Here is a 57,671-nt window from a genome sequence, read left to right as displayed (position 1 = left end):
AAATGAAAAAACATAACTTTAGTGCAGGACCAAGTATTTTACATCCAGAAGTTTTATTAAAAGCTTCTCAATCTATAATTGATTATAATGATTCGGGGTTATCTTTAATTGAAATATCACACAGAAGCAAAGATTTTGTTGATATTATGGAAAAAGCAAGAGCTTTAGTTTTAGAGCTACTTGGTTTAGAAGGAAAAGGATACAAAGCTTTATTTTTACAAGGAGGTGCGAGCACTCAGTTTTTAATGGTTGCTATGAATCTTTTAGAAAAAAGAGCAGGTTACTTAAACACAGGTGCATGGAGTCAGAAAGCAATAAACGAAGCTAAAATTTTAGACGATATTTACGAAGTTGCTTCTTCTAAAGATGCTAACTTTAACTATATTCCTAAAGGATATGATATTCCTTCAGATTATGATTATTTTCACTTCACAACAAACAATACTATTTTTGGAACGCAAATGAAATCGTTTCCAAAATGTGATATTCCAACGGTTTGTGATATGAGTAGTGATATTTTTTCACGTCAGTTAGATTTTACACAATTCGATTTAATTTATGCAGGTGCTCAAAAAAATATGGGCCCAGCAGGTACAACGTTAGTTGTAATTAAAGAAGACATTTTAGGTAAAGTATCTAGAAACATTCCATCTATCATGGATTACAAAAAACATATTGGTGCAGGAAGCATGTTTAATACACCTCCTGTATTTGCTGTTTACACATCTATGTTAACTCTTGAGTGGTTAAAAGGTCTTGGTGGTATTGCTGCTATTGAAAAAGAAAATGAAAAGAAAGCAACTGTAATGTATTCTGAAATAGACTTAAATCCATTATTCAAAGGGTTTGCTGCTAAAGAAGATCGTTCAAACATGAATGCAACCTTCAATTTAGTGAATGAAAATCTAAAAGAAACATTTGAAACCATGCTTAAAGAAGCTGGTATAAGTGGTGTTAACGGACACAGAAGCGTAGGTGGTTATAGAGCATCTATGTACAATGCATTACCTCTTGATAGCGTAAAAGCGCTTGTAGAAGTAATGAGCGAATTAGAAAGTAAAGCTTAAAAGGTTTTGCAGTAATCAGTCGCTATTTGCAATTGCTTACTCAAACAAATAAAATAAATTATTAAAGTTTTCGCTTACGCGGAAATAAAAAAGTCATAAAATGAAAGTATTAGCAAACGATGGTATTTCACAAAGTGGTATCGATGCCTTAGAAAAAGGTGGTTTCGAAGTTATCACAACTACAGTAGCTCAAGAACAATTAATAAACTACATAAACGAAAACAACATTACTGTTTTACTTGTACGTAGTGCTACAACAGTACGTCAAGACCTTATTGATGCTTGTCCAAGCATTAAAATTATTGGTCGTGGTGGTGTTGGTATGGATAATATCGATGTAGAATACGCAAGAGAAAAAGGACTTTCTGTAATTAATACGCCTGCTGCTTCTTCGCACTCAGTTGCCGAATTAGTATTTGGACATTTATTTGGTTTAGCTCGTTTTTTACATAACTCGAATAGAGATATGCCTCTTGAAGGAGATAGTAACTTTAAAGGCTTAAAGAAAGCGTATGCAAAAGGAACTGAGCTTAAAGGGAAAACTTTAGGTGTTTTAGGTTTTGGTCGTATTGGACAAGCTACTGCTAAAGTTGCTTTAGGTGCTGGAATGAAAGTAATTGCTTTCGATCCGTTTTTAGAAAAAGCAAATTTAGAGTTAGACTTTTTTGATGGTCAGACTGTAAACTTTGATATTGAAACCATTTCTAAAGAAGATGTTTTAAAACAAGCCGATTTTATTACACTACACGTTCCTGCTCAAAAAGAGTATGTTATTGATGAAGCAGAATTTAATATGATGAAAGATGGTGTTATTATTGCTAATGCAGCACGTGGTGGTGTACTTAACGAAGTAGCATTAGTAAAAGCTATAGAAAGTGGTAAAGTTGCAAGAGCTGCTTTAGATGTTTTTGAAAAAGAACCTAAGCCAGAAATGCAATTATTAATGAATTCGGCATTATCATTAACACCACATACTGGTGCTGCAACTAACGAAGCACAAGACAGAATTGGTACAGAATTAGCAGAACAAATTATAAGCATCTTAAAGTAAATAAGATATAAAATTGTGACCTAATCAATTTAATTGAGTCCTAACTAATAGTTGGGACTTTTTTTGTACATTGAAATCTCATTATTTACAAATCTTTTTAAAATAAAAACAAAACAATTATGTCAGGAATTTTAGACTTATTAGGCAGCGACTTAGGAAAAACAATTATTGATGGAGTAGCTGGTTCAACAGGAAACGATACAAACAAAACAAGTAGCGTTTTAACGATGGCTTTACCCGTATTAATGAAAGCTATGCAACGTAATGCCTCAACACCTCAAGGTGCCGAAGGATTATTAGGAGCTTTAAACGGAAAACACGATGGAAGCATTTTAGATAATCTTGGTGGGTTATTTAGTGGCGGCGTTGATGATGATGTAAAAACTGATGGAGAAAAAATATTAGGACACGTACTAGGAGCTAAACAACAAGGCGTTCAAAAAGTAATTGGAGAAAAATCTGGTTTAGATGCTAGCTCGGTAGCTAACATATTAAAAGTTGCAGCTCCAATTTTAATGGGTGTTTTAGGAAAACAAAAACAACAACAAAATGTAAGTTCTTCTAATGGTATTGGCGATTTATTAGGTGGTTTATTAGGCGGGAACTCTGCTCAACAAGAACAAAGCTTCTTAGAATCTATTCTTGATGCAGATGGTGATGGTAGCGTTGTTGATGATGTTGCTGGAATGCTTTTAGGAGGTAACAAAAGCAAAGGAGGGCTTGGAGGTTTACTAGGTGGTCTTTTTGGTAAATAATAATTCCTGTTTTTAAATATATATAGAAAAGCCAAACGTAACTGTTTGGCTTTTTGTTTTAAAACAATAAAATACAATTATTTAAAGAATGATTTTCGTAGATTTATATTAATTTCTATATTAATACATATTCAAAGTCACTTTACTAATTAAAAGGTAGTATTCACTCATTGCTTGTTTCACAATACATAAGTAACTAATAGCTTTGTTTTATAATATTAAAATATTTAGATATGAAAACACTAGCATCTTTATTATTAATTAGTCTCTTTATTTTTAGTTGTAATACAACAAAACAAACAACTCAAAATAAAAATGAAACATTAGAAAACATTAAGCTTAGCGACACTGTAAGCATTACTAATGATGAGTTAGAATATCAAATTATTATTATAGAACCAGGTTTTAATTTTTGGCTGAATAGTAGAGCTAGACCTGAAGGCTTTTATTCGCAACAATTTTTAGAAAACAGAAATTATTTATATGTATTAGAATGGAATAATAGAGTGACACAACCTATGCGATTTGCTCCTAACCTATATGAAATGCAAATTGATTATCAACAAGGTATAGATTACGGCTACGAAGTAAATTACAAACTCTATAATTACTTTATCTATTTTCAATTAACTTACAAACAAAGATTAGGTCCTTTTATTCCTAGAATTTAGAAGTCTTTTAACTATTTTTGCATAATAAATTTATTTGTGTGGAAAAATTAAAGGAACGTTGGGGTATTGAACATAATTGGCAAATCATTGTCATTTTAATAGTATTTGCTATCACTGGATCTACAGCCTCTTTAATTGGAAAACCTATTTTAGCATACTTAAACATTTCACCTGAAACATATACAACATTTGGGTATTGGGTTTTGCGTATAGTACTTTTATTCATTATGTATCAAATAATGCTAGTTGGCTTTGGTTGGCTTTTTGGTCAACATAAATTTTTCTGGAATTTTGAAAAGAAAATGCTTCGTAGAATAGGCTTAAAACGTTTTGTTGATTAATTATTAATGCAAACTATAAAGGAACATATCGTATTTAAAATAGTAACCCTAAGTTTGGTTGCTACATTATTAGTTCCTTCTGTTATTAAGTTTTCTCATGTTTTTTCACACCATCACCATAAACATGATGTCTGTAAAGGAGAAAAATCAACACATTTACATGAAATAGATTTAGATTGTGAGTTTTATAAATTCCAATTAAATAAGAATTATATTCCATCATTAAAATACGAAACCTTTATTTGTAAAGCACCTCATTACAAAATATACATTTTAACATACAAATTCCTTAATAATCATCAGCCTTTATCTTATTCTTTAAGAGGTCCTCCTGCTGTTTTAGTTTAATCAATCACCTTATTTTTAAACTAAAAACGCAATACAATGAAACATTATTTATTGATTGTAGGATTATGCTTTTTCGGTATATCTTATAGTCAAAACTGCACGCATACTTTCTTTGGTGAAATAAAAGATTTTCATGATGGAACTCCTATGTCAGGTGCAACTGTTCATATCGAATCGCTTAACAAATACACAACAGCAGATATTAATGGTAAATTCACCATTAAAAACCTGTGTGAAGGAAAATTGGTTCTAGCAATTTCTCATATCGGATGTGAAAACAAACGCGTGGAAATTGATATGAATGGAGACACTTATAAGGAGATTAATATGGAGCATCATATTGAAGAACTTCATGAAGTGAAACTATTAAGCAATGCTCCTATAAAATTGACTAAAACGGCTCAAGAAACTCATTTAAGTATTGATGATTTCGAACGCTTTAGTGCTTATAGTCTAGGTGATGCTTTAAAGCAAGTAAGTGGTGTTTCGTCAATTAATACAGGAAACACTATTGTTAAGCCAATTATTAATGGTTTACATAGTAGTAGAATTTCTGTGATTTCTAATGGTGTGCTTTTACAAGATCAAGAATGGGGTATAGAACACGCTCCTAATGTAGATTTAAATTCTGCTGGAAGTATAAATGTTATAAAAGGAGCAAACGCTCTTGCTTATAGCGGTGATGCTATTGGCGGAGTAATTGTTTTAAAACCACAAGCTATTAGTTTGAAAGACTCACTATACGGAAAAACAATTTTGAGTGGACAAACAAATGGCAGAGGTTTTAATATAGCATCTACTTTAACTAAATCTTGGAAAAAAGGATGGTTTGTTAATGCTCAAATGTCGAAAAAACGCTTTGGCGATTTTAATACACCTGATTATAATTTAACCAATACGGGATTGAATGCTCTAGGTTTTAACCTAAATGCTGGATATAAAACTTTTGAAAAAGGTTTTAATATTAACTATAGCTACTTAAATAATGAAATAGGTATTTTAAGAGCAGCCCATATTGGGAGTATTAATGATTTAGTTGAGGCTATAAACAGCGGAGAACCGAATGTTATAGATGATTTTAGTTATGACATTAATTCGCCTCGACAGGATGTTACACATCAAGTTTTAAAAACAGAGTTTTACCAACGCTTTAAACGTTTTGGTCGTTTACAAATTCAATATGACTTTCAAAACAATCAACGATTTGAATATGATGTTCGAAGAGGAGATGACAATAAAGCTGCAATAGACTTGAATTTAAAAACACATGCTCTAAAAATTAATTTAAAGTTAGATGCCAGCAACAAAGCAAATTATAATTTTGGTATTCATACTAGTTATCAAAATAACTTTGCAAATCCGAAAACTGGAATTAGAAGATTAATTCCAGATTACGACAAATATGATGTTGGTATTTTTGCTATTTCGAACTTAAAATGGAGTGATAATACTGTTTTAAATTTTGGTGTAAGGTATGATTTTAAAAGAATTGATGCTAAAAAGTTTTACTTAAATAGTAGATGGGAAGAGCGTAATTATAATCAAGACTTTAGCGGTTTTATTATCGAAAATGTTGGGAATCAAATTTTGACAAATCCTATTTATAACTTTCATAATATATCGGTATCTACAGGGATATCTCATAAAATTGATGAACAACAAAGCCTTTTATTTAATTATGGGTTATCTCAAAGAGCACCAAATGTATCAGAATTATTTAGTGATGGGTTGCATCATTCAGCAGCAAGAATTGAGTTAGGTGATTTAAGAATAAAACAGGAAACTTCAAATCGTTTTGGAGGCTCCTATCAATTACATTCACCAAAACTAATATTGAATGCTGAAGGGTATGTAAACCATATTAAGGATTTTATTCAAATTATTCCTTTTGGAACGGAACAAACTATTAGAGGAGCTTTTCCTGTTTGGAATTATACCCAAACCAATGCTTTAATATTTGGAGTTGATGTTTCAGCTAATTATGAGTTCAATAAACAATGGAGTATTAATAACAAATCGTCTTTTATTAAAGGGCGAAATGTAAAAGATAAAACAGCATTAATTGACATGCCAGCATTTAAAACCGTTAATTCCTTAACATATAGTAATAAAAAGTGGTTAGATTTTAATGCTAATTTAGAAAGTGAATGGGTATTTAAACAAAATAATTATCCAGATTATAATTTAGAAACGTTTATTGCATCAACTCAACAAATGGTTTTGGTAGACATAAGTACACCACCAGCAGCATATCATCTGCTACATTTTAGAAGTGATGTTACTGTTTCGTTATCATCAAAATCAAAATTAAATTTAGGACTTAGCGTCTCAAATTTATTAAATACTTCCTATAGAGAATACTTAAATAGATTAAGATATTTCGCTGATGATTTAGGAAGAAATTTTATATTACAAATAAAGTTAAATTATTAAAAAATTAAAAAAAATGAAAAATTTAAAAATTTTATCAATTGCTATTATTACATTATTATTCATATCGTCATGTTCGTCTGATGATGATCCTGAAATTGTTATTGAAGAAGAAGTAATAACTACCATGACCGTAACTTTAGCTCCTGTTGGTGGAGGTACTACTATAGAATTAAAATCACAAGATTTAGATGGTGATGGTCCTAATCCTCCAGTTGTAACAGTTTCAGGGAATTTAACAAGTAATACAACCTATAACGGAAGTATTGAGTTACTTAATGAATTAGAATCTCCAGCTGAAGATATTACTGAAGAAGTTGAAGAACTTGAGGAGGAACACCAATTCTTTTTCGATGCTTCAAATGCTATAGCTACTTTTGATTATAGTGATACTGATGCTGACGGCAACCCTGTGGGCTTAAGTTTTGAACTTACAACTACAGATGCAGGTACTGGAACTATTACAGTTACTTTAATTCATGAGCCATCTAAAAACGCAAGTGGTGTTAGTGATGGTGATAGCACCAATGCTGGTGGTGAAGAAGATATTTCTGAAACTTTTTCTATTACTGTAGAAAACGTTTAAACTCATTAATACAAAAAAAATGCCTTTCAAAATTGAAAGGCATTTTTTACACATATATTATAGTTTCTTTTCCGAATTGAAAACATAAGTATAAATCCACATTAAAGTAAAAGTTGGAATTATATCAAATCCAGGAAGTGCCTCTTCAATAAAAGTTATAACACCTGCAATTTTACCTGGTTTCCCTTTATATAGTTTTGTCATTAACCACCCAGATAGTGGCGCCCAAACAATATCTGAGAATTCACCAATACCCGGAATTATAAAAGACACAAAACCGAGTGCGTCAAATAGAATCCCTATAATTAGTTTTTTATATTTATTCATTCAATAACTTTTTTATTATTTCCTTGAAAAAAGGAAATCTTTATACATCATATTAAACAATAAACATACCAAAACTATTTACCTATTAGTTTTAAAAATTCGTTTCTAGTTTCAATTTTTTCAAACTGCCCTCTAAACCCAGAAGTTGTTGTTGTAGAACTTTGTTTTTGTACACCTCGCATCATCATACACATGTGTGATGCTTCAATTACAACAGCCACACCTTGTGGTTTTAAAGTATCATTTATACAATCTAAAATTTGTTCGGTTAAGCGTTCTTGCACTTGTAAACGTCTTGCAAACACATCTACAATTCTTGGTAATTTACTTAAACCTACAATATAACCATTGGGTATATATGCAATATGCACTTTACCAAAAAATGGCAAAATATGATGTTCGCAAAGCGAATACAACTCGATATCTTTAACAATAACCATTTCGTTATAAGATTCTTTAAACATAGCGCCTTTAAGAATCTCAACCGGATCTTGGTTGTATCCCTGTGTTAAAAACTGCATAGCTTTTGCTGCACGCTCTGGTGTTTTAACCAAGCCTTCTCGCTCTGTATTTTCTCCTAAATCTTCTATAATATTTTTATATCGGTCTTTAACATCATCTGTTACCTTAATATTATACTCTTCAAACTGTTTATATGGCATTATTTATTTTTTAACTAAATATAGAGGATATATTGGACTTAACAATAAAAACAATTCTTAATTGTACATCACAGCTTAAAGTAGTAAATTCACAGCTCTTATTTATTACAAATGATTCAAGCAAAAAACATTCATAAATACTACGGCGATTTACAGGTTTTAAAAGGTGTCGATATTCATATAAAAAAAGGCGAAGTTATTTCTATTGTAGGTGCATCGGGTGCCGGAAAAACAACCTTATTACAAATATTAGGCACTTTAGATAGAGCTTATAAAAAGGAAGATTTTCAACTTAGCATAAACAATATTGATATAAGCTCTCTTAACGATAAAGCTTTAGCCAAATTTAGAAATGAACATATTGGTTTCATCTTTCAATTTCATCAATTATTACCAGAGTTTACGGCTTTAGAAAATGTATGTTTACCCGCTTTTATTAAAGGAACAAAAAAAGCTGATGCTGAAAAACGCGCCAAAGAGCTTTTAGATTTTTTAGGATTATCGCATCGATACAATCATAAACCAAATGAACTATCTGGTGGTGAGCAACAACGTGTAGCTGTGGCTCGAGCTTTAATTAATAATCCTGCTTTAATTTTTGCCGATGAACCTTCTGGAAACCTTGATAGTGAATCTGCTGAAAACTTACACAGCTTGTTTTTTAAACTTCGCGATGAGTTTGGACAAACCTTTGTTATTGTTACTCATAATGAAGAACTAGCCAATTTAGCAGATAGAAAACTTGTTATGGTTGATGGAAACATAGTAGATTAGTTTCTCTTTTTTATATAATTATATTTAGCGAAATCACTATCTCATTTCCTACATTTGGGTATCATAAACCATTGGAAACTGTTTTGGAATATCTTCCAATGATTCGCCTAAATTTTGCCTTAAATCAATTTCAATTCCACGAGCCATTGTTGAAATTGGAACATCATTAGCCAAACCTTCAAATGGATTTTCTCCTGTTCTCCCAATTCTTTCCATGGTATGAAAAACCCAAGCTACAATAACATAAAAAGGAACTGCAAGCCAAATGAAAAAGCTACCTATTGTAGCATGTGCAACACTAATTTCTTTGCCAATTTCTGCAAATTGCGGAACAATAGCTAATGGTAATAACAAGACAAAAACCCACATAAAATAATGATTTAAAGTAGCATATTGTCGCGGATATGGAAAATTCTTAATCCGTTCTGACTTCCCTTGTAACGTAAACATTTCTTGCAAAACACCTTCTAATTCCAAAAATGAAAATTCCCAAACAATACCTTTTTCTTTTAAATTTTGAAGATGATGAGATTGTAAATAAAGCATTGCTGTTTGCTTATTATTTTTACTCATTACGTATTTTAAATCTTCATCTGAAAGATATGGTTTAAGATCTTCGTTAACACTTGAATGCCATTCAGGTGGACTTACTACCTTATTCCATTCTTTATTAGATCTTTCATGGATAACGGTTTCCCAAGGTTTAGAAACTCGCATGGCATGACGTAAAGCAGTCATCCAAGCAATGTGTCTGTAAGTAAGTGTTTTTATTTCTTGTTGCAATGCTTCATTTGAAACTTTTTCAGTTGTATATTCATTATTTACCATATCTTGAACATACATCCCAAAAGTTCTTGATGTATTTACAATACCACCCCAAATTTTTCTTGCTTCCCAAATTCTTCCGTAAGCAGAGTTATTTTGAAACCCTATTACAAAAGCAACTGCCGTACCAATTAACGCTAAAGGTGTCCATGGAATTTTTAGCCATTCTAAATTAAAAAAAGAATATAGCCCTACAAATACTGTAACAATAAGAATAAATAAAAGAGTCTCAAAACGAGTCCATTTTATCATATCCTTTAACTTAAAAACCTTCTTTGTATACATATTATATTTTTTATGCTAGCTAAGTTAGTCTTTAATTTTATAATTTCAAGAGCCATTACTTCTTTCTATCATCAAACTTATTAAGAATACTTACTTTTACATTTTTAAATATTATTTCCTTGAATAAAGCCGAACTAAAAGAATTTCTTGACACCAAAGTTATTCAATACAACAATCCAAAGTTTATTGAAAGTGATCCTATTCAAATTCCACATCAATTTAATTTAAAAGAAGATATTGAAATTTCAGGGTTTTTAACTGCAACCATTTCTTGGGGAAACCGTAAAAGCATAATTAATAATGCCAAACGCTTGATGGTACTTTTGGACGATTCGCCGTATGATTTTGTGATGAATCATGAAGAAACCGATTTAGAAAAACTACAACCTTTTGTACACAGAACTTTTAATGGCGATGATTGTATTCAGTTTATTAAATCGTTACAGCACATTTACAAAAACCATGATGGCTTAGAAAATTTATTTGCGAAGCATGTTGAAAAAGGCTCCATGCAAGATGCTATATCTACATTTAAACAAATATTTTTTGAAATAGACCATTTACAAAGAACACAGAAACATGTGAGTGATCCTTTAAAAAATTCGGCAGCAAAACGTATTAACATGTTTTTACGTTGGATGGTTAGAAATGATAATACAGGTGTAGACTTTGGCATTTGGAATAGCCTATCGCCTTCTCTATTATCTTGTCCCTTAGATGTGCATTCTGGTAATGTGGCTAGAAAACTAGGGCTTTTAAAACGAAAACAAAATGATGGTAAAGCTTTAGCAGAGTTAGACACTTCATTAAGAAAACTAGACGCTAAAGATCCAGTAAAATATGATTTTGCTTTGTTTGGCTTGGGTGTTTTTGAAGGGTTTTAACATCAAGCCTCTTATTTAGTTAATCTAACTGCGTTAGCGATTATTCATTGATTGCTATTTTAAATTAAGGAAATCATGAATGCTTCGCATTTGATGCGGCATCCTTTTTTAAACTGAAAGACTGCAAATTTAATAAACACTAAAAATTAACAGATAGTCTTGTCCTTGCTTCTCGCCACGAGGTTTTAAAAAAGATATAGCGGAAAGCGGGACCCTTTTTGGGTAACGCTATAAAAAAAACGATTGACAAACTCAAAGTTCATCAATCGTTAATCTATAATTATAATTCTTAAATCTGTTACCCTTTTAACCAAGCGTCACGCAATGCCTTTTGAGCATCGGTAGCATCCGCTTTTGCCATCAATCCTTCTCCTGTTGTATAAGCTTGAGTAGTCGTGGTTTTTATAACAATTTCTTCTCCTGCTCTATCAAGCTTCACTTCTACATCCATTCCTGGTTTCCACATAAAAACACCTTGCAATACTTGATTTGCATTTTGCAAAGTAAGCGCTGTCCCACCTATAGATTTTATAACATCATTTGGTTGCGCACCTTGTTCTGCCCAAAAACTATTTTCTAAAACTTGATCGGTAAAAAAGATAGTGCCTTTTTGTGGATCTCCACTAACAATAGGGACACCACCCATTAAAATATAATTAGTTTCTACTTTGCCTTCTCCTATTTCTAATCCAACTTTTTCGAAAAACTCATTATAATTAATTGGAATATCTCCAACAACATGTGTTGTTAAAAACTCTCCTATAGAAGGATAAGTCATAGCTGTAATTTCATCTATAAGTTTATCATCTTCAAAAGGTTTATTCTTTCCGTATTTATTTGATAATTCTTTCATTAAAGATAAAATCCCTCTATGTCCATTGCTTTCTTCACGCATTAAAATATCTATACACATACCAATTAATGCACCTTTTTGATACACATTTAAGTACTGATCTTTATATGGAGCTTTTAAAACATTTTCACTCATAATAGTAAAACTCATAGCATCATTTAACTGCTTAGACCTTTGAATTTTACTCATTACTTTGTTATAAAAATCACTTTTATCAACTAAGTCTTGATTTACTTGAAAAAGCGTAGCAAAATACTCGGTTACACCTTCATACATCCATAAATGTTTTGAGAATGTAGGGTTGTTATAATCGAAATAATGTACATCTTCAGAATGCACACTTAAAGGTGTTACAATATGAAAAAACTCGTGAGACACCACATCTGTCATGCTTTTTGCTAAAGCTTCTGCTGGCATTGCTTCAGGTAAAACAACAACTGTAGATTTGTGATGTTCTAAAGCTCCAAATCCTTTTGCTGAATCTTCTTTTCCATCTGATAAATAAAGGAAAATATCATATCTAGGTGTACTATTAATATCTCCTAAAAAAACTTTTTGAGCCTTCATCATTTTAAAAATAGTAGGTTTTATTGATGCCGCTGTATGCACCTTATTTGGCGAATACACACTTAAAACAATCTTAATATCACCTACCTGAAACTCTTCAACATCTAATTCGCCATAAAACATTGGGTTATCTGTGATATCAAAATATCTAGTGGCTAAATAAGTACTTGTTGTATATTTTCCATCTTCGCTAGTTTTAGTGCCAATGCTTTGTAGAGCAGAGGTACGAACAAAATTGCTTGAAGCTGTTACATCTAATTTATATTGATTGTTTTTTAAAGAATCAAAATACCCAACAAAACCATGTAGATTTAATACATAATTATCAGGTTCAATATTTGTACCACCTGGAGAAAAAGGTTCTTCTTGACCTATACCACCAACAACTTCAATATCAAAAGTATCATTAACCAAATAGGTGATTTTGTCTATTTTTTTTGCATCAGCAATAGTCCAAGTATTTGTGTCTACTTTAGTCACTGGAATTTCATTACCCTCGTAATCATAAGCCTTAAAAGCTTCAATATATTTACCGAAATTACTAACAGAATAAGTTCCTTGTATTATTCTTGGTATACGGTAAGTTACGGTTTCTTGTGTAAAACGTCCAGGGTTTATAGTTACTGGTGCTTTATCGTCTTGAATTTGAGACAAATTAATAGAAGCTTCTATTGGCAAGCTAGTTGCTAAATCGTTAGAAGTACGCTTTGTAGGATTACAACTTGCTATTAAAATACCAGCAAATAATGTTGCTAATGTTTTTGAATTCATTTAGATATGTTTTGATTTTATAAATTGACGTGCAAAATACCATTATGTTACACCCTTTATTCTTAAGGTTTTGTTAAATTCGCAACATGCAGGAAAATTTAGTGAGCATCTTAATCCCCTTTAAAAATACTGAAGCTTTTATAGCGGATTGCATCTACTCTATACTAAAACAAACCTATACTAATTGGGAGCTTTTAATAGTTGATGATGGCTCTACAGATACAAGCTTTAATATTGTTAAGAATTACGCTGAAAAAGACAATAGAATCAAACTATTTAAAAATTCTGGCAATGGCATTATTGATGCATTAAAACTGGCATTTTCAAAAAGTACGGGCGAATTTATTACGAGAATGGATAGCGATGATATTATGCTTCCAAACAAGTTAGAAATTTTAGTCGCTAATTTATTAAAACACGGGAAACAGCACGTTGCTGTTGGTTTAGTAAATTATTTTTCTGAAGCAGGGATTAAAGATGGTTATAAAAGTTATGAGGTTTGGTTGAACCAATTAACTAAAACAGGTACTAATTATTCTGAAATTTATAAAGAATGTGTCATTCCATCGCCTTGTTGGATGGTTTACAAAAGCGATTTAATTGCTTGTGATGCTTTTAATCCAGATAGATATCCTGAAGATTACGATTTAGCCTTTAGGTTTTATAAGCATAATTACAAATGTATTCCTTGTGATATTGTTTTACATGACTGGCGCGATTACAACACTAGAACTTCTAGAACACATAAACATTATGCCGAAAATCATTTTATAGATTTAAAGCTACATTATTTTTTAGAACTCGATTATAACCAGAATAAAACATTAATAGTTTGGGGCGCAGGTAATAAAGGCAAAACAATTGCTAAAAAACTAATTGAAAAACAAGTACCTTTTCAATGGATTTGCGATAACCCAAATAAAATAGGACGCGATATTTACGGCAACATTTTACAGCCTTTTAGTGCTTTAGAAACGATTGAGAATCCGCAAAGCATTATTACAGTTGCTAATAAAACAGCACAAATTGAAATTAAAGATTATATGAAAAAATTGAAAATGCAATCTATTGAAGATTATATTTTCTTTTGTTAATCTCCCTAAAAATGATGCAAAACATACTAACAGACATAAATGTCATAAAAATGTCGCAAATAAACCGTTATCGAAAAGAAGAATTCATAAATAGTTTTGACAAAAATTAAACATAATTAATTATGAATGACCTTGGAAATAAAATTAAAGAAGTAAGAAAAAGGAAAGGGTTCTCTCAAGAAGAATTAGCTGAAGAAGCGAAGGTGAACTTAAGAACTATACAACGTATAGAAAACAATGAGAATGAACCTAGAGGAAAAACACTAAATTTAATTTGTGAAGTTTTAGACTTAAATGCTGAAGATCTTTTAGATTATGGAAAACAAACAGATAAAAACTATTTAATTTACTTACATTTATCTGTACTATCAGGTCTAGTTATTCCAATGGGAAATATTATTCTTCCGTTTATTTTATGGATAACTAAAAAAGATAAAATAATTGGTCTAAAAGATGTTGGCGCTAATCTTTTAAATTTTCAAATTGTTTGGACATTTTTTGCTTCTGCTGTATTAATAATTGGTGCATTTCTAAAAATCACACATTTAGAAATAGGCCCTTTCAATTCTTTTACTTTTCCAATATACTTTTGGGTTATTCTTTATGTTATAAACATTATTTTACCAATAATATTTGTTATAAGAATCAGAAACGGGAAAATAAAAGGCTTTTATCCTAACATCATCAAACTAATAAAATAATCGTTTTAAAAGAATAATCAACTTTGAAAAATCTACTGATTTTATTTCAATATTTCTGAAATATGAAAAAAATTATGTAGGTTTGACTAATCTAAAAAGAAATGCAGTTTAAACACCCAGAACTTCTTTACGCTCTATTTTTACTGCTCATCCCCATTATTGTTCATTTATTTCAATTACGAAAGTTTCAAAAAGTACCTTTTACCAATGTCGCTTTTTTAAAAGAAGCTACATTACAAACCCGTAAAAGTTCGCAAATAAAAAAATGGCTTATTCTTTTAACTAGGCTATTACTACTCGCTGTAATTATTATAGCATTTGCACAACCTTTTACATCTAAGGCCAATACATTTAAAACTAAAAAAGAAACGGTTATTTATTTAGACAATTCTTTTAGCATGCAAGCAAAAGGTAGTCAAGGTGAATTATTAAAAAGAGCCGTACAAGATATTATAAGCAATGTTCCAGAAACCGAAAACATATCAATAATTACAAATGATAAAGTTTATAAAAACACGACTATTAATGCCATAAAGAACGAGTTATTACAGCTTAGCTACTCACCTAATAGCTTAACAACACAAGCTGCTTTATTAAAAAGTAATACCTTTTTTAATAAACAAGGAAACAGTTTAAAAAACTTAATATTTATTTCTGATTTTCAAGAAAATGGAAAACCACTCACTATTGAAAAAGACTCATTAACCAATATTCATTTTGTAAAATTACAATCTGTAAACACGCATAATATTTCAGTTGATAGTATTTTTGTTTCTGAAAAAACGGCTACTTCTATTAACTTAAAAGTTATTTTAAAAAATAATGGCTCTACAGTTGAAAACTTACCGGTCTCACTCTTTAGTAATGATACTTTAATTGCTAAAACTTCGGTATCTATTAATAAGGAAGCTAATACTACTTTTTCTATTCCTGCAAACAAAGTGATTAATGGAAAAATAACCATTGATGACACCAACTTACAATTTGATAACACCTTGTATTTTAATATCAATAATAGCTCTAAAATAAATGTGTTAGCAATAAATGCGACAGACGATTCCTTTTTAAAACGCATTTACACTAATGATGAATTTAATTATACTTCAACAACAGAAAATCAATTAAACTATAATCTATTAGAGTCTCAAAATCTTATTATTTTAAATGAATTAAGTAGTATTCCAAATGCATTAATTCCTGCTATAAAATCATTTACTAATCAAGATGGAACGCTTGTTATAATTCCTTCAAAAGACATAACAAATACTTCATACAACTCACTATTAGTAAATTATCAAGCTTCTTTTAACAAGCTAATTAAAACCGAAAAACGCATTACAACTATTAATTATTCACATCCTTTATATAGTAATGGTGTTTTTGAAAAACAAGTGAGTAATTTTCAATATCCAAAAGTAAACAGCTTCTTTAGTACCAAGTTGAAGCATGCTTCAAGCATCTTAAAATATGAGGATGGAAACCCTTTTTTATTTCAAAATAGTCATGCTTTCATTTTTACTTCAGCTTTAAATAAGGACAATTCAAATTTTAAAAATTCCCCTTTAATTGTTCCTACCTTATATAATATTGGAAAACAAAGTTTTAAAATTCCTGAATTATATTATACTATTGGCAAAAACAACAGCTTTGATGTAAGTACACAACTAAAACAAGATGCTGTTTTATCGCTTACAAGTAATGACGCTAACATAATACCAGAACAGCGCTATTTTAATAATAAAGTTGTTATAAAAACTTCTGAATCGCCTAATTTGGCTAACATTTATGCTGTAAAAAACAACGATGTAACTATTAAAAACGTAAGCTATAATTACAGTAGAAATGAAAGTTATTTGGTTTACAAAGACCTAACAAATCTTAAACACATTACACTTAGCGATTCTATTACAAAAACATTCGATACTATAAAAAGTGATACAAAAATTAATGCGCTATGGAAATGGTTTGTTATTTTTGCATTAGCGTTATTAATTATTGAAATGCTCATCTTAAAATATTTTAAATGAACATACTTATAAAGTCTGCCACAATTATAGATTCTAAAAGCGAGTTTCACAATACAACTCAAGATTTATTAATTGAAAATGGCGTGATTACTAAGATTGCCAGCACCATTAAAAACCCAAACAATTATCAAGAAATAACATTAGAAAACCTCCATATATCTCAAGGTTGGTTTGATAGTAGTGTTTGTTTTGGAGAGCCTGGTTTTGAAGAACGTGACACTATAAAAAATGGACTAAAAACAGCTGCAGCTTCAGGTTTTACAACTGTTGCTATGAATGCGAATACCAATCCGGTAATAGATTCTAATTCAGATATTACTTTTGTAAATGCTAAAGCCAGTAATAATGCAGTAACCTTGCTACCCATTGGAGCACTTACAGTAGGCAGTAAAGGCATTGATTTAGCAGAACTTTACGATATGAATACTGCTGGTGCCGTAGCGTTTTCAGATTACCAAAAACCTATTAGCAACCCAAACCTTATGAAAATTGCTTTGCAATATGCTAGTAATTTTGATGGCTTAGTTTATTCATTTCCTCAGGAAAACAAAATAGCTGGTCATGGGGTTATGAACGAACATATAACCAGTACAAAACTTGGGTTAAAAGGAAATCCAGCACTTGCTGAAGAACTTCAAATTGCACGCGATTTATTTCTGTTAGAATACACCGGTGGAAAATTACATATTCCAACTATTTCTACAGTAAAATCGGTTGAACTAATAAGAGAAGCCAAAAAGAAAAAATTAAATGTGAGTTGCAGTGTAGCTATTCATAATTTATATTTCTCAGATGATGTATTAAGTGATTTTAATACGCATTTTAAAGTGCTACCGCCTTTACGTACCAAAACAGACGTAGACGCTTTAATTGAAGCTGTGAAAGACGGAACCATTGACATGGTTACAAGCGATCACAATCCTATAGATATAGAACACAAAAAAATAGAATTTGACCATGCCGCTTATGGTACTATTGGTTTAGAAAGTGCTTTTGGTGCGCTTAATTCTATATTTACCATCAAGAAAACTATAGAACTTCTAAGTAAAGGAAAAACAAGATTTGGTATAGAAAGCACACCTATAAACATAGGAAATAAGGCAAACATAAGTCTATTTAATCCTGATACTAAATATACGTTTTCAAAAAATAACATTGTTTCTAAATCTAAAAATGCCATTTTTGAAGGTGAAACTTTAAAAGGACATGTTTACGGTATTATTGCAAACAATAAAATAGTTTTAAATTAAAAATAATGACAAATCCAGATATTGAAAGAGGACGCCAAAATGCCATTATTAGCTATATAACTATTATAGGCGTTATTATTGCTTTTTATTTGAATAAAGAAGAGCATAAAAAAAGTAATTTTGCTAGTTTTCATATTAGACAATCATTAGGATTGTGGCTTACTTTTTGGGCTTTAGGATATTTTATTGGAATCTTTGATAGTTGGTTAGTTAGTTCTAGTTTTTATCTATTCTTCGCAGTACTGTTCTTTTACGGATTTACGGGTGCTCTAGGAAGAAAAAAACAAGAAGTTCCTTTAGTTGGAGCATTCTATCAAAAAATTTTCGCAAACCTGGGCAACTAAAACATGGTAAACACATCACTATCACTACAACATGTTATTCGTAAATCTTCATTAACCGAAAATGCACCATTATTAATATTACTGCATGGTTATGGAAGCGATGAAAACGATTTATTTTCGTTTGCTAACGAGTTACCCGAAGAACTTTTCATTATCTCTGTAAAAGCACCTTATACATTACAACCATACGGAAATGCTTGGTATGCTATTAATTTTGATGCAGATAAAGGCAAATGGAGCGATAACGAACAAGCAATAGAATCTCGCGATTTAATTTCTAAATTTATTGATGAAGCTATTGCAACCTATCCTGTTAACAAAGAAAGTGTTTCTCTTTTAGGTTTTAGCCAAGGGAGTATTTTAAGTTATGCTGTAGCTTTAACATATCCTAAAAAAATTAAAAACATTGTCGCTTTAAGTGGTTATATAAATCAAGATTTATTCCCTGATGATATAAACCAAAAAGACTATTCGAATTTAGATTTTTATTGTTCACATGGTAGTGTAGACCAAGTAATCCCTGTACAATGGGCTCAACAAACACCTCCATTTTTAAAGGGTTTAAACATTGCTCATAAGTATTCTGAATTTCCTGTAGGACACGGTGTGGCACCACAAAACTTTTACGAGCTTAAAGATTGGTTGAGTAAACGTATATAATAGCAACTTTTATTTTTTCACAACCTATAACCTACTTTTACTTGACTTTGTAAGAAAAATTAGCTAACTTCGTTTAACGTATGATATAAAACATAAAAACGATTTCATATCATACGTTAGCTACAACCAAAAAAAATGAAGACTCTAGTTGCTCAACTCGGGCATTTTAGTTCTAAACCTCTTTCAAAATTTTCAGATGTGTCACGTTTGTATCTTTAAAATTGTCATATACTTAGACACCTAAACTTTAGACATGAAAAATTATCACGATATCCTGTTTCCGTATTCCTACAACATCCTAGGTTCGTCCGAAGATGCAAAAGATACTATACAAGATGTTTTGATAAAATATCTTTCAATAGAAAAGAAGCACATAGAAAATGAAATCGGTTACTTGATTAAATCGACCATTAATCAGTCAATTAACGTAAAGAATAAGAAAAAGACAGTTTCAATGGATAATGTATGGCTTCCCGAACCAGTATCCACAGAGAATCCAGATTCTTCAATTGAACTAGCGGAAATACTATCGTATTCTATGTTGGTTCTTCTTGAGAAACTTTCTGCAAAGGAACGTGCAGTGTTCATTCTGAAAGAAGCGTATAGCTATTCTCATAAAGAAATTGTAAACATTATCGGAGGAACAATTGAGAATTCACGAAAACTACTCAGTCGGGCAAAGAATAAAGTAGGAGGCAGTGAAACAATGGTAGCTCTCCCAAGAGATACGTCAAAATTAGAATTTTACCTTGATGCGATGCAAAATGCTGATATGCCTGCTTTGGAAGAATTGTTGAATAGGGACATAATATTAGCTGCAGATGGTGGGGAAAGTGTCAAGGTAGTTCGAGAACTTACAACTGGCATCCGAAAAACATCGAAGCTATTGCTATATGTCTACAAGGCGTTTTTGACAGGCTTGGATGTTAGAATCACTCAGATAAATCATCAGCCAGCAATTTTGTTTTTTAGAAATGATATACTGCAGAATTGCCAAGTTTTTGAAACCGAGAATGCAAAGATAAAAACCATTTATTCAATCGTCGACCCGAACAAATTAAAGTCAATTTTTCACTAAAACCTGTCACGCTTTTCTATTCTGATTTGTCATTCTATTAAACACAAAGCACTAATAGATGAGAAAATTATTAAGGATAGATGCAAGCGTGAGAGTTAAAGGATCTCACTCTAGAAACTTGGCTGACTTCTTCGAGGAAGCGTGGCGAAAAGCTAACCCAAATGGCGAGGTGTTGAAAAGAGATTTAGCACTAGTTCCAATACCACATTTACGCAATGAGACTGTTGAAGCATTTTATGTTCCAGAACCTGATCAAAATGAACAGAACAAACAAGCAATCGAACTTTCGGATGATCTGATCGAAGAGTTAAAGTCTGTTGATGACGTACTGGTAAGCAGCCCCCTGTACAACCTAAGTATTCCCTCAACCCTAAAAGCGTATTTGGATCATATTATTCGATCTGGACATACGTTTAGCGTGAATGAAGATGGAAGCTATAAGGGCCTCCTTGAAAACACCAATGCATACGTGATTACAACCAAAGGAGAAGTGTACACCGGCACGCCAATGGAAGCTTTAGACTTTCAAGAGCCTTATCTGAAGACGATTTTTGGTTTTATCAATTTGAATCTCAAAGGGGTATTCGCACTTGAAGGAACCGCGCATCAGGATCTTTTAAAGAAGAACGTAATGTTTCAGCAAAAAATGATTCTAAACGAACTATCAAAAAACTAAATTATGGGAGTAAATTACTTTAATGATGAATTAGAAGATGAAGCCTTCATCATTGGACCAAACGAAGGAGAAAAACTTGAGTTGAGTACAATTTCCATCACATTTAAAGTGACAAGTGAAATGTCCAACGATCAACTTGGAGTGTACGAAATAGAATTACCACCGATGGCTATCGGAGCGAAATTGCATTATCACCGATTCATGGATGAGACCTTTGTAGTAAATGAAGGAGAGCTAACAATGCAAGTCGGGACAGAAGAGTTTAAGGCGAAGCCTGGAACGGTAGCTTATGTTCCTAGGTTTACTCCTCACGGATTTAGAAATGATACAGATAAAGCTGTCAAACTCACTTTGATTTTCAATCCATCGCAAAAAAGAGAAGGCTTCTTCAGAGGTTTATACGAAACGCTGAATGAAGTTCCGATTGATCCTGAGAAGTACTTGAAATTGTATAATAAGTATGATAGTTTTCCTGTCGACACTTCTAATATGATTCCTATCAGAGAGTGATGGTCTTCAAACGTGATTGAAAGAGCATGACTTCAAGTTACACATTTTCCAGTTACTGCATTTACAATAGAAATACAAAACTCCATTAACGCAACTATGTTGCATTAGTAGAGTTTTGACTATTTTTAAAAACAAGAATATCGCATGGAAAGAAGAAAGTTTATTAAGTCATCAGCTGGCTCACTCCTACTAGTGTCTTTGCCAACTGTAAACTTTAACATATTCAAGATTATGAACAAAAGAGAAACGAAAAAGACCGAAGTTGTCATTGTGGGAGCTGGTCCAGCAGGTTTGTCAGCTGCACTGTTTTTAGCGAGAGCAAATAGACAAGTAATCATTTTTGACTGGGGTAAGAAGAGAATGCCCGAAAAAGCACAAATTCACGAGTATCTAGGCTTCGATGGAATGAAACCCAGAGAATACTTCGCCAAAATGAGAAAGGAAGTAGAAAAGTATGGAGCTCTATTCGTTGAGGAGAAAGTAGAAACAATCAGAAAGAAGGAAGACTGTACTTTTAGTATTTTCTCCGATAGCCTTGAATTAAATTCAAAAGCTCTGGTTCTTGCAACAGGGGCTGCTGATGTCCTTCCGGAAATACCAGGGCTAATGGAAGGTTGGGGAACGGATATTCATGTATGTCCATGCTTCACTGGATACGAACTGAGTGGAAAGAAACTCGCTTTGTTTGGAATTCAACCGAGATTGGCTCACTTGGGCACTTTCTTGACTTCTTGGTCAGATGATGTCACAGTTATCGCAGAACAGCAGTTCTCTGAGGAGGAGATGGATATACTCAACAAGGCAAACGTGAAGGTTCATGTGGATAAGATCAAGGAATTGGTTAGATCCAGCGGAGAATTAAGCTATATATCCACAAATTCAGGAGAAAAAATTGAAACTGACGGGGTCTTCATTGCAACTCCAATTAAGGCTAACTCCGACTTGACGAACAATCTTTGTGAAGTCGATGAAAATGGATTTGCCGTGACCGATGAATTCTGTCAATCAAGTACGAAAGGTTTGTGGGTGATTGGAAACGCACAAGATCCAAAAGGACACATGTCTCATGCCTCTACCGACGGCACTCAGGTTGGACCATTTGTGGCAAATTATCTAGTGCATTTGAATCTTGAAGAAAACGAATAAGTGCTTTGGAATCATTAAAGTGAGCCCCTTAATAGGGGCTTGTACTAGTATTTTTTTCAAGACTACATTAACAACAAAAACAAATTAATTCACATATAATTATAGAAATAACAAGTTACAAAACTGCAGAGAGCGTAACTCAAGAAAAACTTCTATTGACCTCGGATAAATTTGATATGGACTTTTGTTTAAAATGTAAAGGTTTGGTAAACAGAAAGATGCTCAAAACAAAGAATGACTATATGGACATTTTCCTTTGGAAAACCAAGGAAGATTTGGAGCGTGTTCAAAAGGTATTTTTGAAATATAAAGATGCGGATAAATTCACAAAACTGATTGACCCAACAAGCCTTACCATATCAAACTATGAAGTTCTGAATATTTTACATTTTGATCATTAATTTAACGGTTTTACATTAACTATATGAACTTAAATTGTCTACCCTTTTTTAGATTATGAAATAAGATTAATGCGAATAGTCGTCTAATTAAGAGTTAGAGTCTCTAATTTAAGAAATTAAGGCAGTAGCTAACAATGTGTATAAGTAATAGCGGTTTAAGTGATTACACGAAAGTATAAACATAAAGAAAGGTCAGTGCAAAAACGAAAGGTTTGTGAGAATCAACCCGCTACTACTCATACACTAAAGCGTTAAACGAAACAACCTAAATTTTTAAATTAATTTATAGGCATAAAAAATCCAGCAAAAGCTGGATTTTTTTTGTCTTTAAATACTAAGATTATTAGTTAACTACCAATCTAAAACCTTCACCATGTATATTAAGTATTTCTACTTTTTCGTCTAATTTTAAGTACTTACGTAATTTAGCAATATAAACATCCATACTACGAGAGGTGAAGTAATTATCGTCTCTCCATATTTTAGTTAAAGCCAATTCTCGTGGCATTAAATCGTTTTCATGCAACGCTAATAAACGTAATAATTCATTTTCTTTTGGCGACAATTTAACAGGATCTCCTCCATCAAATTTTAAGAAACGTAATTTAGAATTTAAATCGAAACGTCCAATTTTAAATTCAAACTGTTTACTATCAGATATTGTTTCTGTTGCCTTACGCTGTATAATAGCTTTTATTTTCATTAATAGTACTTCACTATCAAATGGCTTATTTAAATAATCGTCTGCACCAACTTTATAGCCTTTTAAAACATCTTCTTTCATGGTTTTGGCTGTTAAAAACACAATAGGCACATCGGTATTTTTTTCACGGATTTCCTTAGCCAATGTAAACCCATCTTTATAAGGCATCATAACATCAAGAATACATAAATCGAAATCGTCTTTTTTAAACTTTTCAAATCCTTCCATCCCATTTTTGGCATGAACAACGTCATAATCATTCATCATTAAATAATCTTTAAGAACCGTTCCGAAGTTAGGATCGTCTTCAACTAATAAAATTTTCTTGTTTTGTGCTTCCATAGTTATGTTATTATTGGAAGTTTAATTGTAAATGTACTTCCGTTATCTTTTTCACTCTCTGCAGACACATGACCTTGATGATCGTCTACAATTCTTTTCACATACGCAAGACCCAGACCGTGCCCTTTTACGTTGTGTATATTTCCGGTATGTTCTCTATAAAATTTTTCGAACACACGTTTTAACGCGGCTTTACTCATGCCGCTACCATAATCTTTTATTTTTAATATAACATTGTTTCCAATATTTTCGGTATAAACTTCTATTTTTGGTGCCTCTGGAGAATACTTTATTGCATTATCCAAAATATTGACTATAACATTAGTAAAATGCGTTTCATTTGCTAGAATAGATGATTTCTCTGCGTCTAAAAATGTTTTTATATAGCCTTGTCTATCTTCTACTATAAGCTCTACATGTGTAATGGCATCAATAACTAAGTCATGAAGCTCAACTCTATCCTTACTAATATTTAATTCGTTCTTTTCTAATTTAGAGATTCTCAAAACGTTTTCAACTTGAGCGTGCATACGTTTATTCTCCTCTTTTATCATGTTAAGGTAACGCAAAACTTTGTCTTTATCACCAATAATCTTAGGATTTTTAATTGAATCTAAAGCCAAATTTATAGTAGCTATTGGTGTTTTAAATTCATGCGTCATGTTATTTATAAAATCTGTTTTTATTTCAGATATTTTTCGTTGCTTAATTAATTGATACAATGAACTCGTATAAGCTATAATTATTATTAATGTAAAAACGATTGATAGCAAAATCATTCTTATTACAGATGATAAAATAAATCTGCTATCCCCAGGAAAATTAACTAAAAGCTTATATGGTGTTTGATTGTTTTCATCATAAAAAATGGGTGTACTAAAAGTTGATTCTACATCATTTTCAAAATTTTCACTTTGCACTTTTGTTGCTAAGTCGTTACTATAAATAGCAAATTCATAAGGGATGTCTATGTTATTCTCTTTTAACTTCTTTGATAGCAAAGCTTTTATTTCATCTTCAGAAATTCTTCTATAAATTAGTTCTGATTTCAAAATTTGTTTAAAGCTTTTCTTTAAATATCTTGCCTGTTCTTCTAATAATGGACCACTATTAATAATTCTCGATATTGCACTCTGCTTAAAATCTTTGTCTTCGAAATCTGGATTCTTGAATTTTTCAAACTTAGAATTACCTGTGAATTTTTTAATATTTAATGTATCAGTATCAAATCCTGCTTCTAATATTGAAGATGATAATTTAAAGTTTTCTTCAAAAATACTTTGAGAATAAATAACAGTTTCATTAGTATTCTTATTTCTCTGATAAATAAATAATTGAGAAACCGCAGTTGAATCTTCTTTTTCTTCAGGATCTAAACTCTGGTAACCTTCTAAATATCTGTCTAACTCATCATCCTCTAACTTATTAGAAACATAACTTAACGTTTTTTTGACATTATCTTTAAAGCGTTCTTTTTGGTTTACTACAGAATCTCCAATATAATAAGCTTGAATTGATATTATCCCTATAAGAGATAAACTCATTAATACTACTAATAGGAAAAAAATTCTTTTGCTCATTGCTCAAAATTAACATTTTAACATTTAGCCTACTTACGTTTTAACCTTACATTAACAGAAATGTTAAAATTGGTTATTTATTACAAACTTTTAAGAATCTTATTGTGCACTTTAATCACTTGTTCTTTAGTGCTATCAAGGGAGATATTTTCAATAACAAAATGAGAACGTTTTATCTTTTCTTCATCTGTCAATTGATTATTCATAATGGCTTCAATTTTAGCTTCAGTAGTGTTATCACGCTTTAGTAAACGCTTAATTCTTAAATCTATTGGAGCTGTAACCGTTATTACAAAATCGCATTGTTTATAACCTTCATTTTCAAAAAGAATAGCCACTTCTTTTATAACATATGGTGCTTCTTGCTTTGCTACCCATTTTTGAAAATGTTTTGCTACTCTAGGATGAATAATGGCATTCATTTTTTGCAAATAGGTCTTATCATTAAAAATAATATTAGCTATAAAAAGTTTGTTTAGCGCATCATTAATATAAGCATCGACACCAAACAACTGCATGAGTTTTCTTTTAATTATTTTAGACCTTCCCATGAGTTTTTTAGCCTGTTCATCGGCTATATAAACAGGAATCCCTAGTTGCTCAAACTCTTTAGCCACTGTAGTTTTTCCACTTCCTATACCTCCTGTTAATCCTACTATAATCATTCTGTTATTATAAATTCAATGTGTTTTTGGTTAATTTTTACGTTTTTAATAAGCCTTGGTTTCTTAACTAACTCTGGGATTAATACAGACTGACTGTTTGACAATTTATTATAATCGCACACAACCTTAAAACTGGTAGTATTAATAGCATTAAAATTACTTAAACTTACCGAATAAGAGACGTTTACTTCTTTTGGGAAAAACTTCAAATTCATATTAGCAGGAACATTTATAACATTCACGGGTATTTTTAATGTGCCTTCTGTAAACTTTTCTACTGAAGCCTTTAACACAATATTGGTAGCAGTAAACTTTAACTCTTTATTGTTATTTGGTAATTTTAATGGAATAGTTTCTAATAAATTTGTTCTAATATCTGACAGATAAATAGAATCTGTTTCAATCTTGCTTATTTTAGCCACTATAACTTTTGGACCAATAATTTGAACAGAATCTGGATCTATCACATAAGCTTCTGAAACATTATAACCTGGTGTAAACTCAATGTTTGCATTAAGCTTTACAGGAACTTTTTTTATCAAATTAACATCATAACGAAACATTAAAGTATCGGGAGACATATTTAATATTTCTACATTTTTATCAAACTGTGTGTTGTTTAAAAATGCCTTTGATTTACTCCAAATAAAAACTGAATCTTTTTTATAAACATCTTTACTAAAATCAACTTCTATTTTAGGCTTAGAAAAATAATAATCTAACCATTTAAAACCGTGTGTTTTTAATGTAATTGCGAGAACATTATTAGAGTCATTTAGTATAACATTTTCTTGAGGCACATTTACCTCGTTTATTTTAAAAACAATAGTATTGGCATAATCTTTTGAAAGTTTAGTAAATATTAAAATAACAAACGACGACAATAAAAACAAAATGAATACATTAATTCGTTTATTCTTTATTGAAGCGAGTATGTCTGATTTAATTTTTTTTATCATTTCAATTTAAAAAACAAATTTGGAAAATAATTTTCGGGGTCTTTATTTAATATTGAAATAGCAAAAGTAGATTTTATAAACCCGTAGCCATACCCTATAAACTGAACCCAAATAGCTATTAAAGCAAAAAACGAAACTATAATGCTTTTGGTAGTTAGTAATGCTACAACAAAAGCTAATAAAAAATAGAATGCATAGCCTAATAACAACCATTTGAAATTAAGAAAAAATAATAGAATTGCCGCTATAAAACCTAAAGTAAAAAGCGAAGGAAACCAATATGTTAATTTTTTAGTTGTAGGGTGCCATTTGTTTAATATAGGGCGTACCAAACCAAATTTATTGACTTGTTTATAAAAATTACTCCATGAAATGCGTCGTTTATGATATACAAAAGCTTCTGGAATTAACTTTGTTTTATATCCTAAATCCCAAAGTCTTATAGATAAATCGGGATCTTCTCCAGGATGAATACGTCCAAATCCCTTTGAAGATTCAAAGGCTTCTTTAGAAATGCCCATATTAAAACTTCTTGGCTGAAAAGTATCAACACTTTTTTTATTACCACGAATACCGCCTGTGGTAATAAACGATGTCATAGAAAAATTAATAGCTTTTTGAAGATTTGTAAACGATTCGTGAGCTGCATCTGGCCCTCCAAAACAATCTACATAGTTTTGTTTTAAACTCTTTTCTACTTCGCTTAAATAGTTTTCTGGCAGAATACAATCGGAATCTAAAATGATAAAATAATTCCCTTTTGCATTTTGCATTCCAAAGTTTCTAGAATCTCCAGGTCCTGAATTCTCTTTAAAAAAATACGATATATTTAATTTAGATTTAAAGCTATTTACAATAGTTTCTGAAGATACAGAAGACCCATCTTCTACAATAACAATTTCATAATCGGTATTCGTTTTTAACGCTTCAAAACTCTGTAAAAGTTCTTGTGTTTCGTCTGGACGATTATAAACCGGAATAATAAAAGAAAATTGTAATTGCATAACACAAATGTAACAAAAAAGCCACCGTTTTAAAGGTGGCTAGTTTTCTATATTTTAAAGAATTTTATTCTTCTCCCATAAAAGTACTCATTACAGCATCACTAACCCCCATGTTACTAAAACCTCCATCATGGAATAAGTTTTGTAATGTAACACGTTTTGTTAAATCGCTAAATAATGAAACTGTGTAATTTGCACAATCTAAAGCTGTTGCGTTTCCAAGTGGTGACATTTTATCTGCGTAAGCAATAAAACCATCGAAACCTTTTACGCCACTACCGGCTGTAGTTGGTGTTGGTGACTGCGAAATAGTATTTACACGTACATTTTTATCGCGTCCAAAGAAATACCCAAAGCTACGAGCAATACTTTCTAAATACGCTTTATTATCTGCCATATCATTATAATCAGGAAATACACGTTGTGCTGCCATATATGTTAAAGCAACTATACTTCCCCACTCATTCATGGCATCAGACTTATATAAAGTTTGCATCAATTTATGAAAAGACATAGCAGAAACATCGGTTCCTTTTTGTGTCCAGTCATAATTCTGATCTGTATAGTGCTTTCCTTTTCTAACATTTATAGACATTCCAATTGAATGTAATACAAAGTCAATTTTACCACCTAAAATCTCCTGAGATTTATCGACTAGATTTTGTAAATCTTCTAAAGAAGTCGCATCAGCAGGAATAACTTGAGAACCTGTTTTTTCTGCTAACTCATTAATTTGTCCCATTCTCATTGCTACAGGTGCATTTGTTAATACAAACTGTCCGCCTTCTTCATGAACACGTTCTGCTGTTTTCCAAGCAATTGAATTTGAATCTAATGCTCCAAAAATGATTCCTCTTTTTCCTTTTAATAAATTATATGACATATTGGTTATTTTATATCTTTCTTAGTTGATTAATTAAAAAACTCAATTCTAATATTGAGGGCAAAAGTACTAAACTTTTAACTTATAATTTTTAAGTTTTATTTTTTTTCAATTCAGTAGTTCTTTAGCGTGAGCAATAGCTGATGAAGATGCATCTAAACCTCCTAACATTTGAGCAATTTCTACAATACGTTCATCGTGATTTAACTTCACTAAATTAGTTTGAGTGATCTCATTAACATCTTCTTTATACACTTTAAAATGCGAATGCCCTTTGGCTGCAATTTGAGGCAAATGAGTAATAGAAAATACCTGCATCGTTTTACTCATATGCAACATAATATCACCCATTTTATTTGATATTTCTCCTGAAACTCCTGTATCAATCTCATCAAACATAATGGTTGGGAGTTGTATATAATTTGAAAGCATCGATTTAATAGCTAACATAATTCTTGATAATTCTCCTCCAGATGCTGCTTTTTTTAGTTCGTTAAAATGTCCGCCTTTATTAGCAGAAAACAAAAAGGATAAATCATCTTTTCCGTTGGTTAAAAAATTATCACCAAGAACAATGTCTATTTTAAACTGCGCATTTGGCATTCCTAAACTTGCTAAAACACTTTCTAATTGTTGTTTTAATTGAGGAATAACTTCTTGTCTGTTTTTATGAATTGTTTTAGCTATTTTATTTAAAACGGTTTCCTTTCCTTTTATTTCTTCTTCTTTCTCTTTAATAGTACCATCTAAATTCTCAGTAACTGATACTTTTTCGCCTAAAGCTTCTTTTATTATTATTAATTCTGAAACATTTGCTGCTACATGCTTTTGCATTAAATTATGAAGTACTTTTAGTTTTGCATCTACAACTTCTAATCTAACAGGATCTGCATCTAAATTTTCTTGTAATGTATCAACCTCAGTAAATACATCGTCCATTTCAATAAGATTACTGTTTACTCTGTTAAACAAATCTTCATACTTTATAGAAAATCCCGAAAGTTTTTGAAAAAGGTTCTTTAATGATGTTAAACTTGATAAAACCCCTATTTGCTCTTCACTTAATAATTGATAAGCTTCAGATAATTTTTCCTTTATGCTCTCAACATTGTTTAAGGTTTCATATTCTTCCTCAAGTATTTCTAATTCACCATTAATCAAATTAGCTTCAATTAGTTCATTTAATAAAAACGAATTATAATCGTGTTCTTTTATAGCTTCAGATTGAAATTCTAGAAGTGATTTTAACTCTTTTTGAAGCTTTTTATAAATTTTTAATTCTGAATTATAATTTTCTAAAACAGCATCATTACTTGCTAATGCATCAATAATTTGAAATTGAAAATCGTTGCTAGTAAGTTCTAAAGTTTGGTGTTGCGAATGAATATCTATGAGATGTTCTCCCAGCAATTGCAAACTATTTAATTTAACTGGTGTATCGTTTACAAATGCTCTTGACTTTCCGGAAGGCAAAATCTCTCTGCGAATAATGGTTTGAGATTCATAATCTAAATCTTCAGCCTCAAATAGCGACTTTAAATTATAATTAGACACTTTAAAAACAGCTTCAATAACACATTTCTGTGTGGTATCTTTTAAGCTACTTAAGTCGGCTCGTTTTCCTAAAACTAAAGATATCCCTCCTAGTAAAATAGATTTACCAGCGCCTGTTTCTCCAGTAATTATTGAAAACCCTTCGTTGAAATTAACTTGAAGATGATCGATTAACGCGTAATTCTTTATAGAAAGTGATGTTAGCAAAATCTTTTATGACATTAAAATTATGAAAATAAATATAGTGAAAGTGTTTTAATTATATTTTAATTTAAAACGTAATGTTTTGCCATTTGCTACTATGCATTGGCGCAACTTTTTGAAGTGTTTCTTTTAGACTTGTAATATTAACATTAGGACCGCCGCTAAAAATTTGTTCAATTTCATCAGCTTTGGCATCAAAAAAGGTACGTAATAAAAATGAATTAGGTCTTCTACTATTCATTGCCTTAAACTTTAAAACAGACAATGCTATTTGCTCCTTTCCTTGTTTTATATTATCACTCATAACATCAAGTCCATCTCTGTGATATGAGTACATAACATCTCTATACTCTTTAAATGTTGGTGATAATATGTTATCTATTAAGGCAAATCTACTTTGCAACCCATCTTCTACTTTCCATCCAGAAAAATTACCTTGTTGTGAATAGTTCGTAATTATTTGAGCTTGCTTATAGTAAGCATCACCGCCTTTAGAAGAAAAAGAATCGGCATCTAAACCTAAAATCATATAAATATGAAATGATAAAACAGATATTAGATTAGATTCAAACTGATTAGGGTTGAAAATTAAATTTTGAAATTCTAAATATCTAAAATTAAAATCTTTATCATTAAAATTATAAACAGGAGTTGTAAAAGAAGAGCCATAAACAGGTCTTGAAGATTGTACTTGTAACGATGCTTGAAATGACTCGCCACTATAACTTACCACATTTATAACCATACTACAATCTATACGCTCTTGTGCGGCAAAAGTTTTATTGGTCCACTTAGTATTATTTACAAATTCGTTTAATTGCTTTTGTAAAGTCTTGAAAATAGGAAAGTTTTCATTTCCGGTTTGTTGTGCATTTACAACTACCGTACAATTTAATTCTTGCGAAACACCTGAAACTCCAATGCAAAACAATAAAATAACTAAAATATTACGCATCTATTTCTTTTATAATTTTATTTAATAAATCGGTTGCAACTTCTGCTTTAGACTTTAACTCAAATTGAGTCACCATGTCTTTATCATCAATAAAAGTAACCTTATTAGTATCGCCTTTAAATCCAGCACCTTTATCGTTCAACGAATTTAAAACAATTAAATTTAAATTCTTTCTTTTTAATTTTCCTTTTGCATTTTCAAGTTCATTATTAGTTTCTAATGCAAAACCTACTAAATATTGTTGTTTTTTTATAGCTCCTAAAGAAGCTAAAATGTCTTTTGTTTTTTCTAACTCTAAAGTTAACGTAGAATCTTTCTTTTTTATTTTCTGAGAGGCAACTTCTTTTGGTTTATAATCGGCAACAGCTGCAGAAAGTATAGCTACATCAACATCATTAAAATACTCATGAGCTTCATTATACATATCTTGGGCACTTGTTACTGGGACAACTTTAATAAAACTATGTGTTACTTTTTGATAAGTTGGTCCTGAAACTAAAACAACCTCAGCACCTAGATTAGCAGAAGCTTTAGCTATTTCAAAGCCCATTTTACCACTAGAATGATTCCCAATAAAACGTACTGGATCTATAGCTTCGTAAGTAGGCCCTGCTGTAATAAGTATTTTTTTTCCGCGTAACGGGAGCTTTTTTAAAATATCGTTCTCTATAAAAGTTACAATATCTTCTGGTTCTGCCATTCTGCCCTCTCCTACCAATCCGCTAGCTAATTCACCACTTGTAGCAGGAATCACAATATTACCAAAAGATTTTAGTTTTTCAAAAGAAGCTAAAGTAGATGAATGCTTATACATATCTAAATCCATTGTAGGTGCAAAATACACGGGGCATTTTGCAGATAAATATGTTGCTAATAATAAGTTATCGCAAACGCCATTGGCCATTTTAGACATCGTATTTGCTGTAGCTGGAGCCACAATAAATAAATCTGCCCAAAGTCCTAAATCTACATGGCTATTCCATACAGCTTCGTCATCATCTTCATTTACAAAAGAAGAATATACTGGGTTTTTTGAAAGTGTTGATAAGGTTAAAGGTGTTACAAATTCTTTAGAAGAAGGCGTCATAACGACTTTTACGTTAACACCTAATTTAACAAACAACCTTACTAATGAAGCAGTTTTATAAGCGGCAATACCAGCACTGATGCCAAGTAGTATATTTTTGCCGCTTAGTATTGACATTTTAAAAAATTATTCTTGAGTTTCTTCCTCAGTATTTCTAAAATAAATTTTGTCTGTTAGCCATTCTTGAACAGCTAAAGCATGAGGTTTTGGTAATTTTTCATAAAATTTAGATACCTCAATTTGCTCTTTGTTTTCAAAGATTTCTTCAAGACTATCATTATAAGTAGCAAATTCTTCTAACTTATCGATAAGTTCTTTTTTAATCTCTGTGTTAATTTGTTCTGCACGCCTAGAAATTATTGAAATTGACTCGTATATGTTCTCTGTTGGCTCGTCAATTTGATTTCTATCGTATGTTACAGTATTAACTGGAGCATTGGTTTTCTTTAAATCCATTATAATTGTTATTTAACTTTTAGCACTGTATTTTTTTATTTCTTCCTCTAATGTCGCACCCATTTCCTCTACTTCTTCAATATGAGTAGAGTTTGCATAAGTACTTTTAAATACTTCATAATATTCCTTGGCTTCATTTAATCGATTAAATTTTAAAGGAACAATTCCATTAGGAGTTCTTCTTACTTCTAAACTATTAACAGCAAGTTTGTATGCAGAATCAAGCTTAAGAAATAAAGCCTCTTCGCGTAAAGAAGAACCTGGGAAATCAAAAGCAAAATTGTTAAACGATTTTACTGATGCAGGATAATCTGATATTCTATTATATTGCTTTGCTATTTCAAAGGCTTTTTTCTCTAACTTAAAGTCAAGTTCTTTAACTAACTTATTTGCTTCACCAATGTATTGAGAATTAGGAAATAAATTAATAAAATTTTGAAGCTTTTCTATAGCAGCTTTAGTTTCTGTTTGATCTTTACTATAAACAGGAGATTGCATGTAATAACTTTTTGCACTTAAAAACGAAGCTTCTTCTAACTTTTCGCTTTTTGGATAACTAGAAGCAAAACGCTCAAACTGATAACCAGCAACATAGTAGTCTTTCATTTGAAAAAATGAATTAGAATACAAGTACATTAATTTTTCGGCTTGTGGTTTTCCTCTATAATTAGGCACAATTAAAGCAAAAAGCTTATTTGCCTTAGCAAACTTACCTTCTTTATATAATTCTTCTCCCATTTTAAACTTTGTTGCAATATCTTCAGACTTTAAAGCCTTTTGATATTCGCTACATGAGCTTAAAACAGTTAATGTTAATAATATATAAAATAAATTTTTCATAAATATAAAACAGTGTGCAAAATTAAGTTATTAATATGGATTTTAAAAATATATTTTAATGCTAAAATACTTGTTGTATTATACTAAGACTAAGGATTAAGTAATATTTAACTTTTAAATGATTCTACAGCATCAAAAAGTTTATAATCTAAAACCAATTTTCCGTTATCATTGTAATAGTAAGCCTTTTTAAATTTAAAATCTGAAAGTGCATCACTCAAAACATAAGAATGCATTTGATGTACTTCTTGGTTAAAAGATTCATCATAATAACTAATCATTATTATAAATTCACCATGCATTTTAATTATTTCTTCATTAGAAAAATTAAATAACGGACTTTCTTCATCTAATTCATGAACAATTGTCCATGTTGTTGGCAAGTAACTTATAGTATCTCTTTCTAATTTAAGCGTATAGAAATTATTTTCATAATTCCCTAAACTATTTTTTATCGTAAGAGATAAAGTAACCGCTATTTTAGGACGAATCATGGTTGTTTTTCGATTATTAACAAGTCTAAACATGAGCGCCCTGTTTTTGTTAAAATCCCTTAAAACAATATGTTTACTAAACCTTACAGCTGCTTTTGGCTTTGAAAAACGACCATAAATTAGCCCTGTTGCAAAGGCAAATAACATTAAACCTATGAAAGCCTCAATTGAAGATACAATACCACTTGCAATACCACCAGGGGACATTGAGCCATACCCTAGCGTTGTAAACGTTTGCATTGAAAAGAAAAAAGCATTTAAAAAATCGTGAGCAATGCTACCAGTTGTAGGAATAATTTCTTCTATACCAATAACTAGATATATAATTGCAAACACCGAATTTATAAAAAACCCTACTGCAAAAGTTAATACAAAAAACTGTAGCCAGGATATATTAACCAAATAGTGATATGCCTCAGAAAATCTAGCTGATTTATTTACATATTGTATATTAAAAGCCCCGCTAGAATTCATCATACGCTTTGCATTTAGCGATGATGCATTTCCTAAACCTGGATCTTTTATTTTTTTTGCCAAACTAAAATGTTTTTACAAAATCTTGTATCTTTTGTTTCAATTGATTTGACGCAGGCACTAAAGGCAACCTAACAGTATCTTGGCATAAGTTAAAGGCTTGAAAAACAGCTTTAATTCCGGCAGGATTATTTTCTTCAAAGATATAGTCGATAACATCAACTAATCTATAATGAATTTTATACGCTTCTTTTGCATCACCATTTAACCCTAAACGAATCATATTTGAGAATTCTTTAGGAAACGCCTGACCAATCACCGAAATAACGCCTGCTCCTCCAGCTAAAACAATACCTAAAGCCAAGTCGTCATCTCCAGAAATAACTAAAAAATCTTCTGGTTTATTTTTTATTAACTGCAAATAATTATAAACATTATTACCTGCTTCTTTAACTGCAATAATATTTTTAAAATCATGAGCCAATCTTAATGTTGTTTCCGTATCCATACCTTTTGAGGTACGACCAGGCACATTATATAAAATAACATCTACTGGAGATATTTCAGAAATAGCTTTAAAATGTTGATAGATTCCTTCTTGAGTTGGTTTGCTATAATAAGGAGAAACCGATAAAATAGCATCTATATTACTTAAATCTGTAGTTTTAATTTCTTCAATAACAGCCATCGTATTGTTACCTCCTATTCCAAGAACCATTGGTAATCGACCATTATTAGCTTTAGAAATGGTAGCAATAACATCCTTTTTTTCTTGTTTCGTTATGGTTACACTTTCTCCAGTAGTACCACAAATCACAAGATAATCAGTGCCATTTTCAATATTAAAATTCACAATATTTGTCAATGCCTCATGGTCTACACTTAAATCTGATTTAAACGGTGTAACCAAAGCAACTCCAGTTCCTAAAAACTTACTATTCATTTTTGATTTTATTTAATATAGTTAAGTATTTAAAAAGTTCACTTTTAAATACGTTAAATTCTTTTAAACTGGTTTTAATAATTAAATCATTTAAACGCTCGTCTACTTGTAAAACACCTATTTTAAATTTAGCTTTCGACTTAGCAGTAAGCATCTTCAGTTCTAAAACATCTTCTTCATAAAAACTAATTAAAGCATCAAACTCTATATCTAAAAAATATTGAAGTTCAACATTTTTAACAACACCTTGCCATCCAAAGTCCTTAAAACCAAAACACGTATCCCAGGTGTGTAAATCATTAATTTTACCAGAAGAAAAGGCTATGATTTTGAGCTTATTTGGTCTAATTTTTAAATAATCAGCTAAATTTCTAAGCTTTTCAAAATCGGCAGTTTCATCAATATTTAAGATAACACCTAAACTATCAATCTTATTATCAACAACACTTAATTGTCTTTTAGATAACAAATTGTTTAAGTACTTTTTATTAGATTTTTCCTTAAAACCTTTAAAAATCATTTACCTTTATACTTTGCGCAAAGGTAACAAAAGTACTTTCAAATTATCAGCTTAAAGCATGAGGTTCACACATTTATTTTTTTTGTTAAATATTTTATTTTTTTTTAACTGTAAAGAAGATACTTATCATGTAAAAAAAATAGAAGGAAACCAAATATCTGTATCAGATTCTTTATCCTTAAATTCTGAAGTTGAGAACTTCATAAAACCTTACAGAGCTAACCTACAAAAGAAAATAGATAGTGTTTTAGCATATTCAAAAGAAGACTATTCTAAAACTGATAACAAATTAAATACTGCAATTGGTAACTTTTTAGCCGATGCTGTTTTTAAAGAAGCTAACCCTATATTTAAAATAAGAACGGGTAAAGACATTGATATGGTTATACTAAACTATGGAAGTATACGCTCTTCTATTTCGAAGGGGGATATAACAATTAATACAGCATACAGAATAATGCCTTTTGAAAACAGTATTGTGGTAGTGGCTATGAAAGGATTTCAAATTAAAAATCTTGTTTCATACTTAGTTAAATCTAGAGAAGCTCATCCAATATCGAAACTTAAACTATCCATTGATAAAGATTTTAACTTAATTAATTATAGAATAAATGATCATATAGTTGAAACAAATAAAATATATTATGTTGCGAGTAACGACTATTTATATAACGGTGGTGATGGCATGACTTTTTTTAAACCTAGTGATAGTTTATATGTTTTAAACTATAAAATTAGAAATGCTTTGATTGATAATTTTATAAAGATAGACACCTTGCAAACTGCTAGAGATGATAGATTTATTCAAATTATAAATTAAAATGAGACGAAGAGACTTTATACAACACGCTACAACAGGAACAGCATTATTAACTCTTAGTAGCTTAGGCTTACAATCTTTTACAGCACCTCAAAAAATTAAAAAAATCACTATTTTACACACTAATGATGTACATAGTAATATTGACACTTTTGAGGATGGAAAATATGCTAATAAAGGAGGGGTTGCTAGACGCGCTACTTTAATTGAATCTATTAGAAAGGAAAGCCCTAACACACTTTTATTTGATGCTGGTGATATTTTTCAAGGCACACCTTACTTCAATTATTATGGTGGAGAGCTTGAATTCAAATTAATGAGTATGTTAAAATACGATGCCGCAACTATTGGGAATCATGATTTTGATAACGGTATTGATGGTTTATTTGCCCAATTTCCACATAAAAAATTTGAATTTGTAACAGCAAATTATGATTTTTCAAACACGATATTAGATACTCATACTAAACCGTATAAGATTTTTATAAAAGACGATATTAAAATAGGTGTTTTTGGTTTAGGTATTGAATTAAATGGATTAGTTCTTCCCGAATTGAGTAAAGAAACAAAGTATCTAGATCCTATTGAAATAACTCAAGACATGACACGCATTTTAAAAACTGAAGAAAAGTGCGATTTAATAATTTGTCTTTCACATTTAGGATATTATGAAAAAAAGAAACCTAATAAAATATGCGATTTAAAATTAGCCGCAGTTACTAAAAATATTGACTTAATAATTGGAGGACATACCCATACCTTTTTATTAAAACCTACAGTTGTAAAAAACCTAGAAGAAAAGAATGTATTAGTAAATCAAGTAGGTTGTTATGGAGTAAATTTAGGAAGAATCGATTTTTATTTTGATACTAACAATAATAAATCTGCCAATGGTGAAGCTATTATTGTTTAATTTTTTTTATTAAACTGATAGCTATTATAATTTTATGCGACATAATATTTATAAATCACAAAAAATTCTATAATGAAAAAGCACATTCCATTAATACTTAGAATTACTGTAGCAGTTATACTTATTCAAACATTGCGCTTTAAATTCACAGCCCACCCAGATAGTGTTTATATTTTTAGCAAAATTGGATTAGAGCCTTATGGCAGGATTGGAATTGGTATTTTAGAATTAATTGCAGGCATTATGCTACTCATACCAAAAACTGTTTGGGTTGGAGCATTATTAACTATTGGAGTTATTGGAGGTGCCATCTTTATGCATTTAACAACCTTAGGAATCCAAACAAAAAATGATGGTGGCATTTTATTTACAACTGCTGTTGTAACATTTATACTTTCTTTGAATATACTTTACATCTACAAAAAAGACATTCCTTTTATAAATAAATTAGATTAACTTAGAACTATTTCTTCTTTATCTTCATCTAAAAGCTTAGATTGTTTATAGAAAAAATAAAAAGCCAATAGAGATAGTGTTCCCGAAATAATATTAAGCAAAGAACCTGATGAAATATATGTATAAGCCACCCAAATTACTTCTGAAAAAACAATGCATAGCGCCCCGATAAATAAGTATAACGATTTTCTATTATCTCTATAAAAGAAGTTTAATAAAGATGCTGATAAAAACACTAACATAACTATATTATATATCAACTCTACATAATATTCATTTGTCATTTCTACATATGGATTTACTATAACCTGCAAAACATATACTATATAAAAGCTTAATGCCATCAAAACAATTAAATGTATTTTATAATTTTTCAGAACATGAATTACACAAATTGATTTACAAACTTCCAAAAACAAAGAAGCATAAGCCAAAATATACAATGAATTACCTACATAATAATAAATTTCATAATAAACATGATTAACAATAAAAATCATTAAATCTGAAATAGAAAATAATACTAAAAAAAGTGAAAAGAATAAAGTTTTACGCTTAACAAACAAAAAATAAGCTAAAGCAATGATAGGCACTAAAACCGCATCAAAATATTCAGCTAATGTTACTTGGCCTTTAAACTGAAAAAACACAAATACTATATAAAATAGTATTAATAAACCTACCAAGATTTTTGACTTGTACATAACATCTATTTATGGTTACTGCACAAATATAAAAAAAAATCACAATTAAACGATAAAAATATGCTTTTTATCGATTATTTTTTTTAATTATTCTATTTTTTGTAAGAATTCATATTCATTAATAAGCAAAATATTCAATTTTTCTGCTTTCTCTTTTTTACTAGGCCCCATATTATTACCAGCAACAATGTAACTTGTTTTTGAAGAAATAGAACTACTTACCTTACCTCCATTATCTTCAATAAGTTTTTTTAGTTCGTTTCTAGAAATACTTTCAAATACACCAGTAATTACTATAGACTGTCCTTCTAAAATATTTGTTTGCCCGATAAGTTGCTCTGCAGACATTTCTAATTGAACTCCAAATGTTTTCAATCTATTAATTATAGACACACTTTCTTCTGAAGCAAAGAATGCTACAACACTTTCAGCAATCTTAACTCCTATCTCATCAACATTTTCCAGAGCCTCTTGTGAAGCAGTAGCTATAGCATCGATACTTTTATAATGCTTCGCTAATTTTTTAGCAACAGTTTCTCCCACATAACGAATGCCTATAGCATATAAAACACGCTCAAAAGGAATGTTTTTAGATGCAGCAATACCTTTAATCAAATTATCGGCACTTTTTTCTGCCATACGCTCTAAAGGAACTACCTGCTCCTTAGTTAACTCATACAAATCTGAATAATCCTTAATCAAACCTTCATTAACCAAAAGCGCCACTGTTTCTCCTCCCAAACCATCTATATCCATAGCTTTTCTGGATATAAAGTGCTGAATACGACCAATTATTTGCGGATTACAACCGTTATAGTTAGGACAAAAATGTTTTGCATCGCCTTCTAATCTTTCTAAAAGCGTGTTACACTCAGGACAATTTTCAATATAATGTGTAGGTTCAGAATTTAATGGTCGCTTAGTTAAATCGACTCCCAAAATTTTAGGAATAATTTCACCGCCTTTTTCAACATACACTTCATCACCTACTCTAATATCTAGTTTTTCAATTTGGTCGGCGTTATGTAAGGACGCACGTTTTACTGTAGTTCCAGCTAACTCCACTGGTTCTAAATTTGCAACAGGCGTTATCGCCCCCGTTCTACCTACTTGATAAGTAATACTATTTAAACGCGTAGAGACTTGCTCCGCCTTAAACTTATATGCCATAGCCCAACGCGGGGCTTTAGCTGTATATCCCAACTCTTCTTGTTGCTGTAAATTATTTACCTTTATAACAACACCATCGGTTTCATAAGGCAAATTGTGTCGGTGCGTATCCCAATAATCTATAAATTCTAAAACTTCATCAATAGAATGAGTCAATTTAGCAGCTTCTGGCACTTTAAACCCCCATTGTCTTGCCTTTTCTAAACTATCAAATTGAGAATTAATTCCCAAATTAGATCCTGTTAAATTATAAAGCAAACACTCTAAAGGACGTTTAGCAACTTCAGCACTATCTTGCAACTTTAAACTACCAGACGCTGTATTTCTAGGATTTCTATAAGGTTCTTCACCTATTTCAATCCGTTCTTCATTCATTTTATTAAAGCCATCAAAAGGCAAAACAATTTCACCTCTAATATCAAATTTTGGTGGATAATCGCCTTTTAATTGCAATGGCACCGACTTAATCGTTTTTATGTTAGCCGTTACATTATCTCCCTGAAAGCCATCACCTCGTGTTACAGCTTTAACCAATTCCCCTGCTTCATAGGTTAAACTAATAGAAGCGCCATCGTATTTTAACTCGCAAGTATATTGAATATTACCGTCTACTAATTTCTTAATACGTGTTTCCCAATCTTGTAAATCTTCTTTTGAATATGAATTATCTAAAGAATACATACGATGCTCATGCGGAATAGTCTCAAAATTCTTAGTAACCTCTCCTCCGACACGCTGTGACGGAGAATTTGCATCAAAAAATTCAGGATACTTTGCTTCAAGCGCTTGTAATTCTTTTAACTTTATATCAAAATCATAATCAGAAATTGTTGCATTATCTAAAACATAATAATTGTGATTATGCGCACGCAATTCTTCGCGTAAAGCTTGTATTTGCTCTTTAATATTACTCATTATTCTTTTCTCCTTTAATCATTCTATCTTTTTTAAAGATATCTTGTTTTAACTGAATGTTTTTAAAATTGGTTTTAAGTAACAGTCGAATCATATCTTTCCCTAAAAACTCATTAATTTCAAAAAATAATTGGCCACTTTCTTTTAATTTTTCAATAGCAAAATCTGTAATGATTTTATAAAACTGTAACGGATTTTCATCTTTTACAAACAATGCCAAATGGGGTTCATTATTTAAAACATTTGCTTTCATTAAATCTTTCTCCTTACCTCTAACATAAGGCGGATTTGACACAATAATGTCAAATTTAAATTCAGAATCAAACAAAGATTCATCGATATTCAAAATATCTGCTTCAATAAATTCAATATCTACTTCATTTAATTCTGCATTTTTTCTAGCTACTTTTAAAGCATCTTTACTTATATCAAGCGCATACACTTTTGCACACTTTAATTGTTTAGCCAAAGCTATAGCTATACAACCGCTTCCTGTTCCTATATCTAAAATTCTGATTTCAGAATTATAATTTTTATATTCTTTAATAATCCATTCAACCAACTCCTCGGTTTCTGGTCGAGGTATTAAAGTATGTTCATTTACTTTAAATGGTAATCCGTAAAATTCTGTTTCTCCTAATATATATTGTATAGGTTTTTCTTCTTCTAATAAATTTAGAGCATTGAAAATCCTATGTATATCTTGAACATCATAATCTAAATCTAAAGCCAACTGCAATCTTAAAACATTATAACACTCTTCAATTAAAATATAAAAGAAATTATCAACCTCCTCTTTTTCATAAAGAGTATCTAATTTTTGATGAAACGTATTTTGTATATCTTTTAATTTCATGAGTCTAATACTATTGCTGTTTTTAATACTCCCTAACAACAACTCTTTTTGATTTTATGCGACCTTAATTTTTAGAATAACTATAGTATCTTTACCAACTCTAAAAATGCTAATTTTACACAAGTGAAGATACTTAAATCTAAAAAACACCAGATGAAACGACTTATATTTTTATCAACAATATCAATTCTTTTTTTTAACTGCTCGGTTGAAGAAAAACCTCAATTTATAAACGTTGATAACATTAAAGTTTTAGAGTCTACATCAAAAAACATAAGCGTTACCGCTGATGCTCATTTTTTAAACCCTAATGATATTGGAGGTGAATTAAAAACTGATGAAATAAAAATTTATGTAAACGACAATGAAATGGCTTCCGTTTCTACAAAAAGCTTCGATGTCCCTGCTAAAAAAGAATTTTCAATTCCTTTAAAAGCTAATATTCCAACCGACAGCATTTTTAGTAATAAAAATTTAGGCGGTTTACTAGGAAGTTTATTCAGTCGAAAAATAAAAGTACAATATAAAGGTGATATTGTTTATAAAGTTTTTGGTTTTTCATATAGATATAATGTAGACGAAACTGAAACTATTAAAATTAAATAACAAGCATTGCACGAACACGAAACTTACATAAAACGCTGCCTTGATATTGCTAAAAATGGTTTAGGCTCTACAAGACCTAATCCTATGGTAGGCAGTGTTATTGTTCACAACAACATTATTATAAGCGAAGGTTTTACCAGCGCTTACGGCAGCAATCATGCCGAAGTAAACGCCATTAATAATGTAAAAGACAAATCACTTTTAAAAGAAGCCACCATTTATGTAACATTAGAACCGTGTTCGCACTACGGAAAAACACCACCATGTAGCGATTTAATTATTAAACACAAAATACCAAATGTAGTTATTGGTTGTATAGATGATAATATACAAGTAGCAGGAAAAGGTATAGAAAAACTAAAAAAAGCAGGATGCCTTGTAATTGTAGGTGTTTTAGAAAACGAATGCAAAAAACACCACAAACGTTTTTTTACGTTTCACAATAAAAAACGCCCTTATATTATTCTAAAATGGGCTGAAAGCTCAGATGGATTTATAGCTCCAGAATCTAAAAACGAACAAAAACCGGTTTGGATTACCAATAAAAATTCCAGACAACTCGTTCATAAATGGCGTACCGAGGAACAAGCTATTTTAGTTGGTACTAACACCGTTTTAGAAGACAATCCTAGTTTAACTGCTAGAGATTGGACAGGAAACAACCCTACACGCATTGTTATCGATAAAGAAAAAAAACTTTCTGAAGCGTATTCTGTTTTTAATAATGAAGCAGAAACCATTACCATTTCAAAAAACAATATAGATTTCTCAAAAGATATAGCACAACAAATTTGTGATGTTTTATTTGAAAAAAACATAAACTCTGTAATTATTGAAGGAGGTGCCAAAACACTACAAACTTTTATAAATAAAGATTTATGGGATGAAGCGCGTATATTTACAGGCTCTAGTAAATTTAATAAAGGCATCAAAGCTCCAAAATTTTCTGGACAATTAATTTCTGAAGAAAAAATTCTAACAGACAGTCTTAAAACCTACACAAATGATTAAAACCATTATTTTCGATTTTGGCAATGTATTTATCAATTTAGATATTGATGGCGCATTAAAAATAATGTTTGAGACTTTAAAAATTGATACTTTTTCTGAAGAAATGATTGCTTTTAATAGTTTTTATGAGCAAGGTTTAATTTCTACAGAAGAATTTATCGATTTTTATTCTGAAAATTTCCCAAACCTTTCAAAAGAAGAACTAATTGATTTATGGAACTTTATACTGAAAGATTTTCCTAAACATCGCTTAGATTTTCTAAAAACCCTAAAAGCATCTAACAAATACAAACTTATTTTATTAAGTAACACAAACGAACTTCATATTAATTGGATTAAAGACAATGTATCATTTTATGACGATTTTAAAAATTGTTTTGATACGTTTTACTTATCACAAGAAATTCATTTAAGAAAACCGAATAAAGATATTTTTGAATTTGTATTGAATGAAAATAATTTAAAAGCCAATGAATGCTTATTCATAGATGACAACGAAGACAATATAAACACAGCTGATACTTTAAAAATAAAAACTTGGCACATCAATCCTGAAACTGAAGACGTTTCAAATCTATTTAAAATTAAAAACAATTTATTTTAATCTCTTTTTTGCCTAAAAACGACACATACAAAACTATTGAAACGGCTACCGAACTTGTTTTATTTAAAGATAAAAACAGTAAGTTTTTTGGCTATCTTTTTCCTGTCTCTAATGTTGAAGCTATAAAACCTCACATTGAAGCATTAAAAAAAGAACACCATGCTGCAAGACATTGGTGTTACGCTTACCAAATAGGTACAGAAACAATAGTTTACCGCGCTAACGATGACGGCGAACCTAGCAATAGTGCTGGCATGCCTATTTATGGCCAAATACAATCTTTTGAAGTCACTAATCTATTAATTGTAGTTGTACGCTATTTTGGAGGTGTAAAATTAGGGGTTGGCGGCCTCATAAATGCTTACAAAACAACTGCTCAAATGACTCTAGAAGCTTCATCTATTATAGAAAAAACCATCAATAAAGATTTTCTTATAACATTTGATTATAAAAACATGAATACAGTCATGCGAATAATTAAAGAAAAAAAACTAAATATAATTAACCAAAAACTAGAAATGGATTGCCAAATAACTATTTCTGTAAGAAAAAAAGAAGCTGAATCTGTTTTTAAAATCTTCAATCAACTCTTTGAAATTAAAATAAAAGAAATTTATATTAATTCTTAATAGCATCTAAAATATACTTAGGCGCCTTAGTAGGCCTGTTTGTTTTCATATCTACAAAAACTAAAACAGTACTTGCAGTCGTTAAAATCTCACCTTTTTCATTAGTAATTTCATACTCAAATTCAATCTTAGCTGTAGGCTCTTTTTTTAGTTGAGTTTTTACATTAATTACATCATCATAACCTGCTGATTTTTTATAGTTTATATTTAAAGAAACAACAGGTAACATCACACCGTTTTCCTCCATATCTTTATAAGAAACACCTAACTTTCGCAACCACTCAATTCTTCCCATTTCAAGATATAATGCGTAATTCCCATGATAAACAACACCCATCTGATCTGTTTCACCATATCTAACTCTAATTTGTATTTCGTCAATTTTCATAAGGTTTTTTAAATATTTTTTTGTAGCTTCGGCAAGAGGATAAACATGAGGAAAAATTTCTAGAAATTCAACTGTATTTCATTTTTTTTTTAAGAATTTTGTTCACATATTTGCCATTCAATAATAAGGGGGATAAAGTTTCAACATTCTTTATCAAAACTAACTAACAAAAACCACAAAATTAAACAATGAGTGTAACTGCGCAATCGGTATGGAATAACTGTCTATTATTTATAAAGGATAACATCCAACCGCAAGCATACAAAACTTGGTTTGAACCAATCGCTGCAGTTAAACTTACTGACAAAGCTTTAAGTATTCAAGTACCTAGCAAATTCTTTTATGAATGGCTTGAAGAACATTATGTAAAAATTCTTAAAGTATCACTCACAAAAGAATTAGGAGAAAACGCCAAACTGGTTTACATTATTAAAATGGAAAACACGTATGGTAACAAACAACCTTTTACAGAAAAGATCCCTAGCTCTAATAGAAGTGGTTTAAAATCTCAAAATGTAGATATTCCTTTAAATAATAAAAACCCAGAGTTAAGAAATCCTTTCGTAATTCCTGGCATTAGAAATGTTAAGATAGAATCTCAATTAAATCCTAATTATAGTTTTGATAACTTTTTAGAAGGTGACTCAAACCGTTTAGCACGTAGTGCCGGATTAGCCGTAGCTGCAAAACCAGGAGGTACTTCATTTAATCCGCTATTAATTTTTGGGGGTGTAGGGTTAGGAAAAACACATTTAGCACATGCTATTGGTGTTGACATAAAAGATAAATATCCTGAAAAAACAGTTTTATATATTTCTGCTGAAAAATTCACACAACAATATATAGACTCTGTAAAGAAAAATAATAGAAATGATTTTATTCACTTCTACCAAATAATAGATGTTTTAATTATTGATGATGTACAGTTCCTTTCTGGAAAAACAGGAACACAAGATGTATTCTTCCATATATTTAATCATTTACATCAAAATGGCAAGCAAGTTATTTTAACTAGTGACAAAGCACCAGTTGACATGCAAGATATTGAGCAACGCTTACTATCTCGCTTTAAATGGGGACTTTCAGCCGAATTACAAAATCCAGATTTTGAAACTAGAGTTTCTATTTTAAAGAACAAATTATATCGTGATGGCGTTGAAATGCCTGAAGATATTATTGAGTATGTTGCTAAAAACATTAAAACAAATGTTCGCGAACTTGAAGGCGCCATCATTTCATTAATTGCACAATCTTCATTCAATAAAAAAGAAATCACTATTGATTTAGCAAGAACTATCGTTGAAAAATTTGTAAAAAACACAAAACGCGAAGTCTCTATAGATTACATACAAAAAGTAGTATCTGACTATTTCCAAATGGATATAGACACATTACAATCTAAAACAAGAAAACGCCATATTGTTCAAGCTAGACAGTTAGCTATGTTTTTTGCGAAAAAATTCACAAAAGCATCTTTAGCAAGTATTGGCTCGCAAATAGGAAAACGTGATCATGCTACTGTATTACACGCTTGCAAAACAGTTGACAACTTATCTTCAACCGATAAACAATTTAGAAAATATGTTGAAGATATTTCTAAAAAACTTACTGTATAAAATCTAATTACAATGACTAAAATACTGATGGTCTGCTTGGGAAACATTTGTCGTTCTCCTCTAGCAGAAGGTATACTAAAGTCTAAACTTTCAAACGATTCATTTTTAGTAGATTCTGCAGGAACTGCAAATTATCATACCGGAAATCCTCCTGACAAACGTTCTGTTGCTGTTGCAAAAAAATACGGATTAGACATTTCTAATTTAAAAGGAAGGCAATTTGAGGTTTCAGACTTTGAAGTATTTGATATTATTTACGTTATGGACGATTCTAACTATAACAATGTTATTAATTTAGCAAGAAATGAAGCGGACATTAATAAAGTAAAATTCATCTTAAACGAAGTTTATCCTGGTCAAAACTATAATGTACCCGATCCTTATTATGGTGGAAATGATGGTTTTGAAAACATTTACAAAATGCTTGATGAAGCTTGTGAAATTATTGCAGAAGATTTAAATTAAACCAAATGAATACAACTAAAGGTCAATTACACCTAATACCTACTACACTTGGCGATAACGACCCTATGGAAGTTTTACCAATGCTGGTAAAAAAGGTTATTGAAGATACTGATATATTTATAGTTGAAAACGAAAAGACCGCTAGACGGTTCATAAAAAGAATTACACCTGAAAAACCACAACCTTCTTTAAAAATATTTCTTCTAAATAAATTTACAGAAGCTAGTGATTTACCAAGTTTTTTAAATCCTTGCTTAAATGGCACCAATGTTGGTCTTTTATCTGAAGCAGGTTGCCCTGGAGTTGCAGACCCAGGTGCAGATATTGTAAAATTAGCCCATCAAAAGAACATTAAAGTAGTACCACTAGTTGGTCCGTCATCTATATTAATGGCTATTATGAGTTCTGGAATGAACGGACAAAGCTTTGCTTTTAACGGGTATCTTCCTATTGATAAAGGCGAACGGAAATCTGAAATAAAACGCTTAGAACGTCTGTCTTTTGAACGCAACCAATCGCAAATTTTTATTGAAACACCATATAGAAACAATAAAATGATCGAAGATTTGTCTAATGTACTTGAAAACAATACCGATGTATGTGTAGCCTGTGATATCACACTCTCTACAGAATTTATAAAAACGCAAACCGCAAATGCATGGAAAAAAAATAAGGTAGACCTCCATAAAAGACCTACCATATTTATTATTCACAAAAGCTAATAGCGATTATATTGCTTTAGCTAATTTATTTGGCTTTACAAAAGACGTATCGTATCCAGAAAATCGTTTCATATAATACTGAACCGTTGTTCCATAGCCATCTGCAAAATTATCTAAACCATAACTTCTTAAATATTTCTTTACACTACCTGGGCCAGCCAAATGTGCAGCTGCTAAAATACCAGACTCTGTCACTAGAACACCATTAATTCTCCTACCAACAAAATTCTTAATATCTCTACGTAAAATCCATTTATTACGCGCAGAATTAGCAATAAATGCCTTTTCTTGAAGCATTGGATTCTTTAAAAAATGAGCTGGATTATGAATTCCAATCATTTTTAAAGTTCCTTTTCCAAATTGATACTTCCCTAAATACCCTAAAGTATTAACCGAGAAATAATTACCACCAGATTCTTTAAAAGCCAAAGCTTCTTTAAATCCTACAAAAGATTTTCCTAAATAAGGAGAAAACGATTGGTTCACATCATTTGACGCTAAAACATCATCCTTAATGCCCTCGTCTTGACTTACAGTATAATGCAACTGTAAGCCCTTTGTTGAGTACTTACTTAAATCTATCGTTTCATTAGATGAAAACGACACTAACAATAGAATACATATTGTAAGTGTTAGGGTTAAGTAACTTGCAATACTTTTTCTCATAAGTTTAAATTTTTTCAGCGCACTTACATAGTAAAGTTTGCTTGAAAATTTGAGCGTGCAAAATTATATATTTTTTTAATAATATCAAAATTAATCGTTTAACTACTTTTTTTAATAGTAGAATAGATGAAATACACACCCTTTTTTATTAAATTCTAATGTTGGAAAAGGTATTTTTACGGTATTAAAAACGTCAAAAACTACCTTAATAAATTTCGAATTTGTTTTAATCTCTTTCAAATTTACGTCTAAACTTAAATAGAATTGCCGTTGTCTGTCAAAATTTGTTAACAACTGATTGTCAATATCTTTAATACCAGCTAACATTCCGTCGGCACCATAACCTACAGCAACATTCAACCATTTTGGTATGCTTTTTTCCTTAAAAAACGCATGTAAATTTGCACTAAGCCAATACGTTTGCCCATTATAATCTTTTAAAACTTCTTCAAGAAACCCATTACCTAACTTATCTGGTCGCAAAGAAGCATACTTTGTTTGATGAAATGAAAATTTAAGTGCTATACGTTGCTCTTTCCAAAGTAATTCTTGCCCCACGTACAAACCTGTTCCAGATGCATTTGCTAAAACATCGCCCCAGGAAAAACCCCATTCTTCTGAATAACCATCTAAAACTTCAACAGCCGTTAAAAATGTGAAGCCTAAAGTTGCCCCGTAAATTAATTGATTTTTTTCACTAACACCACTCCATTCTAAAAGTTGAGCACCATGCTTACCCAATTGATAAGACGTAAACACATGCCCCATCTTATCCATTTGGAGCCATTCATTATTATCATTAATAGTATGAAACTTAGATTGCTTATAATCTGCATACCAAAGCTGATTTAAACCTAACAAAGTAATACCTCCAATAGCTGCTTCAGAAATAATTACAGCATTTCGTCTTGATGTATTTAAGGTATCACTAGGTGTTAAAAAAGCATCGAGATTAGATTGTGAAAAAGCAAAAAAAGGAAATACAATAAAGCCTATCGCATATTTTAATGCTAATAGTCTCATTACTTATTTATACCTTGAGAAGATAAATACCTTTGATATTCTCTAGCATTCACATTATGCTGAGCCAAGGTTTTTGCGAATTTGTGAAAGCCAAAACGTTTTGCATTTGCCGCAAAATATAAGTATTTATGTTTTTCATAGTTTAAAACCGCATCAATAGCAGATATATCTGGCATAGCAATAAGCCCTGGAGGCAATCCTCGGTTTTTATAAGTATTATAAGGAGATTCTATGTCTTTATAAATATTTAAAACACGTTTAATAACCGTATTTTTATACTTAGGAAGTTTATAAGCAGCAAATTTAAGCGTAGGATCTGCTTGAAGTGGCATACCAATTCTTAATCTATTTAAATAAACACCTGCAATTCTTGGTTGTTCGCTTGCTTGTTTAGATTCCTCATAAACAATAGAAGCTAAAGCTATGACTTGATTTTCAGACAAGCCAATATCATGCGCTTTTTGTATACGCTTCTCACTCCAAAAACGTTTGTATTCTTTAAGCATTCTTGCTCTAAATTTTTCAGCCGAGGTATTCCAGAAAAACTCATAACTATTAGGTAAATACATACCAAGCGCTGTTGCTTCATTAAATTTATTTTTAGCTAAAAATGCTTCATCCTTCATAGCCTTTAATATTGAAAGACTATCTGCTTCAATGTCTTTTGAAATTCTTCCTGCTAATTTTTCTAAAGTACTTTGATTATTGAAAGACACCTTTATAGGCAGGTTATTACTTCTAATAGAGTTAATAATATCATTATTACTCATGCCTTTTTTAATAGCGTATTTACCAGCTTTAATATTAGTGGTGTATTTTTTTTGCTCCGCTAAATCGTCAAAAGAATCAATATCATCTAACAAAGGTTCTAATTGATTACGAACATCATTATAACTATCTGTAGATGCTATATAAATATAAGCTTCTTCGTTATTAAAAGCTGTGTTTGGTTTTAACATGGCTTTGTAAACAAAGTTTGCAAAAAAAGCAGCAGCAACAAGCCCGATAACCACAATGGCTAAAAGTATTTTTTTTATATACATTTAATTATTAATAAGCTGAAATAAATATTCGTTTTTATAAATACCATTAACAAGATTCCAATCTTTTTTAAGACCTATGTTTTTAAAACCTTGATTAGAAAAAAGGTTAATACTTGTTTCGTTTTCTTCTGAAATGTTACAGTATAATTGATGTAAACATAAATGCTTAAAACTATAATCAACCAAAAGTTTAAGCGCTTCTTTTCCGTAGCCTTTTCCTCTTTCGCTAGCATCTTTTACTAAAATACCAATACCAGCTCTACTGTTTTTAAAATCGAAATCGAATAAATCAATCATTCCTAAAGCAACATCTTCATAACTTGAAATGACGAGCCTTAATTGTTTTACCTCAAAAATATCTTTATGAGCTTGCTCTAAATACTGTTTTATTAAATATTTAGAATAAGGCGTAATGGTATTGCTTACTTCCCAAACCGATTCATCATTTTCAATGGCATGAATAAACTCTAAATCTTCAGGTTCTAAAGCACGTAAGTATATATGTTCTCCTTTTAAAGTAATCATATAGTACCTTGATAAACAAAATTTGCAGGCCCAATTAACCAAACGTTTTTGTATGAACCGTTTTCTGTATCAAAAGATACTTTTAATTCGCCACCTTCAACTTTTAAAGTAATACAGTTTTTATTAGTTTGATTAAGTGTATGCATAGCTATTGCTACGGCTGTTACACCTGTACCACAAGATAAGGTCTCATCTTCAACACCGCGCTCGTAAGTTCTTACTCGAAACTCTGTATCTGATATTTTATTAACAAAATTCACATTAGTACCAACTTCATTATAGGGTTCGCCATACCTAATAGAAGCTCCTTTTGTTTTTATATCGAAATTGGCAATATCTTCCTCAAACTGAACATGATGCGGAGAACCTGTATTTAAAAACACATGATCTTCATGATTCTGAACTGTATCAACATCTAACATTTGCAGTTGGACGATATCATTTTCAATGGTTGCATGATGTAAACCATCAATAGCTTCAAAAACAGCTTTGTTTTTTATAACTCCTAATTGCTTTGCAAAAGCCACTAAACAACGTCCGCCATTTCCACACATGGTGCTTTCGTTTCCATCGGCATTGTAATACACCATTTTAAAATCTAAATCTAGATGATTTTCAAGTAAAATAAGTCCGTCTGCCCCTATTCCAAAACGTCTGTCGCATAAAAACGCGATGTGTTTTGCGTCTTTTTTATTGAACGTTTGCTGACGATTATCAATCATCACAAAATCGTTTCCTGTTCCTTGGTATTTATAAAAAGTTTGCTGCATAATAAAGCACAAATATAAAGAAGTCCTTTAAACTTTTTGCTGGTTAACTAAAATTTCAATCTATATAACACTGTTGACAGGTATTGCGTTAGGGATTGCCGTGAAAAGCCCACAGCGAGGTACGAGCGAGGACTTGCAACAAAAAGCCCGACCCTTGTGGTAACGCCCAAATTAATTTTGTTTTTTTGATTGTTAAATAGGCGTTAAAGTGGGCGTTAAAAAAAGTTAAAACGTATTTAGCAATTCAATAAATATTTAATTTTAATCGTTGTTTAATTCCCTCCTTAACGGGAATGACAATTTCAAGAGGAAACCTTAAAAATAATTTTTTGAGGAATTATTTTAAAATAAAATTAAATTGAATGTATATGAAGAAGATTTTATCATTAGTACTAGTATCTGCATTGGGTGGCGTTTTAACACTTGGTGCTTACAAACTGTTTTTAGAACCAGAAAATAAAGTTGTTGTAACAGCAACCAACGAAACCCCTTCCTTTTTGCCCACTAATAATGTTAATACATTTTTAAACACTGCTGAAAACCCAGATTTTTCTATGGCTGCTGAAAACACTGTAAATGCGGTTGTACACGTTAAAAACGTATCGATTAGCAGAGGGCAAATGACTATACAAGATTTATTTTCAGGAAGAAGCCCGCAACGTGCACAAATGGGTACAGGCTCTGGTGTTATTATTAATGCCGATGGTTATATTATTACGAATAATCATGTGATTAATAATTCGGATAAACTATCGGTAACTTTAAATAATAATAAAACATATGATGCCAAAATTGTAGGAACTGACCCAAAAACCGATATTGCTTTATTAAAAATTGAACCCGATGAAGATTTACCTTATGTAACATTTGCAGATTCTGACCAAGCTAAAATTGGCGAATGGGTTCTGGCTGTTGGAAATCCGTTTAATTTAACATCTACAGTTACTGCAGGTATTATTAGTGCTAAAGCACGAGACTTATCGGGTAATAGTGCGCAATCTTTTATACAAACAGATGCGGCTGTAAACCCAGGAAATTCTGGTGGGGCGCTTGTAAACACCAAAGGAGAACTTGTTGGTATTAATACTGCTATTTCATCTCAAACGGGTTCTTATATAGGTTATTCGTTTGCTGTACCAAGTAATATTGCTAGACGTGTTATTGAAGATATTATGGAATATGGTAGTGTACAAAATGGTATTCTTGGTATTAACGGAACACCATTACCGCTAGACCCAAAATCGGCTGAAAAACTAAACATTGATATTAATGATTCTGAAGGCATCTATATTGTTAATGTTATTGAAGATTCTGGAGCTGAAAAAGCAGGACTTATTACAGGCGATATTATAAAAGAAATTGACAATGTAAAGGTTTCAAAATTTGCCGATTTAACTGGTCATATTAATGCAAAAAGAGTAGATGACGTTGTTACAATTAAAATATCTAGAGATGGAGAACTAAAAACTATACCTGTTACTTTAACTAGAAACGAAACTTTTACACTCCCTCCTGTTGGACAAATTAAAAATGCAAAAAAAGAAGACTTGAAAAAATTGAATGCCCCAAACGGTGTTAAAATAAGTAAGTTGAATGGAGAATATGCTGAGTATTGGAAGAATAATGGTGTAGAAGAAGGTGCTATTATAACATCTATTAACAATACCAAAATATACAATGTTGATGATGTAAAAGAAGCTATGACCTCTAAATCATCTTATGAACCTTTAAGAATAGAACTTATAAACTCAAACGGGGAAAAAGAACGTTATAATTTTAGATAATAAACCGCCTATTTGTAAATAATTAAGATTTTACACTTATTATTAAATGTTAAAAATCTAAAAATATTTTTTATTCGTATATAGTATAGCCTCACCTAGTGAGGCTTTTTATTAATTATGCTATGCTTTAATAAACAATATTTTATAACTTCGTAAAACCAAACGAAACCAAATTAAACCAATCTTAAATGAAATCTATTAAATATCTAACTATAGCCTTTCTTTTTATTATAACATCAACATCGTTTTCTCAATCAAATACCAATGAAGACAACTTATCTCTAAACAGAGGCACCATTAACAATCAATTTGAATACGTACTTAAAAAGTCGGGGAATTTCAGAGGAACAAATGGTCAAATGTATGAAGCTGTAAAACTTAATATGCTTCTTACTTTAAGAAATCACACTATTGACTCCTTAAAAACTATTCATAAAAATTTAAGTGATACGCAAGCTATTGTAAAAAAACAAGCTAAAGAAATTACAGATTTAAAATCTAACCTAACAAATACACAAACAGATTTAGACAAGACAGAAACTGAAAAAAACAGCATGTCGTTATTTGGTATTCAAATGAGTAAATCGGGTTATAATGTTCTTATGTGGGCTATTATTGCTGGTTTATTTGCTATGCTACTTTTCTTTATTTATAAGTTTAAAAACAGTAATACTATTACTAAAGAAGCTAAAAAAGCTCTTGAAGAAATTGAAGAAGAATTTGAAGAACATCGGAAAGTTGCTTTAGAACGGGAACAAAAAGTAAGACGCCAGTTACAAGACGAAATTAATAAGCAGAAAAAAGCTTAATACTTATATTTTAAAATTTAAAAAATCTGTGATTTCCATTACAGATTTTTTTGTACTGTTTTAAAAACAAACACAAACTTAAATTTATAAAAAATTTAAATTATATTTATTAAAATCAAAAATCACCATAGTTACTAACAACTAAACACATAAATCATCATGAAAATCAATAATATTTTAGAAAGCATAGGCAATACACCTGTTGTGCGATTAAGCAAATTATTTCCAAATGAGAATGTTTGGATGAAACTTGAAAAATCAAACCCTGGAGGAAGCATTAAGGATAGAATTGCTTTATCTATGATTGAAGATGCTGAAAAGAAAAACCTTTTAACTAAAGACACCGAAATTATTGAGCCTACCTCTGGAAACACAGGAATTGGTTTAGCTATGGTTGCAGCTGTAAAAGGATATAAACTTACATTAGTTATGCCAGAATCGATGTCTGTTGAACGACGCGCACTTATGGCAGCTTATGGCGCTAACCTTGTACTAACCCCTAAAGAATTAGGCTTAGGAGGTACAATTGCAAAAGCAAATGAAATGGTTGCTAACAATAAAAATGCGTGGATGCCATCTCAATTTACAAACCAAGCAAACCCAGAAATACATCGCAACACAACTGCTTTAGAAATTATTAAAGATTTCCCTGAAGGCTTAGATTATTTAATTACAGGTGTTGGTACTGGTGGACATATTACTGGTATGTCTGAAGTTTTAAAAGAAAAATTTCCGAACTTAAAAGTATTTGCTGTTGAGCCAAATGATTCTCCTGTAATTTCTGGAGGCGAACCTGGACCACACCCACTTCAAGGTATTGGGCCTGGATTTATTCCTGAAGTATTTAATATTAAAATAATTGATGGTGCTATTAGAATAACCAAAGAAGAAGCTTTTGCTGAAGTTAAAAACATAGCAACTACAGAAGGTATTTTAGTTGGTATTTCTACTGGAGCCTCTCTAGCTGCTGTTAGGAAACAATTACAGAATATAAAAGGAGAAGAAACCATTCTAACAATGAATTATGATACTGGAGAACGCTATCTTTCTATCGAAGGGCTTTTATCATAATTTAAAAACATATCTCATAAAAAAAAGCTTCCAAATTGGAAGCTTTTTTTAATCAACACTTTTTTATTTCCTTATTTTACAGGAGCATTAAGTTTTGTGCTCATTTCCATAGAAATAGCACTTCTGTCAAACTTTAATTTTCCAGCCATTGTTTCAATAACACAACTGTTATCTTTATCATTTAGCTCTGCTATTTTACCATGTAATCCGCTTTTGGTAATAACTTTATCACCACGTTTTAATTCGGCTGCAAATTTTTTCTCTTTTTTTGCTCGTTTCATTTGAGGTGCAATCATAAAGAAATACACAACTACAAACATTAATATAAACGGCAAAAATTGCCCTATTCCTTCTCCCATAATATTCTTTTTTATTTAGTGAGCAGCTGGTACTGCTTTAAGTTTAGCATTTGGGTCTGGTTTTACAAATGCTGTTATTTTTACTATTTCTGACCCCTTTTCAGTATTAGCTGTTACTGTAATTGTTTTTGTTACTTTATTAGATCCTGCTCCACTAAACTTCACTAAAAAGCTTGATGTTTCTCCAGGTGCTAAAGGTTCTCTACTCCAATTTTCGGGGATTGTACAACCACAAGAACTTTTTATATTAGTAACAACAAGTGGTGCATCACCTGTATTTGTATACGCAAATGTAGTTTCTTGAGGTGATTTTGCTTCAATTTCACCAAAATCATGCTCTGTTTTATCAAACTCTATAACTGGAAATTTAGCTGAATTCGCATCTCTTTCTGCTGCTGCAACAACATTACTTTCTTCAATCTTTTTTGCTGCATTTTCTTTACAAGAAACAAATAAAATAACACATAAAGTAGTTAATCCTAATATAACTTTTTTCATTTTAAAAACTGTTTAATATTAAAGTTGTAAAAATAACAATTATTTAATCTATTAAAAACTTTTATCATCTCCAATAACAGAAAATCACATTAATCCGCGCCCAATCTTATTTAAAACCCCTGCTTCTTCATACTCTTTTACTAGCTTATCTAAAATACCATTAATAAAAATACTGCTTTTAGGTGTTGAATACTCTTTTGCTATCTCTAAATACTCATTAATAGTTACTTTTACAGGAATTGACGAAAAGTTTTTTAACTCGCAAATAGCCATTTGCAACAATACATAATCAACATTTGCAATACGATCTGATTCCCAATTTTGAGTTTTACCTTCAATTTCTTTATTAATGGCCGATCTATTTAAAAGCGTTTTTCTAAATAAATCGATAGCATATTGTTTATCTTCAATATCTTTATAAAGTTTAGGCGTAAAATGATGATCTGGCGAACTCGCTTTAGATTTTCTTAGTATTTTTAAAATAGCAGTATTTACTGTAGG

63 protein-coding genes (1 of these 63 cut by a window edge) are annotated in these 57,671 nt (G+C 30.8%); 33 read left to right on the top strand and 30 right to left on the bottom strand.

All coding sequences use genetic code 11. The features are described 5' to 3' along the window. The first annotated feature begins 2 nt into the window (after positions 1–2). The 8 genes from serC to ACH5TW_RS15715 all read left to right on the top strand — a co-directional run bounded on the left by serC (position 3) and on the right by ACH5TW_RS15715 (position 7,249). Positions 3–1,067: a 3-phosphoserine/phosphohydroxythreonine transaminase gene (serC, locus tag ACH5TW_RS15750; protein ID WP_439337459.1), complete on the top strand. Its 1,065-nt coding sequence runs from the start codon at positions 3–5 to the stop codon at positions 1,065–1,067. 100 nt (positions 1,068–1,167) lie between these two features. Continuing rightward, positions 1,168–2,118 carry a D-2-hydroxyacid dehydrogenase gene (locus ACH5TW_RS15745; RefSeq protein ID WP_439337458.1) on the top strand — a complete coding sequence of 317 codons (951 nt, stop codon included), beginning with the start codon at positions 1,168–1,170 and terminating at the stop codon, positions 2,116–2,118. Between the two features lie 119 nt (positions 2,119–2,237). Then, positions 2,238–2,873 carry a DUF937 domain-containing protein gene (locus ACH5TW_RS15740; RefSeq protein ID WP_439337457.1) on the top strand — a complete coding sequence of 212 codons (636 nt, stop codon included), beginning with the start codon at positions 2,238–2,240 and terminating at the stop codon, positions 2,871–2,873. Between the two features lie 233 nt (positions 2,874–3,106). Continuing rightward, positions 3,107–3,544, top strand: coding sequence for a DUF6146 family protein (locus ACH5TW_RS15735; RefSeq protein WP_439337456.1), 438 nt, complete (start codon positions 3,107–3,109; stop codon positions 3,542–3,544). A 38-nt stretch (positions 3,545–3,582) separates the two neighbouring features. Further along, complete coding sequence (locus ACH5TW_RS15730) at positions 3,583–3,885, top strand: DUF6787 family protein (protein ID WP_439337455.1); 303 nt, start codon at positions 3,583–3,585, stop codon at positions 3,883–3,885. 6 nt (positions 3,886–3,891) lie between these two features. Further along, the gene (locus ACH5TW_RS15725) at positions 3,892–4,233 is read left to right on the top strand and encodes a hypothetical protein (protein WP_439337454.1); all 342 of its coding nucleotides are present in this window, start codon (positions 3,892–3,894) and stop codon (positions 4,231–4,233) included. 36 nt (positions 4,234–4,269) lie between these two features. Then, complete coding sequence (locus ACH5TW_RS15720; protein ID WP_439337453.1) at positions 4,270–6,666, top strand: TonB-dependent receptor; 2,397 nt, start codon at positions 4,270–4,272, stop codon at positions 6,664–6,666. A 13-nt stretch (positions 6,667–6,679) separates the two neighbouring features. Continuing rightward, entirely contained in the window at positions 6,680–7,249 is a 570-nt protein-coding gene (locus tag ACH5TW_RS15715) for a type 1 periplasmic binding fold superfamily protein (RefSeq protein WP_439337452.1), read from the top strand. Between the two features lie 57 nt (positions 7,250–7,306). Here ACH5TW_RS15715 and ACH5TW_RS15710 read toward each other — a convergent pair whose 3' ends face one another. Then, positions 7,307–7,576: a hypothetical protein gene (locus ACH5TW_RS15710; protein ID WP_439337451.1), complete on the bottom strand. Its 270-nt coding sequence runs from the start codon at positions 7,574–7,576 to the stop codon at positions 7,307–7,309. A 74-nt stretch (positions 7,577–7,650) separates the two neighbouring features. After that, the gene (folE, locus tag ACH5TW_RS15705) at positions 7,651–8,238 is read right to left on the bottom strand and encodes a GTP cyclohydrolase I FolE (protein WP_439337450.1); all 588 of its coding nucleotides are present in this window, start codon (positions 8,236–8,238) and stop codon (positions 7,651–7,653) included. 111 nt (positions 8,239–8,349) lie between these two features. Between folE and ACH5TW_RS15700 the strand changes: the two genes are divergently transcribed. Then, positions 8,350–9,012, top strand: coding sequence for an ABC transporter ATP-binding protein (locus ACH5TW_RS15700; RefSeq protein WP_439337449.1), 663 nt, complete (start codon positions 8,350–8,352; stop codon positions 9,010–9,012). 48 nt (positions 9,013–9,060) lie between these two features. On the opposite strand, the gene ACH5TW_RS15695 is transcribed toward ACH5TW_RS15700, so the two are convergent. Further along, positions 9,061–10,122: a bestrophin family protein gene (locus ACH5TW_RS15695; RefSeq protein ID WP_439337448.1), complete on the bottom strand. Its 1,062-nt coding sequence runs from the start codon at positions 10,120–10,122 to the stop codon at positions 9,061–9,063. 119 nt (positions 10,123–10,241) lie between these two features. On the opposite strand from ACH5TW_RS15695, the gene ACH5TW_RS15690 reads away from it, so the two are divergent. Beyond that, positions 10,242–11,006 carry a TIGR02757 family protein gene (locus ACH5TW_RS15690; RefSeq protein WP_439337447.1) on the top strand — a complete coding sequence of 255 codons (765 nt, stop codon included), beginning with the start codon at positions 10,242–10,244 and terminating at the stop codon, positions 11,004–11,006. Positions 11,007–11,304: 298 nt separating this feature from the next. Here the strand turns inward: ACH5TW_RS15690 and ACH5TW_RS15685 are convergent, their stop codons facing one another. Beyond that, entirely contained in the window at positions 11,305–13,197 is a 1,893-nt protein-coding gene (locus tag ACH5TW_RS15685) for a M61 family metallopeptidase (RefSeq protein WP_439337446.1), read from the bottom strand. Positions 13,198–13,283: 86 nt separating this feature from the next. Here ACH5TW_RS15685 and ACH5TW_RS15680 point away from each other — a divergent pair, with 86 nt between their 5' ends. The 10 genes from ACH5TW_RS15680 to ACH5TW_RS15635 all read left to right on the top strand — a co-directional run bounded on the left by ACH5TW_RS15680 (position 13,284) and on the right by ACH5TW_RS15635 (position 22,683). Next, positions 13,284–14,291, top strand: a complete 1,008-nt coding sequence (locus tag ACH5TW_RS15680) for a glycosyltransferase family 2 protein (protein ID WP_439337445.1) — start codon at positions 13,284–13,286, stop codon at positions 14,289–14,291. Between the two features lie 122 nt (positions 14,292–14,413). Continuing rightward, positions 14,414–14,992, top strand: coding sequence for a magnetosome magnetite crystal formation protein family (locus tag ACH5TW_RS15675; RefSeq protein ID WP_439337444.1), 579 nt, complete (start codon positions 14,414–14,416; stop codon positions 14,990–14,992). 101 nt (positions 14,993–15,093) lie between these two features. Beyond that, positions 15,094–17,019 carry a vWA domain-containing protein gene (locus ACH5TW_RS15670; protein WP_439337443.1) on the top strand — a complete coding sequence of 642 codons (1,926 nt, stop codon included), beginning with the start codon at positions 15,094–15,096 and terminating at the stop codon, positions 17,017–17,019. After that, on the top strand, positions 17,016–18,269 hold the full coding sequence (locus tag ACH5TW_RS15665; protein WP_439337442.1) for a dihydroorotase: 1,254 nt from the start codon (positions 17,016–17,018) through the stop codon (positions 18,267–18,269). The genes ACH5TW_RS15670 and ACH5TW_RS15665 overlap by 4 nt, the downstream gene beginning before the upstream one ends. A gap of 5 nt (positions 18,270–18,274) precedes the next feature. After that, on the top strand, positions 18,275–18,613 hold the full coding sequence (locus tag ACH5TW_RS15660) for a hypothetical protein (RefSeq protein ID WP_439337441.1): 339 nt from the start codon (positions 18,275–18,277) through the stop codon (positions 18,611–18,613). Between the two features lie 3 nt (positions 18,614–18,616). Then, positions 18,617–19,273, top strand: coding sequence for an alpha/beta hydrolase (locus tag ACH5TW_RS15655; protein WP_439337440.1), 657 nt, complete (start codon positions 18,617–18,619; stop codon positions 19,271–19,273). 253 nt (positions 19,274–19,526) lie between these two features. Continuing rightward, positions 19,527–20,351 carry a sigma factor-like helix-turn-helix DNA-binding protein gene (locus ACH5TW_RS15650; RefSeq protein ID WP_439337439.1) on the top strand — a complete coding sequence of 275 codons (825 nt, stop codon included), beginning with the start codon at positions 19,527–19,529 and terminating at the stop codon, positions 20,349–20,351. Between the two features lie 58 nt (positions 20,352–20,409). Beyond that, the gene (locus ACH5TW_RS15645) at positions 20,410–21,027 is read left to right on the top strand and encodes an FMN-dependent NADH-azoreductase (RefSeq protein ID WP_439337438.1); all 618 of its coding nucleotides are present in this window, start codon (positions 20,410–20,412) and stop codon (positions 21,025–21,027) included. Positions 21,028–21,030: 3 nt separating this feature from the next. After that, positions 21,031–21,537 (top strand): cupin domain-containing protein, encoded by a 507-nt coding sequence (locus tag ACH5TW_RS15640; RefSeq protein ID WP_439337437.1) that lies wholly within the window; start codon positions 21,031–21,033, stop codon positions 21,535–21,537. A 144-nt stretch (positions 21,538–21,681) separates the two neighbouring features. Next, positions 21,682–22,683 (top strand): NAD(P)/FAD-dependent oxidoreductase, encoded by a 1,002-nt coding sequence (locus tag ACH5TW_RS15635; protein ID WP_439337436.1) that lies wholly within the window; start codon positions 21,682–21,684, stop codon positions 22,681–22,683. 744 nt (positions 22,684–23,427) lie between these two features. On the opposite strand, the gene ACH5TW_RS15630 is transcribed toward ACH5TW_RS15635, so the two are convergent. The 14 genes from ACH5TW_RS15630 to ACH5TW_RS15565 form a co-directional block, all read right to left on the bottom strand. Beyond that, a complete protein-coding gene (locus ACH5TW_RS15630) occupies positions 23,428–24,129 on the bottom strand; it encodes a response regulator transcription factor (RefSeq protein WP_439337435.1) in 702 nt (233 codons plus the stop codon). A 2-nt stretch (positions 24,130–24,131) separates the two neighbouring features. Beyond that, positions 24,132–25,709, bottom strand: a complete 1,578-nt coding sequence (locus ACH5TW_RS15625; protein ID WP_439337434.1) for a sensor histidine kinase — start codon at positions 25,707–25,709, stop codon at positions 24,132–24,134. Positions 25,710–25,789: 80 nt separating this feature from the next. Then, entirely contained in the window at positions 25,790–26,374 is a 585-nt protein-coding gene (gene coaE, locus ACH5TW_RS15620; protein WP_439337433.1) for a dephospho-CoA kinase, read from the bottom strand. After that, entirely contained in the window at positions 26,371–27,333 is a 963-nt protein-coding gene (locus ACH5TW_RS15615; RefSeq protein WP_439337432.1) for a CdaR family protein, read from the bottom strand. Before ACH5TW_RS15615 ends, coaE begins: the two co-directional genes overlap by 4 nt. Continuing rightward, positions 27,330–28,337, bottom strand: a complete 1,008-nt coding sequence (locus ACH5TW_RS15610) for a glycosyltransferase family 2 protein (RefSeq protein WP_439337431.1) — start codon at positions 28,335–28,337, stop codon at positions 27,330–27,332. Before ACH5TW_RS15610 ends, ACH5TW_RS15615 begins: the two co-directional genes overlap by 4 nt. A 64-nt stretch (positions 28,338–28,401) precedes the next feature. Beyond that, complete coding sequence (locus tag ACH5TW_RS15605; RefSeq protein WP_439337430.1) at positions 28,402–29,220, bottom strand: enoyl-ACP reductase FabI; 819 nt, start codon at positions 29,218–29,220, stop codon at positions 28,402–28,404. A 108-nt stretch (positions 29,221–29,328) separates the two neighbouring features. Further along, positions 29,329–30,981, bottom strand: coding sequence for a DNA repair protein RecN (recN, locus tag ACH5TW_RS15600; RefSeq protein WP_439337429.1), 1,653 nt, complete (start codon positions 30,979–30,981; stop codon positions 29,329–29,331). 64 nt (positions 30,982–31,045) lie between these two features. Further along, the gene (gene porD, locus ACH5TW_RS15595; RefSeq protein ID WP_439337428.1) at positions 31,046–31,933 is read right to left on the bottom strand and encodes a type IX secretion system protein PorD; all 888 of its coding nucleotides are present in this window, start codon (positions 31,931–31,933) and stop codon (positions 31,046–31,048) included. Next, complete coding sequence (gene coaBC, locus ACH5TW_RS15590) at positions 31,926–33,137, bottom strand: bifunctional phosphopantothenoylcysteine decarboxylase/phosphopantothenate--cysteine ligase CoaBC (RefSeq protein ID WP_439337427.1); 1,212 nt, start codon at positions 33,135–33,137, stop codon at positions 31,926–31,928. Before coaBC ends, porD begins: the two co-directional genes overlap by 8 nt. A 9-nt stretch (positions 33,138–33,146) precedes the next feature. Continuing rightward, complete coding sequence (locus ACH5TW_RS15585) at positions 33,147–33,476, bottom strand: DNA-directed RNA polymerase subunit omega (protein ID WP_439337426.1); 330 nt, start codon at positions 33,474–33,476, stop codon at positions 33,147–33,149. 12 nt (positions 33,477–33,488) lie between these two features. Then, entirely contained in the window at positions 33,489–34,316 is an 828-nt protein-coding gene (locus ACH5TW_RS15580; RefSeq protein WP_439337425.1) for an outer membrane protein assembly factor BamD, read from the bottom strand. A gap of 107 nt (positions 34,317–34,423) precedes the next feature. Beyond that, positions 34,424–35,347 carry an ion channel gene (locus tag ACH5TW_RS15575; RefSeq protein WP_439337424.1) on the bottom strand — a complete coding sequence of 308 codons (924 nt, stop codon included), beginning with the start codon at positions 35,345–35,347 and terminating at the stop codon, positions 34,424–34,426. Position 35,348: 1 nt separating this feature from the next. Next, positions 35,349–36,227: a 4-hydroxy-tetrahydrodipicolinate synthase gene (gene dapA / locus ACH5TW_RS15570; protein WP_439337423.1), complete on the bottom strand. Its 879-nt coding sequence runs from the start codon at positions 36,225–36,227 to the stop codon at positions 35,349–35,351. Then, a complete protein-coding gene (locus tag ACH5TW_RS15565; protein WP_439337422.1) occupies positions 36,220–36,747 on the bottom strand; it encodes a DUF6913 domain-containing protein in 528 nt (175 codons plus the stop codon). The genes dapA and ACH5TW_RS15565 overlap by 8 nt, the downstream gene beginning before the upstream one ends. An 82-nt stretch (positions 36,748–36,829) precedes the next feature. Between ACH5TW_RS15565 and ACH5TW_RS15560 the strand changes: the two genes are divergently transcribed. The 3 genes from ACH5TW_RS15560 (at position 36,830) to ACH5TW_RS15550 (ending at position 38,936) form a co-directional block, all read left to right on the top strand. Beyond that, positions 36,830–37,567, top strand: a complete 738-nt coding sequence (locus ACH5TW_RS15560; RefSeq protein WP_439337421.1) for a 5'-nucleotidase C-terminal domain-containing protein — start codon at positions 36,830–36,832, stop codon at positions 37,565–37,567. Between the two features lies 1 nt (position 37,568). After that, positions 37,569–38,480, top strand: a complete 912-nt coding sequence (locus ACH5TW_RS15555; protein ID WP_439337420.1) for a bifunctional metallophosphatase/5'-nucleotidase — start codon at positions 37,569–37,571, stop codon at positions 38,478–38,480. Between the two features lie 72 nt (positions 38,481–38,552). Continuing rightward, positions 38,553–38,936 (top strand): DoxX family protein, encoded by a 384-nt coding sequence (locus tag ACH5TW_RS15550; RefSeq protein ID WP_439337419.1) that lies wholly within the window; start codon positions 38,553–38,555, stop codon positions 38,934–38,936. Here the strand turns inward: ACH5TW_RS15550 and ACH5TW_RS15545 are convergent. The 3 genes from ACH5TW_RS15545 to prmC all read right to left on the bottom strand — a co-directional run bounded on the left by ACH5TW_RS15545 (position 38,933) and on the right by prmC (position 42,581). Then, positions 38,933–39,640, bottom strand: coding sequence for a hypothetical protein (locus ACH5TW_RS15545; protein WP_439337418.1), 708 nt, complete (start codon positions 39,638–39,640; stop codon positions 38,933–38,935). The two genes, ACH5TW_RS15550 and ACH5TW_RS15545, sit on opposite strands and share 4 nt — an antisense overlap. A gap of 87 nt (positions 39,641–39,727) precedes the next feature. Next, entirely contained in the window at positions 39,728–41,725 is a 1,998-nt protein-coding gene (gene ligA / locus ACH5TW_RS15540) for an NAD-dependent DNA ligase LigA (RefSeq protein ID WP_439337417.1), read from the bottom strand. Then, positions 41,718–42,581, bottom strand: coding sequence for a peptide chain release factor N(5)-glutamine methyltransferase (prmC, locus tag ACH5TW_RS15535; protein WP_439337416.1), 864 nt, complete (start codon positions 42,579–42,581; stop codon positions 41,718–41,720). Before prmC ends, ligA begins: the two co-directional genes overlap by 8 nt. Before the next feature lie 153 nt (positions 42,582–42,734). On the opposite strand from prmC, the gene ACH5TW_RS15530 reads away from it, so the two are divergent. From ACH5TW_RS15530 to ACH5TW_RS15515, 4 genes are read left to right on the top strand one after another with little or no spacing between them, the layout of a single operon-like run. Next, a complete protein-coding gene (locus ACH5TW_RS15530; protein WP_439337415.1) occupies positions 42,735–43,187 on the top strand; it encodes an LEA type 2 family protein in 453 nt (150 codons plus the stop codon). 6 nt (positions 43,188–43,193) lie between these two features. Next, positions 43,194–44,198 carry a bifunctional diaminohydroxyphosphoribosylaminopyrimidine deaminase/5-amino-6-(5-phosphoribosylamino)uracil reductase RibD gene (ribD, locus tag ACH5TW_RS15525; RefSeq protein WP_439337414.1) on the top strand — a complete coding sequence of 335 codons (1,005 nt, stop codon included), beginning with the start codon at positions 43,194–43,196 and terminating at the stop codon, positions 44,196–44,198. Next, a complete protein-coding gene (locus tag ACH5TW_RS15520) occupies positions 44,191–44,802 on the top strand; it encodes an HAD family hydrolase (protein WP_439337413.1) in 612 nt (203 codons plus the stop codon). The genes ribD and ACH5TW_RS15520 overlap by 8 nt, the downstream gene beginning before the upstream one ends. 8 nt (positions 44,803–44,810) lie before the next feature. Then, positions 44,811–45,431 (top strand): IMPACT family protein, encoded by a 621-nt coding sequence (locus ACH5TW_RS15515; protein WP_439337412.1) that lies wholly within the window; start codon positions 44,811–44,813, stop codon positions 45,429–45,431. Here the strand turns inward: ACH5TW_RS15515 and ACH5TW_RS15510 are convergent. Continuing rightward, positions 45,421–45,819: an acyl-CoA thioesterase gene (locus tag ACH5TW_RS15510; protein ID WP_439337411.1), complete on the bottom strand. Its 399-nt coding sequence runs from the start codon at positions 45,817–45,819 to the stop codon at positions 45,421–45,423. The two genes, ACH5TW_RS15515 and ACH5TW_RS15510, sit on opposite strands and share 11 nt — an antisense overlap. Positions 45,820–46,007: 188 nt before the next feature. On the opposite strand from ACH5TW_RS15510, the gene dnaA reads away from it, so the two are divergent. From dnaA to ACH5TW_RS15495, 3 genes are read left to right on the top strand one after another with little or no spacing between them, the layout of a single operon-like run. Continuing rightward, on the top strand, positions 46,008–47,435 hold the full coding sequence (gene dnaA, locus ACH5TW_RS15505; protein ID WP_439337410.1) for a chromosomal replication initiator protein DnaA: 1,428 nt from the start codon (positions 46,008–46,010) through the stop codon (positions 47,433–47,435). A gap of 12 nt (positions 47,436–47,447) precedes the next feature. Then, complete coding sequence (locus ACH5TW_RS15500) at positions 47,448–47,900, top strand: low molecular weight protein-tyrosine-phosphatase (RefSeq protein ID WP_439337409.1); 453 nt, start codon at positions 47,448–47,450, stop codon at positions 47,898–47,900. 5 nt (positions 47,901–47,905) lie between these two features. Continuing rightward, complete coding sequence (locus ACH5TW_RS15495; RefSeq protein WP_439337408.1) at positions 47,906–48,622, top strand: SAM-dependent methyltransferase; 717 nt, start codon at positions 47,906–47,908, stop codon at positions 48,620–48,622. Positions 48,623–48,628: 6 nt separating this feature from the next. Here ACH5TW_RS15495 and ACH5TW_RS15490 read toward each other — a convergent pair whose 3' ends face one another. From ACH5TW_RS15490 to dapF, 5 genes are all read right to left on the bottom strand, one after another. Continuing rightward, complete coding sequence (locus ACH5TW_RS15490; protein ID WP_439337407.1) at positions 48,629–49,288, bottom strand: lysozyme family protein; 660 nt, start codon at positions 49,286–49,288, stop codon at positions 48,629–48,631. Between the two features lie 111 nt (positions 49,289–49,399). Beyond that, positions 49,400–50,311: a DUF2279 domain-containing protein gene (locus ACH5TW_RS15485; RefSeq protein WP_439337406.1), complete on the bottom strand. Its 912-nt coding sequence runs from the start codon at positions 50,309–50,311 to the stop codon at positions 49,400–49,402. Continuing rightward, complete coding sequence (gene mltG / locus ACH5TW_RS15480; protein WP_439337405.1) at positions 50,311–51,354, bottom strand: endolytic transglycosylase MltG; 1,044 nt, start codon at positions 51,352–51,354, stop codon at positions 50,311–50,313. Before mltG ends, ACH5TW_RS15485 begins: the two co-directional genes overlap by 1 nt. After that, on the bottom strand, positions 51,355–51,879 hold the full coding sequence (locus ACH5TW_RS15475; protein ID WP_439337404.1) for a GNAT family N-acetyltransferase: 525 nt from the start codon (positions 51,877–51,879) through the stop codon (positions 51,355–51,357). Further along, the gene (gene dapF / locus ACH5TW_RS15470) at positions 51,876–52,649 is read right to left on the bottom strand and encodes a diaminopimelate epimerase (protein WP_439337403.1); all 774 of its coding nucleotides are present in this window, start codon (positions 52,647–52,649) and stop codon (positions 51,876–51,878) included. The genes ACH5TW_RS15475 and dapF overlap by 4 nt, the downstream gene beginning before the upstream one ends. Before the next feature lie 368 nt (positions 52,650–53,017). Here dapF and ACH5TW_RS15465 point away from each other — a divergent pair, with 368 nt between their 5' ends. The 3 genes from ACH5TW_RS15465 (at position 53,018) to cysK (ending at position 56,313) form a co-directional block, all read left to right on the top strand. Then, complete coding sequence (locus ACH5TW_RS15465; RefSeq protein WP_439337402.1) at positions 53,018–54,433, top strand: S1C family serine protease; 1,416 nt, start codon at positions 53,018–53,020, stop codon at positions 54,431–54,433. Between the two features lie 188 nt (positions 54,434–54,621). Then, a complete protein-coding gene (locus ACH5TW_RS15460) occupies positions 54,622–55,242 on the top strand; it encodes a tRNA (guanine-N1)-methyltransferase (protein WP_439337401.1) in 621 nt (206 codons plus the stop codon). Between the two features lie 159 nt (positions 55,243–55,401). Next, positions 55,402–56,313: a cysteine synthase A gene (cysK, locus tag ACH5TW_RS15455; RefSeq protein WP_439337400.1), complete on the top strand. Its 912-nt coding sequence runs from the start codon at positions 55,402–55,404 to the stop codon at positions 56,311–56,313. A gap of 71 nt (positions 56,314–56,384) precedes the next feature. On the opposite strand, the gene yajC is transcribed toward cysK, so the two are convergent. The 3 genes from yajC to nusB form a co-directional block, all read right to left on the bottom strand. Continuing rightward, positions 56,385–56,672: a preprotein translocase subunit YajC gene (yajC, locus tag ACH5TW_RS15450; protein WP_439337399.1), complete on the bottom strand. Its 288-nt coding sequence runs from the start codon at positions 56,670–56,672 to the stop codon at positions 56,385–56,387. A gap of 15 nt (positions 56,673–56,687) precedes the next feature. Continuing rightward, positions 56,688–57,170, bottom strand: coding sequence for a DUF1573 domain-containing protein (locus tag ACH5TW_RS15445; protein ID WP_439337398.1), 483 nt, complete (start codon positions 57,168–57,170; stop codon positions 56,688–56,690). A gap of 84 nt (positions 57,171–57,254) precedes the next feature. Further along, on the bottom strand, positions 57,255–57,671 hold the 3' end of the coding sequence (nusB, locus tag ACH5TW_RS15440; RefSeq protein ID WP_439337397.1) for a transcription antitermination factor NusB. The gene runs 528 nt beyond the window's last position; the window shows 417 of its 945 coding nt (coding positions 529–945); the start codon falls outside the window, past its right edge; the stop codon is at positions 57,255–57,257.

Origin of the sequence: Thalassobellus sediminis (genome assembly GCF_044386045.1) — a bacterium.
GTDB lineage: Bacteria > Bacteroidota > Bacteroidia > Flavobacteriales > Flavobacteriaceae > Thalassobellus > Thalassobellus sediminis.
Note: the sequence above shows the minus strand (reverse complement) of the source record. Positions and strands in the feature narration are given on the sequence as shown.

Coding starts and splice junctions, on each gene's coding strand:
- serC (WP_439337459.1), top strand. CDS start 3: ATGAAAAAACATAACTTTAGTGCAGGACCAAGTATTTTACATCCAGAA.
- ACH5TW_RS15585 (WP_439337426.1), bottom strand. CDS start 33,476: ATGGATTTAAAGAAAACCAATGCTCCAGTTAATACTGTAACATACGAT.
- ACH5TW_RS15650 (WP_439337439.1), top strand. CDS start 19,527: ATGAAAAATTATCACGATATCCTGTTTCCGTATTCCTACAACATCCTA.
- ACH5TW_RS15675 (WP_439337444.1), top strand. CDS start 14,414: ATGAATGACCTTGGAAATAAAATTAAAGAAGTAAGAAAAAGGAAAGGG.
- ACH5TW_RS15725 (WP_439337454.1), top strand. CDS start 3,892: ATGCAAACTATAAAGGAACATATCGTATTTAAAATAGTAACCCTAAGT.
- dnaA (WP_439337410.1), top strand. CDS start 46,008: ATGAGTGTAACTGCGCAATCGGTATGGAATAACTGTCTATTATTTATA.
- ACH5TW_RS15520 (WP_439337413.1), top strand. CDS start 44,191: ATGATTAAAACCATTATTTTCGATTTTGGCAATGTATTTATCAATTTA.
- prmC (WP_439337416.1), bottom strand. CDS start 42,581: ATGAAATTAAAAGATATACAAAATACGTTTCATCAAAAATTAGATACT.
- ACH5TW_RS15550 (WP_439337419.1), top strand. CDS start 38,553: ATGAAAAAGCACATTCCATTAATACTTAGAATTACTGTAGCAGTTATA.
- ACH5TW_RS15665 (WP_439337442.1), top strand. CDS start 17,016: ATGAACATACTTATAAAGTCTGCCACAATTATAGATTCTAAAAGCGAG.
- ACH5TW_RS15485 (WP_439337406.1), bottom strand. CDS start 50,311: ATGAGACTATTAGCATTAAAATATGCGATAGGCTTTATTGTATTTCCT.
- ACH5TW_RS15530 (WP_439337415.1), top strand. CDS start 42,735: ATGAAACGACTTATATTTTTATCAACAATATCAATTCTTTTTTTTAAC.
- ACH5TW_RS15465 (WP_439337402.1), top strand. CDS start 53,018: ATGAAGAAGATTTTATCATTAGTACTAGTATCTGCATTGGGTGGCGTT.
- dapA (WP_439337423.1), bottom strand. CDS start 36,227: ATGAATAGTAAGTTTTTAGGAACTGGAGTTGCTTTGGTTACACCGTTT.
- ACH5TW_RS15680 (WP_439337445.1), top strand. CDS start 13,284: ATGCAGGAAAATTTAGTGAGCATCTTAATCCCCTTTAAAAATACTGAA.
- ACH5TW_RS15740 (WP_439337457.1), top strand. CDS start 2,238: ATGTCAGGAATTTTAGACTTATTAGGCAGCGACTTAGGAAAAACAATT.
- mltG (WP_439337405.1), bottom strand. CDS start 51,354: ATGTATATAAAAAAAATACTTTTAGCCATTGTGGTTATCGGGCTTGTT.
- ACH5TW_RS15490 (WP_439337407.1), bottom strand. CDS start 49,288: ATGAGAAAAAGTATTGCAAGTTACTTAACCCTAACACTTACAATATGT.
- ACH5TW_RS15720 (WP_439337453.1), top strand. CDS start 4,270: ATGAAACATTATTTATTGATTGTAGGATTATGCTTTTTCGGTATATCT.
- ACH5TW_RS15700 (WP_439337449.1), top strand. CDS start 8,350: ATGATTCAAGCAAAAAACATTCATAAATACTACGGCGATTTACAGGTT.
- coaE (WP_439337433.1), bottom strand. CDS start 26,374: ATGATTATAGTAGGATTAACAGGAGGTATAGGAAGTGGAAAAACTACA.
- ACH5TW_RS15670 (WP_439337443.1), top strand. CDS start 15,094: ATGCAGTTTAAACACCCAGAACTTCTTTACGCTCTATTTTTACTGCTC.
- ACH5TW_RS15745 (WP_439337458.1), top strand. CDS start 1,168: ATGAAAGTATTAGCAAACGATGGTATTTCACAAAGTGGTATCGATGCC.
- ACH5TW_RS15460 (WP_439337401.1), top strand. CDS start 54,622: ATGAAATCTATTAAATATCTAACTATAGCCTTTCTTTTTATTATAACA.
- ACH5TW_RS15655 (WP_439337440.1), top strand. CDS start 18,617: ATGGTAAACACATCACTATCACTACAACATGTTATTCGTAAATCTTCA.
- ACH5TW_RS15645 (WP_439337438.1), top strand. CDS start 20,410: ATGAGAAAATTATTAAGGATAGATGCAAGCGTGAGAGTTAAAGGATCT.
- ACH5TW_RS15630 (WP_439337435.1), bottom strand. CDS start 24,129: ATGGAAGCACAAAACAAGAAAATTTTATTAGTTGAAGACGATCCTAAC.
- ACH5TW_RS15715 (WP_439337452.1), top strand. CDS start 6,680: ATGAAAAATTTAAAAATTTTATCAATTGCTATTATTACATTATTATTC.
- ACH5TW_RS15500 (WP_439337409.1), top strand. CDS start 47,448: ATGACTAAAATACTGATGGTCTGCTTGGGAAACATTTGTCGTTCTCCT.
- ACH5TW_RS15615 (WP_439337432.1), bottom strand. CDS start 27,333: ATGATAAAAAAAATTAAATCAGACATACTCGCTTCAATAAAGAATAAA.
- coaBC (WP_439337427.1), bottom strand. CDS start 33,137: ATGTCAATACTAAGCGGCAAAAATATACTACTTGGCATCAGTGCTGGT.
- ACH5TW_RS15510 (WP_439337411.1), bottom strand. CDS start 45,819: ATGAAAATTGACGAAATACAAATTAGAGTTAGATATGGTGAAACAGAT.
- ACH5TW_RS15555 (WP_439337420.1), top strand. CDS start 37,569: ATGAGACGAAGAGACTTTATACAACACGCTACAACAGGAACAGCATTA.
- ACH5TW_RS15695 (WP_439337448.1), bottom strand. CDS start 10,122: ATGTATACAAAGAAGGTTTTTAAGTTAAAGGATATGATAAAATGGACT.
- porD (WP_439337428.1), bottom strand. CDS start 31,933: ATGCGTAATATTTTAGTTATTTTATTGTTTTGCATTGGAGTTTCAGGT.
- ACH5TW_RS15605 (WP_439337430.1), bottom strand. CDS start 29,220: ATGTCATATAATTTATTAAAAGGAAAAAGAGGAATCATTTTTGGAGCA.
- ACH5TW_RS15610 (WP_439337431.1), bottom strand. CDS start 28,337: ATGCAATTACAATTTTCTTTTATTATTCCGGTTTATAATCGTCCAGAC.
- yajC (WP_439337399.1), bottom strand. CDS start 56,672: ATGGGAGAAGGAATAGGGCAATTTTTGCCGTTTATATTAATGTTTGTA.
- ACH5TW_RS15660 (WP_439337441.1), top strand. CDS start 18,275: ATGACAAATCCAGATATTGAAAGAGGACGCCAAAATGCCATTATTAGC.
- ACH5TW_RS15445 (WP_439337398.1), bottom strand. CDS start 57,170: ATGAAAAAAGTTATATTAGGATTAACTACTTTATGTGTTATTTTATTT.
- ACH5TW_RS15625 (WP_439337434.1), bottom strand. CDS start 25,709: ATGAGCAAAAGAATTTTTTTCCTATTAGTAGTATTAATGAGTTTATCT.
- ACH5TW_RS15735 (WP_439337456.1), top strand. CDS start 3,107: ATGAAAACACTAGCATCTTTATTATTAATTAGTCTCTTTATTTTTAGT.
- ACH5TW_RS15495 (WP_439337408.1), top strand. CDS start 47,906: ATGAATACAACTAAAGGTCAATTACACCTAATACCTACTACACTTGGC.
- cysK (WP_439337400.1), top strand. CDS start 55,402: ATGAAAATCAATAATATTTTAGAAAGCATAGGCAATACACCTGTTGTG.
- ACH5TW_RS15545 (WP_439337418.1), bottom strand. CDS start 39,640: ATGTACAAGTCAAAAATCTTGGTAGGTTTATTAATACTATTTTATATA.
- ACH5TW_RS15710 (WP_439337451.1), bottom strand. CDS start 7,576: ATGAATAAATATAAAAAACTAATTATAGGGATTCTATTTGACGCACTC.
- ACH5TW_RS15635 (WP_439337436.1), top strand. CDS start 21,682: ATGGAAAGAAGAAAGTTTATTAAGTCATCAGCTGGCTCACTCCTACTA.
- ACH5TW_RS15685 (WP_439337446.1), bottom strand. CDS start 13,197: ATGAATTCAAAAACATTAGCAACATTATTTGCTGGTATTTTAATAGCA.
- ACH5TW_RS15640 (WP_439337437.1), top strand. CDS start 21,031: ATGGGAGTAAATTACTTTAATGATGAATTAGAAGATGAAGCCTTCATC.
- ACH5TW_RS15565 (WP_439337422.1), bottom strand. CDS start 36,747: ATGATTTTTAAAGGTTTTAAGGAAAAATCTAATAAAAAGTACTTAAAC.
- folE (WP_439337450.1), bottom strand. CDS start 8,238: ATGCCATATAAACAGTTTGAAGAGTATAATATTAAGGTAACAGATGAT.
- ACH5TW_RS15580 (WP_439337425.1), bottom strand. CDS start 34,316: ATGAAAAATTTATTTTATATATTATTAACATTAACTGTTTTAAGCTCA.
- ACH5TW_RS15475 (WP_439337404.1), bottom strand. CDS start 51,879: ATGATTACTTTAAAAGGAGAACATATATACTTACGTGCTTTAGAACCT.
- dapF (WP_439337403.1), bottom strand. CDS start 52,649: ATGCAGCAAACTTTTTATAAATACCAAGGAACAGGAAACGATTTTGTG.
- ligA (WP_439337417.1), bottom strand. CDS start 41,725: ATGAGTAATATTAAAGAGCAAATACAAGCTTTACGCGAAGAATTGCGT.